The organism is Bacillus sp. F19, assembly GCA_023823795.1.
GTDB lineage: Bacteria > Bacillota > Bacilli > Bacillales > Bacillaceae > Bacillus_P.
Genome location: CP085710.1, coordinates 2,306,857 through 2,364,527 on the forward strand (window position 1 = coordinate 2,306,857; position 57,671 = coordinate 2,364,527).

Consider the following 57,671-nt stretch of genomic DNA (forward strand, 5'->3'; position numbering starts at 1 on the left):
ATCAAAAAGGTCAACGTAAATGGTGGTGCAATTGCTCTTGGTCATCCGCCAGGGAATACTGGAGCAAGGTTAGTAGGTACCTTGATGACTGAGTTACGTATTAAAAATAAAAAGTTAGGAATCGCTACTTTATGTGCTGGAGGAGGACCTGCAATTGCAACATTATTAAGAAATGGGTGAACCATGTTGAAAGCGTAGATAGTTTTTTGAATATGAATATTTATTCGATATCATTTAAATTACTATGAATAAGGGAGGTTTCAACTATTTGGAATTTTTAGAAATTATTGATGGTATTAAATCTGGTAATAAAAGAGCACTAGCAAGAGCAATAACAATCGTTGAAAACAATCAAGAAAATTATTTGGAGTTGGTTTCAAAAATATATTTGAGTTCAGGTAAAGCACATATTATTGGAATAACGGGCTCACCTGGCACAGGGAAAAGTACATTAGTAGACAAAGTTGCTTCCAAATTACAAATGGACGGAAAATCTATTGCAATAATAGCAATTGATCCTAGTAGCCCGTTTTCTAATGGTGCAATTTTAGGTGATAGAATACGAATGTCTAATTCTCAGAAAACGCCTGATATTTTCGTTAGAAGCATAGCGTCTAGAGGTCAAGTTGGCGGATTGTCCAAATCAGTTCGAAACATAATTACACTTATGGATGTCTTTGGGTATGACTGCATTTTAATAGAAACAGTTGGTTCAGGGCAGTCAGAAATAGAAATCATGAATTTGGCACATACAACGATAGTAGTTACTGCACCAGGTTTAGGGGATGAAATTCAGGCACAAAAAGCAGGTATTATGGAGATTGCCAATTTATTTGTAGTTAACAAAGCTGATTTACCAAGTGCTGAAATAACTGCTAACCAGATTCAACAAATGCTTCATACTGAATCAGTTATTAAGAGAAAGAAGGTACCAGTATTATTAACTTCTGCACTGGAAGATAAAGGAATAGTAAATCTTATTGAAAAAATTGAGGTAAGGTGGGATGAAATTAACAAAACAGGTGAAAGAGCAAGGATTGAAAACGCACATGCAAAGTATAAGCTAACAGAGAGTTTGAATGAGAAGTTTTTGAGTTATATAGAAAACGAAATATTGAATGGGGCTGAATGGAATGACATTTTTAAACAAGTAATTGATAGGAAAATAAACCCTGAATGTGCCGCTAGCAAATTATTCACCCGATTTCTTAAAAAGGAATCTGACGTTTGATTTAATATTCTAATTATTAATAACGCTTTCTCTTTTGTGTGGGATCTCTAATCAAAATATTTATATGTTAATTTTGGCCGCTTGTACAAGTCAGAATGCAGATAACAATGGAAATCAAAAGGATTCTAATCAAAGAGAGTCAAATTGATGCAGATGTTTTTTTTGTATTTACCTAAGCAAATCTAGCTGCAAACTTAAAGAAAGAAATGCTTGAATTGGTTTAACATACACTCCTATTTAGTTACCTCTACTGGTGGGAACGAGATAAATTTATATCATTCAGCTGGTGAAGATGTATGGACGTGGACGATTAGTTCTGCATCCTTTCCTAACCCCAAATAGATACAGATAATCCTCAATAACAGATTTATGTTGAAAAGTTAGGGAAATGTTATCCTATTATTCCTCCATCAGGCTTTGTTCATATAGGTTGGGGCGCAGGCCAAGTGTTTGTTGAAGCGTTTGAACGTACCGGTCCAGAATGAGCTTAGTAATAACTTCGATGTATACGTTTGATAATTGGAATGGTTCCATTTATGAATCGGTAACGTTTTCTCCAAAAATCATTACGGAGTAACATCCTTATTTATGACAGAATTTCACCAAACTTAGATACTATTACTTTTGATCCCGCTACTGGAAAAGTTAAATATAAATTTTCTAGACTATTATTAAACAACTATTAGAGGAGAGTGAAAAATGGAAAGACCGATAAAAGTTTTAGTAACAAAGATTGGATTAGATGGTCACGATAGAGGTGCACGTGTTATAGCCAGTGCATTTCGAAATGCAGGAATGGAAGTAATCTATACTAGTCCTTGGCAGAAGTTAGAGGATGTAGTAAATATCACTCTTCAGGAAGATGTAGATATTGTTGCCATTAGTTCTTTAGCATATGATCATCTAATTGTTCCTAAATTAATTGAAGCTCTGCAAAGTGAAGGGTTAGGGGACAAAAAAGTTCTTGTTGGAGGGATTATTCCAAGTGAAGATGAAGAAATGCTATTGAATGCTGGCGTTAAAAAGATCTTCCATCCAGGAGATACATTGGACTCTATTGTTGAATATGTAGAAAATCTCATGGACAAAAAAAGTTTGAAATGAGGTGTTTGAATGGAGAAAATCAAACAAGATAATTATCAGCAATGGGCAAAAGAATATAAGAATATGAGAGGAGTTCCTGCAGAGCAAGACTTAAAGTATAACCTGTCAGGAATACCGATAAAACCAATTTACACTGCTCACGATATTAAAGAAGAAACACTGTCATATCCTGGGGAATATCCATATACTCGTGGTTTGTACCCTACAATGTATCGAGGCAGAGGGTGGAGTAGAAGACAATTAATAGGACTGGATACTCCTGAAAGATTTAATGAACGGCAAAGAGAATTAATAAAGACAGGGTCAAATGCTATAAGTTTAATATTTTGTAACAGTTTTTATCGAGGTTATGATGCCGATGAAGTGGATTCTCTTCTCGTTGGAACGTGCGGAACACCGATTAATACAATAGAGGACATGGAAATTGCTTTTGATCAGATCCCAATAGATAAAATCAGTATTGCTCTAAATGATCCAATCGGTTTTACTGGATTGGCAATGTTATTAGTCATAGCAGATCGTCGAGGGATTCCATATTCCAAAATAACAGGTACAAGTAACCAATCCGATTTTATATCACACTTTGTTGCTAACCATATGTTTTATCGTATTTCTCTTGATGGAAGTTTAAAGATTTTGTTAGACCACATAAAGTACACAAACAAATATGTTCCAAATTGGAATCCAGTGAGTATTGTTGGGCAACATATGCAACAGGCTGGTGCTACTCCTGCCCAAGCATTAGCATTTACGATTTCGACAGGTATTACTTATATAGAAGAAACATTAAAACAGGGATTATCTATTGATACTTTTGCACCTCGTTTTACATTTTTCTATGATATCAGTATTAGTATGTTCGAAGAAGTTGCAAAATTCCGTGCGGGACGACGAATATGGGCGAAGTTATTAAAGGAACGGTTTGGAGCAAAAGATCCACGCTCAATGCGGTTTAAATTTCATGGTCAAACATCTGGGGCTGAGTTGACTAGACAACAACCATTAAACAATATTGTACGAGTAACTATTCAAGCTATGGCAGGGATTCTTGGAGGTGCACAATCACTTCATACAGATTCATATGACGAAGCGTTAGGGACACCGATAGAGCAAGCAGCTAGAATTGCTATTAATACACAAAATATTTTAGCGGAGGAATCGGGTATTGCCGATGTAATTGATCCGATGGGCGGCTCATATTATTTAGAAAGATTAACAGATCAAATGGAAGAAGAAGTCTGGGGATACATTCAAAAAATTGATGAAATGGGCGGTATGTTAGAAGCAGTTAGAAAGGGTTATGTTCAAAAAGTCATAGGTGAATCAGCTGAAAAATATCAACGACAAGTTGATAGTAAACACAGAGTAATTGTTGGAGTAAATAAATATCAAATCGATGAGAGTGAAGATAAACGACCAAATCTTACAAGGGTAGATCAAAAACTAATTCAAAAACATTTAAAACGTTTAGAAAACTTCAAAAAAAGAAGAGATAAAAGCAAAGTTGATGAAGCTTTAAGTAGAATTGTAGCTGCAACAAATAATGACGATTTAAATATTTTCGCTGAAACAATTTCAGCTATAGAGGCAGGATGTACACACGGTGAAATAATTGAAAAACTAAGAGAATGTTACGGTTTTGGACACCCGAATATTGTTTGATTATTCAACCAAAATCAATTTGATTAAAGTTAATAAATAAATATAAGAAAGTCTTATTGACAAATTATTGGGAACGGTAGGGTATTTATCGCAGATTAACGGGCAGTAAGACCCCCAATTCAAGAAGTCGAAGAAACAAAGAATTCTAAGTGGGCGATCAACTGCCCGTAAAAGCCCGATTGGTTCAACTAACCATCAGTGGGGGATGAACAAAACCCCCACTAATGGAAATTTCACTTTATGAATGCCCTGCTATCCTCTTTATCTGCTTAAAGTATATTGAAGGAATACACCTTCTGTTAGAATCCGAGATTATTATAAATTCCCATAAGAAACTATCATGAGTTTTAATATACTACTCAGTAAGGAATTTGAATGAGCTTATGCAGAATCTAACTAATTAGAACGGAATAAGCAGAGCCGGGCTTTGTGAAATTACCAAGGAAAACAAAATATTTTCTTTTGTTATGTTAGAAAGTATTGACCAGATTAGTGATGTTCCGTCCCTTTTTCCATAAAAAGAAATTGTTTATTTCGGTAATCAATCCTTAGCGTGGCTGCGTAAGACGTTTACACTCTTTTTTTCATGATCTAAAAAAGAATGGTGGGATATTTCTATGGCATATTTACTAGAGGAACACCAAATCCTTCGAACATCTTTAAGGAAGTTTCTAGAGAAGGAAGCTTATCCTTATTATGATGAATGGGAAAAAAATCGTATGATCCCACGTGATTTTTGGAAAAATATGGGAAAAAATGGTTTTCTTTGCCCATATGTGGATGAAAAATATGGAGGCATGAATGCTGACTTTGGATATTCTGTTGTTTTAATAGAAGAGTTAGAAAAGGTTGGTTCTAGTTTAATTGGAGTATCCAATCACAATGATATTGTAGTACCTTATTTAAATACATTTGGAACAGAAGAGCAAAAGTTGAAATGGTTGCCTGGTTGTCTAAATGGAGATTTGATAACAGCAATTGCAATGACAGAACCCGGGACTGGATCAGACCTAGGCAGTATTAAAACAACAGCTGTAAAAGATAGAGATCATTATATCATAAATGGAGAAAAAACATTTATTACAAATGGCATTCAATCAGATTTGATTCTTGTTGCATGTAAAACAGATCCAAATGTAAATGATCATAAAGGGATAAGTCTAATAGTAGTAGAGCGTGATACAGTTGGCTTTAAGAGAGGGAAAAAACTAGATAAAGTCGGTCTTCATAGCCAAGATACTGCAGAACTAATTTTTGAGGATGCAAAAGTTCCAGCTTCAAACCTATTAGGTGAAGAAGGGAAAGGTTTTTATTATTTAATGGAAAAACTTCAGCAAGAACGTCTAGTTGTTGCCATTGCAGCACAAGTAGCAGCTGAAAAAATGTTAGAGTTAACTATTAAATATACGAAAGAAAGAACTACTTTTGGAAAACCTATCAGCAAGTTTCAAAATACACAGTTTAAGCTTGCGGAAATGGCAACGGAAATCGAATTAGGACGAAACTTTATAAATAATTTAATTGAAAATCATATAAATAATAGAGAAATTGTAAAACAGGTATCTATGGCTAAATGGTGGAACACTGAGATGGCCAAACGAGTAGCATCTCAATGTATGCAATTGTTTGGTGGTTACGGGTATATGGAAGAATATGAAATTGCTAGAAGGTATAGAGATATTCCTGTGGCTGCAATCTATGCTGGGACAAACGAAATTATGAAACTAATTATTGCTAAGAATATGGAATTATAGGGTCTTTAACGTACGAAAATAAATCCTAGCTCTTAATTAAAGGAGTGATTATTCGTGTTAATGAGTAACATAATTGAAAATGTTGTCATGGAATACCCAGCTAAGTTAGCAACAATATATAAAGGCGTTGAAAGGACATATCGGCAATTTTATGAAAGGTCAAGAAAAATCGCTTATGGATTACAACAATTAAATTTTTACAAGGGTGATCGAATAGCCATTCTTTTAAATAATCGACCGGAATACTTTGAACTTTATTTTGGAATTTTCAGCTTTGGCGGGATTGCTGTACCTTTAAATACAAGGCTTTCTACTGAAGAATTAAAGTATATTATTATTCATTCAGGAGCAAATACAGTCGTATATGAAGATTCATTTAAGGAAAAAATCTTCTCTTTGCAGAGTGAATTAAAAGGAGTTAAAAATTATATTAGTATTGGGGAAAAGAATGATTTAAGTTTAAATCTTGAAGAAATCATTCATTCTGCACAAAATTATGTTGTAAAAAGTGAAGTAGAAGAAAATGATGTCGCATTTCTATGCTATACAAGCGGTACAACTGGAAAGCCAAAAGGAGCTATGATTACACACAAAAATATGACATCAATGTGTGGTTATCAGTTAATAGAGTTACCTCGTTATAGGTCTTATGTAGGGATGTGTTTATTCCCGTTTTTTCATATCGGGGTAATGATGGGCCTTAACAAAATAGCATTAGGCATGACTTGTGTTTTCTCAGACTTTTCCATAGCAAATGTAGCAGAGGTAGCTGAATTAATTGAAAAACATAAAATTAATGATTTAGATATTACTGCGACACAATTGAAAATCTTTTCGAACGACCCGCTAACTAAAAATTATGATCTTACTAGTTTAAAGACTGTTTCAACTGGTGGTGGATTTACTTTAGATTCTACGATGAGAAAATTCTTTTCAATGTTTCCAATGGGACATGAAGTTGTCTTAGCAAATATATACGGTATGACAGAAAATACTGCACATGTCATGAGTAAGATAATTAGTAAGAGCACGTTAGAAAAAGAGATAGAAAAATTAGACTTATTACCAGGAATAAAAGCATCTGGTATGAGTGCAGGTAAGCCGATATATGGTATGTTAGTGAAAATTGTTGATAACTATGGTAACCAAGTTCCCGACAATCAAGTTGGGGAGATACTTGTTAAAGGAGATACTGTATTGAAGGGGTATTGGCAAGAGCCTGAAAAGACAAACGAGGCCGTTATTGATGGATGGTACTATACTGGTGATCTAGGTATTCGATTAAAAAGTGGAGATTATTTTGTAGTAGATAGAAAAAAAGATATGGTGCTTACTGGTGATGAAAATGTTTATGCAGCAGAAGTGGAAAATGTATTATCTACCCATCCATTTGTAAAAGAAGTAGCAATTATTGGTGTCCCTCATGAATTATATGGAGAAACTGTTACAGCAATCGTCGTTCCAAATGATAATAGTAATATAAAAGAAGAAGAGCTAATAGATTTTTGCAGAGATAAAATAGGCGGATACAAAATACCAAAATTTATATATTTCATTGATCAATTACCTAGAAATGCTGCTGGTAAAATACTAAAACATAAATTAAAAGATAATATGAATAAAATAGCAACATCATACAATTGATAGGAATCATTTTTAGTTTAGGTAGAATAAAACAAAAATAATCAAGCAGAAGTATCTCGTTTTACGAAGAAAGGTAAAATTATTGATATACGTAAACTAGGTGATTATCCAATTCATTTGTCTATGTTTTCTGGAGGGAAAATAGTGGTTGAAAAATTGACTAAAGCTGTTGACAATGTTAGTTGTGAATTTACTAATAGAATTAAGAAACTTCAAAGACGACTGCAAAATGAAAATATAGATGGCGCCATTTTTTTTCAACAGGAAGAAATTTATTATTATTCAGGTACTGGAGTAAATAGTGTATTAATAGTACCAAGTGATCAAAACCCAATTTTATTAGTAAGAATTAATTATAAACTCGGAAAGAAAGACAGCTATATATCAGATGTGAGACCATCAATGGGGATTAGAAGTATTATAGAAACGTTAAAAGAAGTTTACGCAGAAAGAAAGATAGTATTAGGGCTTTCTTTTGATGTAATTAATATTAATTTATTTCATAATTTGCAAAGAAACATACCAAATGCTTCATTTGTTGATGTTCAACCTTTTGTATGGTCACAAAGAATGATTAAATCCGATTTTGAAATCGCACAAATTAATATGGCAGCCGATATTTCCATTAAAGGGTTTGATCATGCTCTTTCAATATTATACGAAGGAATGACAGAAATACAGCTTCAAAAGTTAATTGAAGAAGTGACATATTCTTATGGTGATGAAGGTAATATGATCCAGCGAGGGTCAAATAATAGATTAAGCTTTGGGGTTGTAGTATCAGGAGAAAATACAAGTATTATTTCAGGTAATTGGATGACAATGACGGGATTAGGTAGGAGTGCTATTAGGCCTTATGGCGCAGGAAACCGCCAAATTTCAAAAGGTGATTTGATAATTATTGACAAAGGCACCATATATCAAGGATATCATGCAGACGAAGCCCGTTCCTTTGTGCTTGGAAAGGCTAATGATAGACAAAAGAATTTACAAAAAATATTAATTGAAGTACTTGATTCTACAATTGACTTGATACGTCCAGGAGTATTGGTTTCAGATATTTACCAGAAAGCAGAAGCTACAGCAACTTCGAATGGATATAAAGAAGAATTTATGGGATTAGGGCAATATGGATTTAAATATGTAGGTCATGGTATAGGGTTAGAAATCGATGAGCCTCCTTTAATCTCTGCTTTTAATCATACAGCACTAAAACCGGGTATGGTACTTGCTATAGAACCTAAGTTTATTTTTCCTAACGAATTTGGTTTAACGATGGAAGAATCCGTGCTTGTAACTGATTCTGGATATGAGATATTGACGAAATTCCCTCGCGACAGATTTGAAGTTTAAGTTATACAATTATTTATACTTTTTTCTAAAGAATAATGACACTTTTATATCCAGGATTCAATATAAAAAGCCCTTTCATATGATAAGGTAAATTGGATAGATTCAAAATCTTTTAAAATACTAATTTCAAAAGGCAGTGATCAACATGGCATCATTTCGACAAGAAAGAGCAATTCAAAAGAAACTAAATATATTAAGAACTGCAGCAAATTTATTTATCAAAAAAGGGTACCATGAAACAACAATTGAAGACATTTCTAATGAGCTTAAAGTGACAAAAGGTGCTATATATTATTATGTAAGTAGTAAGGAAGATTTATTATTTCAATGCCATGATATGGTAGCTTCAGCTTGTATTGAAGAACTTCAGATGATTGTTGAAAGTAGCGATCATCCTTCAATAAAGTTAAAGAATGCAATTAAATCTTTAGTATTATTTATAATTGAAGAAAATGCTGTTTTTAGTGTTATTAATAGAACAAATATGCTATCAGATGATACTCGTAAAGCGGTTTTAGAACAACGCGATAGTTATGAAAAACTTTTCCAATCAATTATTGAAGAGGGTGTTCAAAAAGGAGTTTTTGAAACAAATAATATTAAATTAGCCAGGTTATTAATTATGGGAGCAGTTAATTATTTGCCTTTTTGGATCAAACCCCGTGATAATCAATCAAATGATGAGATCGCTGAATTTTTCTCATGTAGCTTGCTTAAATCATTAATCAAATAATCATTTTTATATAAAGAAGTATAACTAGTCAAAATCGATTTCCAATTACCGATAAATTTGCTTTTTTATAAGTTTTAGTGTTTGTTAAGTAGTTTGATTATTATGATTACCATTATTTATTGAAGTTTTTAATTTATTATTTAAGTGGGTGTTAGGAATTTGTTTATTAAACAAGCATTTGATGAATTTCTAAGTTTAGAGTATACAAGAGTAGACTTCGATCAAATAAAAGTAAAATTGCCTATAGTTCCCTTGTATTTAAACAGCATAGGTGTTGTTCACGGTGGAATTATTGCTACTTTAGCCGATGTTGCTATTGGAAATCTATTGCCAATAACTAATCAAGAATGTACTCAAGAGGTTGTTACTCTTGATATGAATATTACTTACCTTGAACCTGCTACAGGAGAGTATTTAATAGCAGTAGCTTCTCCTGTAAGAATTGGTAAAACAATTATTCATGGAGAATGTAAAATCTATGATGACAAAAATAATATTGTAGCAAATTCTTCAGCGATATTAAAAAAGATAAGGGGATCATAGAATATAAAAGAATAAAGAATACAATATACTTTTTTCATATATGCCCCTAGTCTAAGAATATTAATTCTCATTTCACTCGCTTTAGAAAAAATCCTTAATATTTTAAGAGGGTGTTAGAAAGTGAAGAGATTACTTCATACATTCAAATATGATGTTCATTCCAATAAAATTATGGAATTTGCAAATGCCACTCAGGAAGATGATGAAATTTACTACAATCGCGAAATAGCAATTAAACATGGATATCGAGATATCCCGATAACAAATACATTTGGAACAGCTATCGAAATGTGGTCAGGATTTGACTTTCCGAAGCTCGTAGAAATGCTTGAAGTCGACCCAAGTCAAGTATTACATGGGAATCAATCTTTTGAATATTATGATGATATTTGTTCAAATGATGTCCTTTATGGTGAGATAAATCTAATATCAACTTTAACAAAAGGGAAATTAAAATTTTTTAATTTGGAAACTAGATTTTACAATAATGAAGAGAAGCTTATCCTATTAGCTTGTTCAACAATTATTGAAAAAAAGAGTAGAGAAAGCAGGTAGTGTCTAATGGATAATGTATATTCTAGTCCATTGATTGAGATTACTTATGAAATGTTGGTACGTTATGCAGGGGCGTCCGGTGATTTTAATCCAATTCACACAGTGGAAACCAAGGCTGTTGATGCTGGGTTACCAGATGTGATTGCTCATGGAATGCTTATCATGGGGATAACGAGCAAATTCATTAGATCATGGTTTCCTAATAAAAAATTTTTAAATTTTAATGTACGCTTTGTCGATATGACGTTACGTGGAGAAAAAATAAAAATAGTTGGAAAGATACAAGCACAAAATGATCAGGAGAGAATTAAAGTGGATGTGGTAGTTATTAACGAAAAAGGTGATAAAAAAATGAAAGGTTATTGTGAGTTAAAATATTAAAAGGAGGGTACTCAACGCGAATGTTTAAAGATAAAACGATATTAATTACAGGTGCTGGAAGAGGGATAGGAAGAAATTTAGCAATAATGATGGCAGAGAATGGTGCTGAGTTGATGTTAACTGATAGAGATGAAGAACCTATTAGAAAACTTGTTGACGATCTAGAAGCGTACGAATGTAAAGTGTCTTTCTATACAGGGGACCTTACGGATCAAAAGTTTCCTGATCAATTAGTAAAAGAAACAATTTCTTCTTTTGGAAAGCTTGATATTCTAGTAAATAATGCAGGATATACTTGGGATGGTATGATTCATAAAATGTCTGATGAACAATTTCAGGCTATGATCGATATTCACTTATTTGCACCATTTAGATTAATAAGAGCTTCGGCTCCATATATGCGAGAAGTTGCAAAGCAGGAAATAGAAAAAGGAATTACTAATTATAGGAAGATCGTCAATGTTTCTTCTGTTGCTGGGGTAATGGGGAACGTTGGCCAAGCTAACTATGCATCAGCAAAAGCAGGTGTTATTGGACTAACCAAAACAATTGCTAGAGAATGGGGTCAGTTTAATATTAACTGTAATGCTGTTGCTTTTGGTTTAATAGATACTCGATTAACTAAAGCAAAGGAAAAAATAGAAGATAGTGATGAAAAAATATCACTTGGTATCCCTGAAAAGGTCCGAACAATGTTTGAAAAATCTATTCCACAACGAAGAGCTGGTACAGCTGAAGAAGCTGCACAGGGAATTTTTTATTTGGCGTCTCCACTTTCAAATTATATAAATGGTCAAGTGTTGCATCTAAATGGGGGATGGTACACTTAAGTTAATGAACTAGCTAGGTCTTATCGAGGCATTAATAAAATTGTTAAAAACAGTCACTATATCTTAGAAAAATTTCTTGATATATCTCCCTTTAATTACTTATAAGCTTTGAATTGGAAATTAAATAGTCGGAATATTATGTAATTTAAGCTATCAATGTTACTAAAAAATAAACAAGTATTAACTAGGCTCTTTTCGTAAACCTTGTTGCATGCTTTGGAGAAGATCCTTAAACACCAATAGTAACGTGTAAATTACAATTGGGATGATTTTTGCATAGCCAAGATTAAAAATGAATTTAGATTTTAAAAATAATAGATTGATCGTGTTGGTACTACTTAATAGGAGGAATACGATGATTACGACTGGGTACAAGAAATATTGGAATGAAGAAAGAGAAACATTAAATCCGATAAAAAGAGATCGTCTTATTTTGGGAAAAATAAAAGAACAATTAGATTACGTTTACAATCACTTACCATTTTATCGTAAGCATTATGATAATCACAATTTTAAGCCTTCCGATGTGAAAACGTTAGAAGATTTCACCACCAAAGTACCGGTGATAACAAAAAAAATGTTAGTAGAGGACCAAAAGATTAATCCCATCTTCGGAAGTTATGCAGGTGATTTCGCCCCAGAAGATATCGCTAGATTACAAGGTTCAAGCGGAACTTCAGGCACGCCCACATTCTATCAAGTAAGTAAAGCAGACTGGGAACGAGCGGCAGAGGTCCATGCGATGGCATTGTGGTCTACTGGTTTAAGACCAAATGATGTTGTCCAAATTGGATTTCCCTTTTCCATTTTCTTTGGGGGCTGGGGAGTTTTGCAAGGTGCTGAACGAATTGGATCCGCCGTTTTTCCATTGGGAGCGATAGAATCAGATAAGCATTTAGATATGATAGAAAAAGTAAAGCCTACTGCTTTTTCAGCTACAGTGTCATATTGTATGCATCTCCTTATGAAAGCTAGGGAAAGAGGGGTTGACTTATCAGAGAGTTCTGTAATGAGATTAATTGCTGCAGGAGAAATTGGTGCTTCTTTACCTAGTACAAAAGAGATTTTGACAAAAGGCTGGGGTGCTAGTTTACATGATACAGGGTCTACTTCAGAGATGTATCCATTTATGACAAGTACAGCTTGTGAGGCTCAAGCAGGCGTACACCTTTATCAAGATGAAGTATTTACAGAAATTGTAAGCAAGAGTGATCCTAATATTCCCATTCAAGTAGGGGAAAGAGGAGCGACTGTGTATACCCACCTCTGGAGAAAATCACAGCCGATGATCCGCTTTTGGTCAGGGGATGAAAGCTTTATGACAGAAGAAATTTGTTCCTGTGGTCGGACTTATCCACGTTTACCTCATGGGGTGCTTGGCCGCTTAGATGATATGCTTGTCATCCGGGGGGCAAATGTCTATCCAAGCGCGATTGAAAATGTTGTTCGCTCATTAAATTGGAGTGGTGCGGAATATCAAATTATCGTGGATAAAAAAGGTGCATTAGATGAAATGACGGTCAATATGGAGTATCAAAATCAATATAAAACAAGGAATCTCGATGATTTGATAAACGAGGCAAAAGAGTTGTTTAAAAATAAAATTGGCATTCGAGTGAGCATTAATCTTGTAGAACAAGGTTCTATGCCTGAAACGATTTTCAAAGCTCGTAGAGTAATAGATAACCGAAAAAAATAGCATGTATGTAATAAGTGGGTGAAAATTTATTAGCGCCAGAAGGAGTAAAGAAACCCTTTCCATATTTTAAACAACTTCGTTCGGAGGAACCTGTTTATTTTAACAAAAAGTAGAATGGCTGGATTCTTAACCGTTATGAGGATATTAATCTTGCATTAATGAATCCTAAATTAAGTTATGCAAGAATCAAGCCATCTAAAAGTGCCTTAAATGAGATGAAATTGGATATGGCTTCTACTTATGAAATCCTTTCTAAATGGATCGTGTTTAATGATCCTCCTAATCATACGAGGCTGCGGATGTTGGTAATTAGGCTTTTACTCCAAAGGCCGTTGAGAAAATGCGGCCGTTTATGTATGAAATTACCGATTATTTGTTGGATCAAGTAAAGGATTCAAAGCGGATTGATGTGATTCTCGACTATGCTTTTGTATTACCGATTTTAGTGATCTCGAAAATGTTAGGACTGCCAGATGAAGATAGAAATTTATTAAAACAATGGTCTGATAAGTTGTTACTGCTTGTTTTCGGTGCGGTAAAAATGTTGTGGTAATAAATGAGGTCAATAGATGGGAAGTCATGAATATAGAAATGGTCGTCTTATCCAAACCGATAAAAAGTTTTCTGCTTTAACCAAAAAGCAAACAGATTGGATTACAAAAGAATTGAAAGAAAGATAAATCCAAACGATGAAATATTCAGATGTAAAACTTCGTCCTAAAGCCCCTTTTTAGAAAATTCCGTATAAATTTGTATAAATTTCACATTTTGCATTCCGAAATATGGTGTTTTAAAGTATAATAAATACAAACCGGTTGGTATTTATTATAACTGTAACTATATTTAAATGGTGTGTAATTTATGAATAGGGAGTGGTTGAAGTGTTTACAGTCTCATGTTTACTGTTGCTGTTACCTTCTTAGCGATTTTCTCCTTTTCTAATGTATCTTTTGCGGCCGGGGAAAGTCAGTACGATTTAATTGATGGGAAACAGGTATCGACAAATGCAAATGATCCCAAAGTCAAACATATTTACTATACAGGGGACGAACAGGGGAATGAAGTTCGTTTAGGGTTTACAACAAATCAAAAAATAGATGATTATATCAAAAATGAAAAGAAAGAAGAGAAAGAATGATAGCATATCCTACCCTGACAGCACGGTACGAAATTTAGCAATGGTGTTTCGGCAAATAATAATGCATCTTCCGTATACGTTTATAATTAAATTCCACTAGATTAATGGAACATAATTTGGTTTAAATAAACACAAGCTAGATGTGGGAGAACACTTAGTTTTTAAATGACTTTATTGATGTTCATTTTGAGAAAAATGGGTATAGGATAGAGAAAATTAAACAACTATTTTTTCAACACCGTTCTGAAATGGAACGGTGTTATTTGTATTTAGAGTGTTAGGATTTAACAACTTTGATGTGAAGAAATACTACTACAGTAATATTTCTTCCTTTATTCGTAGTCACTGAAAACAACAAAGCGAAGAATGAGATGTATATAGCTGATGAATTTTGTATCGAACGATAGTTAGTACACAAAAAGCATTTCTAAATTTCGTTCTAGAGCGTTTCTCAAGCATCAAAGTTTAAAATAATGATAGGAAAAAGCCTTTGTTTTAGGTATTTTAATCCTTAGCGTACGAAATCCGCGTTTTGCTGGACCCCTTTGGCGCTCAAGGGGTTTTAAGTTTGCCAACTTCCTTTAATTGCTTGTTAACTAATTTTGTATAGAGTATTCATAAACCATCATTCAGACATAATACTCTTATTCATCTTTTTTATTAGGTTCTTGGATTTGAAGCAATTCAATAAAAACATTTAACATGTCCTGTATTTGAATTCGATTATCAACAAAATGTTGCAAATTATATCCATTAAAAAGAGCCATGCCTGCTGTCGCTAAGGTTCGAGCATCTAATGGACTGCCAACAATACCTTCGTCCTTCATTTCTTGAAAAAAATGTGTAAGAAATGACCTCCATTCCTCCATTTGGAAAATAAGCCTTTCTTTAATTTGAGGTAATTCATTCGAAACCATACATCCTTGAAGAAGCATAGGAGAAGATCCTTTTTCATAAGATTCATTTACCAAACGCATAGAGTGTTCTTTAAATTTATTTAGCAAATCTCCATCTTTTTGATTCAGTGCTTCCTTTAAATCTTCAAAATAAAAATCTATACCTTCTTTTATCAACTTTAGCATAAATTCCTCTTTAGTCGAAAAGTGAGCATAGAAAGCACCTTTAGAGTAGCCAGCGTGTTTTACAATTTGATTAACGCTTGTACTAGAATAGCCTTGTTTAGAAAACAATTCAATTCCTGCTTGAATTAATTTGTTAATGGTGTCTTCTGATTGCTTTTGAAAATAATTCAATTTAAGAACTCCCTTTTTAGAAAATTTTGTATTTTTTATATTGTTTAGAATACATTACCATTATATAATAATTACGTAAGTACCGACTAGTTGGTATTAAAATATAAGATTTATTGAAGGGAGATTTATATGAAGAGAGTGCTATTCTTAATCCCTTTTTTATTTTTGACTGCTTGTAGTGGATGAAACTTTGTAGGTACTAGTTGGGAGAAAACTGATTCAGATTGTGGATTAGGCGATACGGTGACATTTCATAAAGATAACAAGGCTACAGTAGACGAATACGCAATGAGTTATGAGGAAGTATCTGAAAATGAATATGTTTTCACCTATGGAAGTATATCTAAGAAATAGAACAGGAAGATGACAAGTTGAAAGTTGGATTACTTAATGATGAAGAAATCTGCACTTTTAAACAAATAGATCAATAATCAAAGGAGATCATAAATTGTTTAAATGGAATAATAGTAATCTGAAAATGAAAGGAGTGTCAACATTGTCTAAATTTAAAAAAAGTACAACTGCAATTTGTTTTTCATTATTGCTTGCAACAGGCTGTTCAGGTAATCAAACTGGGAGCAATACGAATCCTTCAACAGAAGACGAAGGAGAAGTTCAGCTACAGGAGGAGCAACAAACCACAACCACAAATCTTAAAGTAAAGAATGTTAAACAGATTGGAAATGATGGGTTTACTGAATTAGGGGAATTAAAATTCTTTGAAGATGATTCAATCGACATTGGAGAAAGAATGATTAATGATAAGTTATATACTTATGTCTCAATTATGAAAGATGAAAAATCTTATCTATCTATTACTGATGGCGATAAATGGTTGGTTAAGGATAAACTAATATCAGATGATGAAAGTATAATATTGGCAACTCCTATAACGATAGCTAAAACGAATAATGACTCTCGTATTGAGGATGACGTAGCAGTTGATAAGACATTATATTTAATAAATGAAAAAGGCGAAATTGAGACTGAAAGTGGCATCTCATATTACGATGACCCTTACGATAACGATGATGGTAATGGTTACCTTATAAAAACTTCTCAGGGATTAGCTCTTATTAAGTCTAAAGACGGGAATGTTGAGGCAATTAATTTAGAAACAGGAAAGACTTTAAAGATAACCAATCCTTTTGGGCCATTACTTCCTCATGAAGCTGGTTCGTATGAATTCGGATATTCCGTACAGTATATTAATTATGAAGAGAACATGGTACTGCTCTACGGTGCTAATTCATACAGTCCATATTATTATAAAGAAGATGAAGTTATCGAGGACGATGTTTATTTGCCAGAAGACTACGAATTAATTGGAAGTATCGGAGATAATTTCTATTACATGTATGATAGGGTCATTAACATTGTTGAACATCCAGAAGATAGTGATCTATATTATTATAGTTTGCAAACTGATGCTGATTCTATTGACACTAGATTAGAGTTACTTCCTTCAAAAAAAGAATTAATTGCCCATCAGTTTGGCAAGGAACTACGAATATATAATATAACCGATTATGAAGGAGTTCCATCTATTCAGATGATTACCCTTGAAAAATAGTGTTGACCTTTTTTGCAGAAACCGCATTTTTATACAAAAAATGCGGTTTTTTTAGAAGGTAAAATAACTTTGTTTAAGGAGGGGAGCGTAAAATGTTAAAAAGAAGTATCTGTTATTTGTTATTAATTCTTGTGATGCTTGTTTCTTGGGTTGTAGACCCTATTGTACAACTGTCTAAAATTCATGCAGCAACGAATCAAGAACAATCTAATGGGATGAAATATGTAAATAAAGAATTAGGATTTGAGCTTACACTTCCAGGGTCTTGGAGAGACAAATACACTATTGAAGTTATGGATAACAGTAATGTCGCCTTTAAGGCTAAGCTTAATGAAACATATGATAATGAAATATATGACAATATCTTTCTTTTTACCATTCATGTATACGATGAAAATCTAGAACAAGAGGGTGGAGAAGGAAGTCTTCTTGGAACGAATAATGGGAAAGCCTATTGGGTGACGGTAGATTATGCACTTTTCCATTACGACCGTTATGATGAGATGTTTCCGGATGCAACCGAAAGTGACCGCAGGATGATTGCAACGATGTCAAAGCAAATGAAAGATATAGGTAAGAGCTTCAAAATGCTTGAGATAGAGGGATCTGCAGCAGGAGAAGCGAAACCAAAAGAGCAAGGAAAAAATGGAGGAACAGCAGAAGAAGAAACGAATCAAGAAACGGCCAATGGGATTAAATATATTAATGGAGAATTAGGATTTGAGCTTACACTTCCAAAGTTTTGGAAAGATCATTATATTGTGGAAGAGAATGAACAGGGGGGTGTAACCTTTAAATTCAAGTTCAAGGGTAAAGTATATGATGATATCTATTTGTTTAACATCTATGTAGAGAATAGGGAATACTCCAAGGAAGAACAGGAAACGATGGGGGATATTGGTGTTCTTGACGTTAAGAATGGTAAAACCTATCTAATAACAGAAAACCTTGCTATGGATTACTATAACAACTATGATGATTATTTTGCATCCGTACCTAAAGAGGGCCGAAATGTAATTAAAGCTATGAGCAAACAAATGGGGGATATCGATTTTAAAGTGTTGACGGCAGGTGTAGCGAAATCAAAAGAAAATTATGCCGATTTAAATACAATACCTGGGGAAAGGTCTGAAACTTATGATAATACTCCAGATGAAACGAAAGACGGAACCATTGAAGAAGAAGAACGTGGAGAAAAATATGAATTTATGGATGAGCCGCCGCCAACGACAGAACGGCCGAAAAATTATGATTACTATCTCCAATCCACAACAGTTTTACTTGATGACGTAAGTTTACGTGTTATTAAAACTCCAATTGATAATATACTTACGCAAGTAATTAGGAAACCTTTAAGTGAAACGAACTATATCGGAATAAATGGAGGATATTATTCGCCCTCATATGATCCAGAAAAGTATGATCCATCAAAGGATGATTATGTATATAAGCCATGTTCAATGTCTTATTATAATCCTGGAGTAGGATCAACTGATGGGTATAATTATAACGGTTGCCGTGGCAAAGAACTTTCACTACCGACTTTTGTTACCTACTACGATAAGGATTTGAAAAAAACTAAAGCAGAGATTATTGAAGCTAAAAGCATAGATGAAATAAAAAAACACTTTAAAAATCTGGATAATAATGATCATCATCATCATTCTAATCAAGTTATAATAAATGCTATTGGTGGGAAAGGATTTGAACTTGAGCACATTGGATATTCGTTAGGAAGTTATGCGCAATATTGGTTACCTGTGCCACTCAGAAGAACAGTGTTAGGTTTTCAAGAAGAAGGTGACACTACTTATGCGTACTTAATGATTACGCTTGAAGGTGTGTCAATCACTGGTTTAAAAAGTCGTCTTAAGAATTTAGGATTTGATGAAACAAATTGTATTGTTTTAGATGGTTCTGGATCAAGTTCAATGAGAGTTTTTGATAAAAAAATTAATGATTGGGTTGTTGATAAGGGAATAGAACCTAACTTATTTACTAATCCAGAAGCAAACCGATTTTCATACAATATGATTAGATTAATTGAGTAAGTCTTTAATGAGATAGATTCTTAACATCAATTTTTTATAGATTGTAAAATTCGTAAATTTTCAATAGGAACCTGAAATCAAGCTTTGGAGGGAAATTATGAAAAGAAAACTAATAGCAACGTCTGTTGGGTGTATTCTAACATTAAGTGCATGTGGAAGTAATAATGTATCTAGTGGAAATGAGTATGAGTTTGATGGTACGTGGGAATTAATTGATGAAGATGTTAGTTCAGATACAGCGTGTCCACCAACGATAAAATTTGAAGGAAAAGATGAGATGGTAGTGGAAGGAGAAATTCCAACAGGAGAACATCAAATTACGGAGATTAAATATACAAAGGTATTTGAGGATGAGTTTAAATTTAAAGTTACTGCTTCTAAGATCGATGAAGAAGCACAAGAAATAAGTGAAGATGAAGAAGAAACCATAAAAATGAAAATAGATGATGATAGGTTACGTTTAGAGTATCAAAGGGAATCTTGTACTTATGCATTAAAGTAAACATTAAGTTTTGTTCAGACATGAATACTCTATACAAAACTAGTTTTGCAAAACTGATGCTGATTCTATTGACACTAGATTAGAGTTACTTCCTTCAAAAAAAAGAATTAATTGCCCATCAGTTTGGCAAGGAACTACGAATATATAATATAACCGATTATGAAGGAGTTCCATCTATTCAGATGATTACCCTTGAAAAATAGTGTTGACCTTTTTTGCAGAAACCGCATTTTTATACAAAAAATGCGGTTTTTTTAGAAGGTAAAATAACTTTGTTTGGGGGCGATTGCTAGATAAGGTACTCTCTCTTAACATAACAAGTAAAAATGACAAGATTGATACAGATGGAATAAAGTGGTTGTTTTATCAGGGGAAATGTATACTATGTATTAACTTACAAAATATTGGAGGTGCAATAAATTTACTGGTTACTTGGATTAATCGAAGGTGTCATTTCTTTATCCTGGGCTATAGATTTAAGACGAAAGAAAAATAATAACAATAAAGGTCATAACCCTAATGTTAAACCTGATGAAAGCAGCAATCATACTATGGGGGACAATAGATATATGAATGGTGATGGAAGCTAAGACGTCTTTGCTTTTTTTGGGTGTAACTTTGAAATAAAGTTTGCTCAAAAATATCTCACAAATCTTCATTCTACCGCACATAAAAAGAATCCATTTTGAAAAAAGATGAACAGCTCCCTTTCAAGTAGACAGTGGAAATAATAAAAATACTTTAAGCGGCTTGAACCCTGTATTCCAATGGGCTCAAGCCGTTTAATCTTTCTTGGTAACGTTCGTTATTGTAAAACTGGATATAATCATCTATTGCTTGTTGTAACGCTTCAAATGTTTCATACTTATGTAGGTAATATTTTTCACACTTCAACGTTCCCCAAAACGATTCCATTGGTCCATTATCTATACATTTTCCTACACGTGACATGCTATGAATCATTTTTGCCTTTTCTATTTTTCTCTTAAACCCATGTGACGTATATTGATACCCTCGATCACTATGAATCAATGGATGTTCATTCTCTTTTAATATAGCGATAGCTTGATCCAATGTTCGAAATACCAGTTTATTATTGTTTGAATGTCCCAATACATAACTAATAATGGAGCCATCGTAAAGATCTAAAATGGCACTTAAATACGTTTTCCTTCCATTTCCTAATTTGAACTCCGTGACATCTGTTACCCATTTTTCATTGGGCTTGCTTGCAGTAAATTCACGATTGAGTCGATTTTCAGCGACATATTGCGCAGATGAGGGAACATAGCGCTTTCTTTTCCGACGAATCACGGACTGTAATCCAGCGATGTGCATTAAGCGATAAATACGTTTGTGATTAAACTTTTTATGATATATCCAATTAATATTTAATTTCATTCTTCGGTACCCATAAATGCCTCCTACTCGTGCATAAATAGCTTGAATATCCTGAAGAATTGCTTCATTCTCTAATTCTCTAGCTGTTGGCGTACGCTGGAAATTTCACATAAAAGGATTACTGGTAGATTTTCATTCGCATGTAAATCTTGAATCGCTCTATATTTATTGTGTAGACGAACGCTTGTTAACGACGCCTCCTTTCGAGTTCCTCCAACTTTTTTAAAAAAGCATTTTCTGCACGTAATCGTTCATTTTCTTGCTCTAAACGTTTCATTTCCAGCTTAAACTTTGCTTCCTCTGTTAATCCATTTTCTCAAAACCGCAGTACTGGATATATTGTATTTTTGGATAACCTTGCATAACGAATAGTGTCCTGATAGATAATCATTGACGGCTGCTAACTTTAGCTCTTTTGAATAAGACTTCCAAGAAGTCGCGTCTGTTAAACCGTCTTCACCATTCATTTCATATCTTCTCTTCCAATCTTTAATCGTACCAGGATCAACAGAAAACTTGGCAGTAATATCAGCTATTGAATGATGACCATCTTTATAAAGAGCTAAAATAGCCAATTTTTCAGCTTTAGAATATTTCATTCGAGCCATAAAAAATACTCCCCTTAGATAAACAGATCTTTATTTTTTATCTGTCTACCTAATGGGGAGCATATCATCTTTTTTCAAAATGGATTCTTTTTATTTATCGTAAAATTTGGGATTGCGAGGTATTTTTGATCAAACTTTATTTCAAAGCTACACTTTGGTGTGACTAGTCTATTTTAGAGGCTCTAAAATAGGATGAATGTTTGAAAATAACGGCTCCTATGATCCAGTCTTTTTCATAAATAGAATCTTGTGTTTGTAGAAGGTTTGTATTATTCTTCATCTTCCTCTTCAGTATTAATTGTAATTTTTTTACATCCAACATAAAGACAAGAGAATACATCTATTCCGGGTTTTGCTTTAGATAAACCTTTAATATAAGGAGTTACTAAATCTTTAAAATCAGCTCCAACCCCTTCTTCTTCTAAGATTCCATAAACATACATCTTTTTTTCATCAAATAAAAAAGCTATATTCCCTACTGCTTTATCCTTAGCATCCACCACATTTAATATTTGAAAATGTGGGGTTAAAACCTCTGGAGAAAAATAGATTGGCAAATTAATCTCTCCTTACGTAAATTGTAATTTATCAAATAGTGTATCCTTTTTCTTATTCTTTTCTTTAGAAGGTTCTTTCTTACCAACGTGAATAAAAACTAAACACAGTAGTCCAACTAACAGTGTTAAACCTGCCGTACTTAAAAACATACCTGTTCTGGACCAGTCCATTAATGTACTATATACGGGTGGTCCAATAGCAACCCCTAAAAATCTTACAGATCCGTATAAAGAAGTAACAAATCCTCTCTTATCTGTTGAGACGGAACCTGTTATAAAGCTGTTAATACATGGTAGTGCAAGCCCAGTTCCAATACTACTTATAACAAGTACAGCGAAAAATGGGATTAAGTTCGTAAAAAACACGAGACTTGCAAAAGAAATCGTCATAAGTAACATTCCAAATACAATTAAAGATTTCATTCTCTTCATTTTTTTTCCAATTTTACTACCTGTTATATAAGAAGTTATTGTCATAAATAGGAGGGGGATGGCTAAAATAGCCCCTTTTAGCACACCATCAATTCCATAATCCTTCTCAAGAATGTCAGAAATATAAAATAAAATCCCAAATAAGGTGAATAGACAAGTTGCACCTGCTAAATAAGCAACAAGAATCCAACGTCCTTCTGTTTTAAAAACCGAGACGAGTCCTTTTACATACTTTCCTATAGGAGTAGGTTCTTTGTTTGCTTTTTTTTCCTTAATAAAAAACATCGTTAATAGAATTGAAACTAAACAAAAAATAGGAAAGGCAAAAAAAACAGCATACCAGACAACAAGAGCAAGTAATGAACCGATAATAGGACTAACGACTTTTCCGAATCCATTTGAAGCTTCAACTAATCCTAAAACCTTACTTTGTTCTCCACCTTTAAATAAATCTCCCGTCAAAGCCATCGCCATGGATGTTGTTCCAGCTGCCCCAATTCCTTGTATAATACGTCCCGCAAGAATCCAAGTGTAGGCATTGGAAAACCATGCGGCTGCAGCTCCGGCCAATATACCTCCACAGCCATAGAGAATGAGAGCAGGAATGACGATTGCCTTTCGTGAAAAGCGGTCAGAGAGATAACCTAATATCGGAATCATGATAGCGGCGCTTATGGAAAAAACTGATATCAGTAAACTTGTTTGAAATTGTGAGATGTCTAATTCACTTTTCATTTTTGGCAAGATAGGTATTAACATTGAATTCCCTAGCACGAGAATGAGCGGAATAGATCCTATTGCAGCAATTGTCATGCCTTTATGTTTTTTCTTTGGCACTGATTCCACCTCTGATCCTTTAGAATCTAAAAACACAAACCACGTATTGGGGAGAATTCCCCATCGATGGAAGTATCACTTTATTGTTTGGAGTTGTAGGACCGTTTATTCATTGTTACCTTCAACTCTTTTTGGGTAAATGGCCCAAAATCTACACATTCACCCATTTTTTGAATAATCTATTCTTGGTAAATAGAGGAGGCGCATGAGGATGGATTTTTTAGAATTGCCTAAAAGAACAGTTGGAAAAAGAAAATTTGGTCTTACATCGATTATTGATTTAGGAATTTCGATTGGAGAGTTAAAGAGTATATTACATGATTATCACTCGTTTATAGATATAGCCAAAATTGGCATTGGTTCTGCATATGTGACTCCAAACTTAAAGGAAAAAATTCAATTATACAGAGAATATGGTATTAAGACGTATTGTGGAGGGACGTTATTTGAAAAATCATACATGCAAAATAAAGTGGATGAATATTTAAAGAGTTTGAAGGCTTTAGGAATACAATTGGTGGAAATTTCAAATGGGACTTTTCATATTTCATTACAAGAGCGATGTGAAATGATCTCAAAAATTAAAAATGATTTTCACGTTTTGGCTGAAGTTGGTTCAAAGGATACGGAATCAGATATGTCGCTCTTAGAATGGAAGAATGAAATCAGACATTTATTAGAAGCCGGTAGTGATTATGTGATCACAGAAGGAAGGGATTCTGGAACATCTGGGATTTATCAAAAAAATGGAAATGTTAAAACCAATCTAATATGTGAATTAGTCAAAGGGATTGATGTAAATCGAGTCATTTTTGAAGCACCAACAGCCAAACAACAAATGTATTTCATCAATGAAATTGGAACAAATGTTAACTTAGGGAATGTAAAAATTCATGATGTGCTGCAATTAGAAGCTCAGCGTTGTGGCTTAAGATGTGAAACCTTTTTCTTTGGGGAAGATAGATGCAAATTACCCTTATAAGACATCTCCCAACAGAATGGAATGTAAAAACCTGGCTACAAGGGAGACAAAATATTGATATATTGCCTATTACGGAGGATATTCAACATAAAATTGAAACCAATCAACAACATTTAAAAATGCTTTCTCCTTTTGAATTCGTTTTAGCAAGTGCGCTGAAAAGAACACATCAAACAGCTCAATTATATGGAATGGATGCTAAGACAGAAGCCTTATTGGACGAATTGGATTTTGGACGGTTTGAAGGTCGTCCAAAAGGAAATATGATTAGTGAGCTTGGAGTGAGTTGGCTAGAAAATCCAAGAGAGTTAGTATTAGGTGAAAGAATAGTTAAATTGGAAGAACGGATCATAAATTTTTTAAAAAAGTATAAAGAAAGTAATAATATTCTTATATTTGGCCATGGTTCATGGATTAGAGCCTTTATTTCATTAGTACAATATGGACATATTAATCAAATGAATCAAATATCCGTCCATAATAATGAATGCAATACACTAACTGTTGATGAAAATAATATAATAGAACGATTTTCATAAAAAAGAAGATCCTTTTTGTTAGGATCTTCAATTATTTATTATAAGATAAGCATAAGAGTCTCAATTCAACACCTTTATTATCTATCAGGATCTTTAGGATTTAATATTCGAGGTCGCCTGTTTTTTAATGGGATTGGTGTACGTATGAGTACATCACGGAAGGCCCGATAATTAAACGGAATAAACGGCCATAAATAAGGAACACCGAAAGATTCCATTCTTGCTAGAAAAATAATAAATAAAGCAGTACCAACCATATAACCAGGGGTATGGAATATAGCAGTTAGTATTAAAAGTACAATTCTTACAAGTCGATTGGCAAGGCCGAGCTCATAACTTGGTGTGGCGAAAGTACCTATGGCAACAATAGAAAAGTACAATATTACTTCATTGGCAAATAAACCCACTTCAACAGCGATTTGTCCAATCATTAGTGCTGCAACGAGACCAAGTGCAGTTGCGAGTGATGTAGGGGTGTGAATGGCCGCCATACGCAGCATATCTAGACCTATTTCAATTAACATGAACTGCATTATCAAGGGGATATTTCCTTGTTTATTAGGACCAATAAAATCCAATCCTTCTGGTAAGAGATGCGGATCAATCGTGAATAAATACCACAAAGGTAATAGAAAAATGGATACAAAAACTGCTAAATAGCGTACAAATCTTAGGTAAGCCCCTGAGATTGGATTATTTCTGTATTCTTCAGCATGCTGAAGGTGATGCCAATAGGTAACTGGTGTGATCATGGCAGAAGGTGAGCCATCAACAAAAATAATGACATGACCTTCAAAAAGATGAGTTGCTGCTGTATCAGGCCTTTCGGTAAAACGTACCACGGGGAAAGGGTTCCAAAAACTACCGGAGATGTATTCTTCAATGGTTTTGTCAGCCATTGGAAGACCGTCCGTGTCAATTTGGGATATTGTATTTTTCAATTTTTTGACCATGTCAGTGTCAGCAATATCTTCTATATAACAAAGTACTACATCCGTTTTGGAACGCCGGCCAACTTGCATAAATTCCATACGGAGTGAAGGATCCCTTACTCTTCTTCTCGTTAGGGCTGTGTTAAAAACAATGGTTTCAACATAACCATCCCTTGAACCTCGAACAACTCTTTCCGTATCAGGTTCTTCAGGTCCTCGAACAGGGTAGGTCCTTGCATCAATTAAAATAACTTCATCAATGCCGTCCACTACTAGAGCGGTCGGGCCTGATAAAACCCCACTAATGACTTCGTTTAAATCGTCAGTTGTATTTATCTCAATATAAGGAATATAAGTTCTTAAAAGTTTTTTGAGGACATCCTTTTCGAGATCTTCTTTTGTTACTTTTGCTAAAAATTTCATTAATAGATGTAGAAGATCGTCTTTAACCAAACCATCTACTAAAAACATAGCCATTTTGTGTTCCGCATACTCAACATCTAAATGGATAACATCAAAACTTTTGCCTACTCCCAGTTCATTACGCAAATAGGCTACATTTTCTTCAATATTTGTATTTACTAGCACTTTCTTATCTTTTTGCTGTTCCATAATTCACCTTCATCATATATCCAATATTTCCTAATAGGCTATCCACATAATAGACATAAGGAGAAAAAATCATACCTTATTCATAAACGTTTTGATCTTTAATGAATTATTGAAAAAATAAAGGAAGTGAAAATATGGAGGAAGTGAAAATATGGAGGAATTGAAAATGCGCTTGCAGAAAATAGATATGAAATAAGGAAAAGGCTGTCTGAGGTTTTATCCGATGCCTCCTAACAAGTAAGAGATTGAGAAAAAAACGTGTAACTGACAACCTTATCTTTTTCGCCAACTCGGGGATAAAAAGTCAATTTTATGAAATCTAAATTTGTATATGAAATCAATAACATTCGTCGAAATCAACTGACAGATGATTGCGTAGGCTACAATTTTATAATCAATGACAATGGATGTAAGTATGAATATTAATAGGTTGATCCCCATCATTACTTTACCAGGGCTCCATTTTCGATAGGTGGAAATCATTAAGGCTGGAATAACCATCCCTCCGCTAGAAGAACCCTTTCGAATGAGTATACCGACACCTATTCCAAATATAAGTCCTCCGACTAAAATATCAAAGAGTATATGAACATGAAAATGAGGAATCTGAGTTGTTATGGTGCTGACAGTTGTTGAAGTAACTGCGACAGAAAACAATGTTCGTAGAGCCCATGTAAACCCAAAATAGTTCAGAGCAAAAATTAAAAAGACGGCATTTGCTAACCATAGGGCGAAACCAAGTGGTAAGTGGAAGAAATGATTCATCAGGATAGCCAACCCAGCTCCTCCACCAGAAGGGATGGAGTGTGGGAATAAAAATAAAGACATTGACATTCCTTGTAAAAAAGCTCCACAAATTAAATAAAAATATGTTTCGAGTGTTTTCATATATATTTAGGATCCTTTTAGTTCCATAATATTATGTCCCATTTGCCATTTCCCCCTTAAAGGATTCCTACCCCTTGTCCATTGTATGAGGAATTGAAAAATATTATGATTGAGCTAAAAGCTTGTCTTAAATTCTTTGTTCCGACGATATTGAATAGGAAAAGGATTGTTGTATGGAAGGTATGGGAAATACTGAAGTAAATACATATGCAGGATTTGGAGTAATCCTCTTTAAAGGAATAAGATTTTAGGTATGTTAAGATAAATGAAGGCATGCCAAATATCCTTCCTTTAAATATATGATTATGGAGGGATTTGGTATTTTGTAATCTTGTTAATAGAATTCATGTCTGTCTAAACTACAAATGTTTCTTTTCGTTTTAGTAAAGCATAAATCCAATGAATGAGCTTATTAGCACAGGCAATGACGGCTACTTTATGTGGTTTTCCTTCTTCTCGTTTTCTGTCGTAGAAGGCTTTTAGCTTTGGGTTTCGAGCGTTGATTAAACCACATTGTACAGCTGTATACAATACTTGTCTCAGTCTAGTAGAGACTCGCTTGGTAATACGATTTATGGTTGCTTTAAACTTGCCAGATTCGTGAACACTAGGGTCAATTCCGGCAAAGGCAACAAGCTTCTTAGAGTTATTAAATCGATCAATTTCACCAATCTCGGAGATGATTGTTGCCGCAATCTTACCTCCAATACCCGGTATTGATCGAATAATATCATCTTCTTCAAACTCTTGAGCTAAGGCATCTATCTCTTCTACCAACTGGGATAGGTGCTTTTGGTATTGTAGAAGCATTTCAATATACATTTTTAAGCTAACAATATGACTGTGGTTTAGCGTTTGTTATATGGATTATTCCTTGCTGCAGTTTATAAATCCTCCGCCTTCTTAATTGACCATGACTGGGAACGATTTTTACATAAATGGTGAATTTCTTTAGCTATCTCATTTACGCACGCTTCTTCAACTTCCTTAGGTGTTGGAAAGGCGAGTAGGGTGTTTAAGGAACCCTTTGAAAATAAGGCTCCAAATACTCTCTATATTCAGGGAAGACCTGATCTAAAATGGTATGAAACTGAGCTCATTCTTTTGCTTCGATTCATTACACGTTGAGACATGGGGCTTGAACTGGGCAATGGTATAAGTGGACACTAGGCCTTGCTCTTTCATCACTCGACCAATCCGTCTTCTTGAAACCTGGTATCCACATTTCTGGAGTTCCACTTTAATTTTGCGCGTGCCATAGTTTTGGCGGCTGGCATGGAAGATTTCTATCACTTTAAGGGTTACCTCATCTGTTTGAGGTAGAATTTTTTCTTCGTAATAATATGTGCTTCTTGAAATCTTGAGGACGTTACACATTGCTGATACCGAGTATTTGTGGGCGTTATTTCGAATCACATTTACTTTCGTCCCATGATCAGCGCGGCTTGCTTTAAAATATCATTCTCCATTTCTAGCTGTTTATTTCTCTTCATTACCTCAGCCAATTTCACTTGATCAGGCGTTAAATTATCTTTTTCTTTAAACGAACCTGAGTTGCGTTGTTGACTGATCCATTTATCTAGTGAGGAGGGAGTCAGGTCATACTCACTTATAATTTCTTTGCGAGGCTTTCCATTTAGATACAGTTGTACGATTTGTTCTTTAAATTCTTGCGTAAATGTTCGGCGCTCTCGTTTAGTCACAGTAGAATCTCCTTTTATCGTTGTTTTCGTTAGTCTACTTGACCTTAAAATAATTGTCTAACTTAGTGTAGCCGATTCAATAATGTAAAATTTTACGACCGTAAGAAATGGCTTGATGTTATGTCTATGGAGGTGTTTTTGAATTTTGCTTGGATTGTGCATATGATATTTTTAAAGAGAAATTTTGGTAATTACCATGGTATACTTGAATAAAAGATTATTTTATTAAGTATTAGTATATATAGTAAACTTACAGAAAAAAGGAGTAAACGTTTATGATTGTTAAAGCCGATGTTAAAATTCACAATATAGCCGGAATAAAAATCCCCAATTAAAATAGAACCATAGGTTTGAGAGGAGCTATGGTTCATGATTACAAGAGGGGATTTTTTAGATATGTACAAGCGAGGAATGTCTATTTCTGATATTGCGAGAGAACTAGAGCTAGATCGTTATTAAAATCAAAAACTTTAAGAGGTGAAACAAATGCACATCATCACTATGTTTGTTGTCCAGTGTACGATCCATGTCATATGAGTCACATGCCATATCACGTAGGTCACATGCCATATCCAATGAAAAACATGATGTCTCCTATGGAAAATATGCAGTATCCTATGGGCTATGGAAGTCAATCGGGTCCCTTTGTTCCTTTAACATCGCGATAAACAAAAATCGGATCTCCCTGATTTATAAGGTTTTTTATAGGTATGTTAATATAATGGATGAAAATTCTAAAAAAAAGACGTTTTCAAGAATTACTTTAAATGAAGGGTTTCATATTAATCTCCAAAATAAATTTTTTTAACACCATACCAAACTTTATTGATAAGATATGATTTTTAACTATTAGGCGATATAGTAAAAATATCTATTTTTTAAACCCCATAAAAAATCCGGAATTCCCTTTGCTAAGGAATTCTGGATTTTTAGTTATAAAAATTGAGACAGGAAGCATGTTTCTCCCCTATTTAACAAAATTTTTTCTTATAATGAATTAAAGTAAGTAATGGAAACAGGTATTCGTAACTATGGTAATAAATATAAAATCCTCCTGGGAGACCTTGACCTTTCGGATATGTTGTTGTCCAATCAATCTTTTCAGATGTCTCAAGCAAAAAAGTAACCCCGCGATTAATTTCGGGTGTCTTTTCATTTTCCGCAGTAATAAGCGCATCCAATGCCCATGACGTATGAGTGCGAGTGCTTTCATTTAAAGTCACATACTTTTTATTTATGTCGCTTTTACAAGATTCACCCCATCCACCGTTTTGGTTTTGAATTTTGTATAACCATTGGATTGCTTTTTGAATCGAAGGGTGATCTTTGCGTATGTTTACTGCTACTAATCCTGTAACAGCTGCCCATGTTCCGTAAATATAACAAATCCCCCATCTACCATACCAAGAGCCATCCTTTTTCTGATTTTGAAGCAGCCATTTAACACCACGTTTTACAAAAGGATGGTATTGATTTAAATGAGTGAAATTTCCTAAAAATTCTAATGTCCTCCCTGTTAAATCTGGTGTTGAAGGGTCTAGCATCAATGTTCCTCCTCCTTCAACAGGCAGCCAAGCAAGAAAAGATTTATCAATATTTTTTTCAAACGCAGCCCATCCTCCATCATCGTTCTGCATGGATATCACCCATTGAATCGCTCGATCCCAAGCTTGACGATAGACAGGGTTTTTAAGAACGTGGGATCGAATAGATCTTAATGAGGCTGTTGTATCATCAACATCAGGATGGAGTGTATTAATGTCAGCAAATCCCCATCCACCAGGTAACGAGGTTTGATTATGGATAGCCCAATCACCGAATACATCATGCTGTCTAGGCAGCAAGTAACGATTCGCCTTTTGAATCGTTACTGATGAAGGGGAAATCCCTGCTTCTTGTAGACAATAGCTAATTAGGGCCGTATTCCAAACGGTTGACGTCGTATACTGAATATGAATTTGATTATCAATTTTGGTCTTAAACGATTTTAACCCCTGAACAGCCCGGGTAATGATCGGATGTTGTTTCGAATAGCCCCGTGCCATTAAAGCAAAAATCATTAAAAACGTAGAACTGAAATAACTGTAATACGTTCCATCCGACTCAATTCGCTGTAACATATACTGCTCAGCGCGATTTAAGGCCATCTGATGGAGATCACGCGGATACCCTATAAGACTCTTTATTCCTTGTTGAATTGACGAAAGGAAGGACCGCCAATCATTCAACTCCATTTCCCAATCATCATCGCTTCTTATTAAAAATAAATCGGATATATCCGGAGAACGTTTTGTCTTCATACTAAATTTATAATCAGCAGCAATTAATATTGGAGTTAAATTTGCTCTTGCATACACGGAAAAGTCAAAGAAATTCACTGGAAAAGAAATCGGCAAAAGCATAATCTCAACCGGAATAGGAAAATGTTGCGGCCATTTATAATGTCCTGTAAGAGCTAACATGATTTTTGTAAACATATTTATTTCATTTAACCCACCGTTTTTCAAAATAAATTGTCTTGCTATGTGCATCTCCGGATCATTTTTTGTTCGGTGACCTGAGTAAAGGAGCGCATAATAGGCTTCAACGGTTGCCGTAAGGTTCCCTCCCTCTTCATCATAAAATAACTTCCAGGCCCCATTTTCCCCCTGTTTGCTAACAATCCGACGCACCAGCGACTGGATTAAATCTTCATCATTTATTTCTAATGTGCGTAATAAGATGATCATATAACAATCAGTTGAAATACCCGTTTCAAACGGATAGGACCATGATCCGTCGGGGTTCTGTTCTTCTATAAGAATGTTAACCAACCGGTTTATTTCAGCTTCAACTTTTTGTTTCATATAATTGTTAACCCTCTCTTTGTTAAAAGCAGTTTTTCATATTTATATTCCTTTCAACGCAAGCGCATTCGTAAGACGGGAGGGAAATGGATGGCTATCGGCCGTTTCGAAATAAAGAAAATGACGATAAAATCTCATCTAGAAATAAAAGAAGAATTGAAGAAAAAAAGCAAAAATAAACCAAGCTCTTTTACAGATTTAAAGCTGACAAAAGATGAAAGAAAACTAATTAACGATATTAAAGAAATGACGAATAAATTAAATGTAAATAATGTCACCAGAACACAGGCTTATTTTGATTTTTTTCTACAGCACCCTGAAATCCACTGGGCTTTATTAGGCCATATGGTATCACGAAACGGCGGTTGGCATATGACAGATTTAAAAGGCGATCTCCTTACAAGGTTGTTGTCTGAAAAAGAACAAAGTAATTTCTTTTTATTTTTAGAACGAGGAAATTGGTTAATATTTCAAGACGTTTATCCGCAATTTTTACTGTATAAGCAAAGTTTAAAAATCAATAAAAACCTTTTTTATCTTCTTCCCTACTTCAATGTTTCAATATTTATGGAAACGATATGGAATTATTTTTGGGAGCATGGCGACTGCTATCTTTTAGCCATCGCGACAGTTATTAACGAACAAAGTTATTTAGAAAAAAGCGTTATTCAAAATCATCATTTCAAAAAAACGGTATTAAATACAATTGGATTTAAGCTATATGATTTTTTGCGTTTTAATCATATAATTTTTCCATTTTATAAAAACGGAAAGGCAAAAAAACCAAACTTAAGTGGAGAAACTCTGCAACATTTTGATTCGCTTCATGAGCGAATCATGTTAGGAAAGCGATTATATTCATTACTTTTTCAGCAAGAATCTATCTTCCAAGGTGTTTTGATTTGGGCTAACAACCATCCTCATACAGGTTCTAGAAAAGATTATTGGGATCATCTGTTTCATCGTGTTAACGAATCGCTGCCAGGGTCCATTTACAGACGAAGAACAAAAAAGTGCCAACTTAAAAAAGGAGCACAGCGTATCTATAGTCCCACATTGCAATTTGCTTGGAAAAATGTTGATCATCCAGAAGCTGATAAGGGCGACTGGTTTGATGATTGGAGAATTGTCGATTATTTAGAAGAAGAAAAATACACAGGTGGGGAAATTTATGATGAGTACTGTAAAACGATTGAAAAAATCGAGCTTGCCATCATTGCAAAAAAGGCGATCTTTCTCAGACAGGAGTAAAGATCTTTATGCATATATAACAGTAGCTCTATTCGCTTCATTAGTTGGGACTTATTTAGATTTAATTTTTGTTGGGAAAGGAATTTATCACTTTCCTGTTAGGCTTTTCCCTGAAATATTTACAATTAATATTGTGTTTACTTTATTTATCCTTCCGCTCTTCACGATTCTCTTTTTGTTTTTTGCTAAACGGGTCCAACCATTTGAACGTTTTATGATGATACTTATTATTAGTGTTGTTATATTTTTTATAGAACAATTTACTGAACAATTAGGATGGTTTATACATTACACGAAATGGAATCATGCTTATTCTTTTTTTGGATATATGTTATTTTTCATCGTCGTTTGGAAGCTTTTCCTTTTGTTTTCATCATATTTCCGTTAAATAGCAAGGAACGCCTTAGAAACCAAAAGACTCTTTCACTTTTATTTTCAATAGATTTATTTGATGAATGTACCTTTTATTTCAAATAAAAAAGAATAAAGACAAGGAGAACCTCATAAATCTACTCACCAGGTATATATCTAAAACTATTTAAAAAAACTTAACGTTGTTTCTCTTTTTCGGGACGATAATTCTATAATAAGCCGAATCATCTTAACGTACAGAAGATCGGCTATTTGTGCGTCGAATTTTGCTTAGCGTACGTTTTCCGCGTTTTGCTGGCGGTACCCTTGGCGGTACCCCATATAAAGTTTGAGTAAAATCCTGTATTAATTTAAACAGGATTTTTCTTTTTGTTTTGTCGATGATGTAAACCCTAGTATGTTACTCCACAAAAGGGCCAGATAATTGAATAACACTTGGCAGTTAAAATATTTAGAGATTGGGAAGGAGCTTTAAGTTTTTTGTTTCGTGAAAAACATTTACAAAGCATAAACAAAACAATGCTCTTAATTTAACAAATTATAGATATTATTTTTATGTACAACCTGTGAATCCAACTCCTAAAAACTTACCTAACGCGTTGGTCAATGAGGACGAGGGAGTGGAGGTTCCTAATCAAGGTAAAACGAATATTGTATAGGAGGATAAATAGTGAACAAATTAAAAGCAGCTTTATCATTTTTGATGGTGATCACAATGGTAATATTTCCGTTAATGTCGCTAGCTACTGCTGAAGAAGATGTGGAACAAGATACTACCTCTAATTCGACACAGTTAAAAGTAATGAGCTATAACTTAAGATACGCTAATGCCTCAGGCCCTAATTCATGGGGAGACCGACGACCTGTTATGGCTCAACTGTTGGATCTAGAAAAACCGGATATTATCGGAACTCAAGAAGGCCTCTTTCACCAGTTGAAAGATATGGAGGAGGATATGCCTCAATATGACTGGATTGGAGAGGGAAGAAGAGGCGGCAGCAAAAGCGAATACATGGCGGTCTTTTATAACAAAAAACGTTTTTCACCGTTGGAATACGATCACTACTGGCTGTCTGATACACCAAACGTTATTGGCTCAACCACATGGGGTGAAAAATGGGATAACCGAATGGTCACATGGGTAAAATTTATGGATAAAAAAACAAAGCAAGAGTTTTATTTCGTTAACACTCACTTAGACCAAAGTTCAGCAGAATCGAGAGAAAAAAGTGCAAAATTAATAGTTGAAAAATTATCCGAATTTGAACCACACTTGCCAGTTATCATTACAGGGGATTTTAATAGCAAATCTAATTCCATACCTTATCATACCATCATTAACGATGGCGGATTTACAGATGCTTGGGCACAGGCTGAAACAAAGATTGGAGAAAACCTCGGTACCTTTAACGGTTTAAAGGATCCGACAGGTGGCGGACCGGGTAACATCATTGACTTCATTTTTTATAAAGGTAATTTAAAAGTGAAACAAGCCAAAATAAATGATTATACAAAAAATGGGCAGTTTCCTAGCGATCATTTTCCAGTCATTGCAGATTTAGCCATTGAACCTAGTCAGTACGCAGAAAATTTAGCGTTAAATAAAACGACAATCGGCACAACAGCCTGCAATCAAGCGGAAGCAGCCGGAAATGCATTTGACGGAACTATCTATAATAACAGTAAATTTTGTTCTAAAACAGTACCGGCATTCGTTCAGGTTGACCTAGGATCACCTCAAGCCGTATCTGATTTTATCATTAAACATGCTGGAATGGGTGGAGAGGATCCGGGATTAAATACGAAAGACTTCAACATTGAGGTAAGTGAAGATGGAACCAATTGGACTAGAGTAGTAGAAGTAACCGGAAACACTTCTAATTCAACATTGCATGAAATAGCTCCTGTGTCCGCCCGCTATGTGAAGTTAAACATTGTAAATGCCGGAAGAGACAATGTTACACGAATTTACGAATTCGAAATTTACGGAAACTAGTTTTAATGATAATCATAAAGAAGTAGAAGACTGGAAATAAATAAGTCCACATATATATTAAAATAAGCCATCCAAGGAAAGGATGGCTTTTGTGGCTAAAGGAAAATGGAGAATAATTGGGAGGAACAGGTTTTCAAATTTAATACAACATATTATTTTCCTTGATAATTCAATTAGGAGTTCATATGTCGATGTGCCAGAATGGAATGAAGTATTTTTTGTAATGGAGACGGAAAATAATTACTTTGGAGTTTATTGGTACACAACTTCATAGAAAATAAAACCCGACCAATCAAGCTTTCATTTTGGTGGATTTTTTCATCTTGAGCTAAAGGAGGCGTTTCTGTATAAGCAGAAACGTTTTTTTACTAAAAGTTGCAGTTATGTTTGTTCAAAGCTATTGGTAGGATCAGTTTCCAAACAAATTAGGTAGAACAATTCAAGATTGATTAAAAGTTTTCTTAAGTATGAATAAATGTTAAAAAAAACTGGTATTATCTTTAAGTTAGCGAATATAAATAGTCATCTATTTAATACCCTTTAGAGGAAGTGCTAAAAACATAACAATTATCAGTGACTTTAAGCAATTTTTGAAAATTCAAGGTGCAGCAGTACTCATAATTAGTTTGCAACAGCGAAACATTTCCCTGGGCACGGTGATACAGCCGTAGACTAACACTATGGGCTGCCGATTATTAATCACGATTTAAAGACACTTCAAAATGTAGATTTAAAACCGTTTAAAAAAGCCATTGGAGCTGGCATTGATGCGATTATGACTGGTCATATCGTTGTACCTGCTCTTGATGACTCAGGACTTCCTGCAACCCTTTCCAAACCAATCCTAACATAGCAGAAATTATTTGTGAAAAAGGATTGCAGTCCAGAAAGGTGATGGACTACCTTTCAAATTATTTCAGGAGGGACTTGAAGTTTTTGAATACCGTATATATGGGAGACTTAGGAAGAGAATCTCTACAAAGGAAATACCAGTCAGGTAAAAACGAAAGAATTACCACACGTTTAACGCAATCCGCCTATGAAGACGTGTTTTCTCTGTCATACGCATTAGATGTCACTCCATCAAAAGCGACAGCTCTTTTATTGGATGCAAGTATACGAAATACCAATCTTTTGAATGCATTTGTAAAAACATACCTACATGGTCACTTGGATGACACGAGAATGAAGGAGCTGAAACAAGTATTGAAGTACATCAATAAAAATAATCCTTACAACGAGGAAATTTCTTGGTTTACCCTTCTTTCTATGATCTTTGATGACATTAAGGAAGGTACAAGTAATGTAAAAATGGTGATTAGTCACTTGATGGAAAAAAACAAATAAATGTATTGCTCAAAAAGCATAATCGGGGATTCACAATCACCTTCTATAGTATTAGATTAAACATCTTTATTGTAAGTGACTAGGATTGTGTTGTTCAACGAATGAGAATAGCTGGTGGAAGGTTTATATTTATTGTAGTATTCTGAATTTATGTTTTGTGAATAGCTGGAGGGAATAGAAGTGGAAAACTAGAGGAGTGTCTTCTATTGAAGAAGAATTATTGGTTCATAGCTATGGGCATTGTTTGGACTGTTATTTTTTCCGGTATGAGTTTTTATTGGGCAATGGGTGGCCTACTTGGTGTTAGGTCTCTAGGAGGGTCCATCTACGAGATGTCCTTAAACCCGGACCCCTCGTTCGTCATTCTTGTATGGTTTACCGGTTTAATTAAATTACTTGGCTCGATATTATTGTTGATGCTTCTTGTTCAATGGAAGAAGCCTATAATAACCAGAATGCTTTACTACGTGACAAAAATTGTGGGAGCTTTATTATTCTTGTATGGCTTACTTAATTTCGTCACGATTACTTTAAGTGCGTTTAATATTTTAGATTTTGACTTAGATTCATATGCAACGTTTTGGAGGTTAGCTTTTTGGGAACCTTTTTGGATGGCCGGTGGAATTTTTTACTTCTTTTCCATTAAAAGAATATAATTTGGTCAATTACCAAGGGACTTTCTTTGATAAGTTCTTTGAAACGATTTTCCAGAAACGGGCGCTTTAATGGAGGAAGGATTACAGAAATGATCAAACTTTTTTATAAATGAATGATTCAATTGATATATTAAGAGCGTGTTTTGATCAATCTTTTTTTCAAAACACGCTCTTTTTTTTGTTCGTTTATCAAGGTTATTAGTATCAATTTGATCAAACTTTATTCCAAAGCTACACCTTCTTAATCAGGCTGTGGAACAACATATTCTTTGCCAGGAAGAAAATGATCAGCCTTGGAGGGTCAATCAAGATTTTAGCTATACTGAAGAAGGGAAACCAGATATATTTTCGGCTTCAATTGATGGTACGAAACTATTTTCCTACGATTATTCATATGATTTGCAAAATAATAAAGTAAATACGAATATAAACAATGGGTTATTTGCAAAAGAAACCAGTTTCAAAGATAGTAATTTATTAGATTTCATCAAGTATTCTAACTCTACATTAGACGTTACTTACTCCTATGAGTATGATCGTTCTGGCAACATAACTAAAGAAACGACACCACAAGGGATAACAATCTTTACTTATGATGCGAACAATCAACTGAAAAAAGAGGAATTACCAGACGGATCAACGAATGAATACATTTATGATGAGGTAGGAAATCGTCAAAATTTTTTACAAAATCGTGTAGAAGTAAATAACTTTACTTACAATGATGGGAACCAAATCGCTACCAAAAATGGAGTATCATATAAATATGATGCGGATGGAAATTTGATTAATGATGAAAAATTCAACTATGAATACAATGCTCTTGATCAGCTAACTCGCGTCACAACACTTCAAAATGAAGAAGTCGCTATGGATATGACGAGGAAGGCTTACGTACAAAGAAAATAGTTGGAAATAAAGCACACGAATATTACTATGAATCTGGTAACCTTTCATTTGAAATCATCCGTGCTAACAGTGAAATCGTCCAATATCGTTATTATCAATGGGATGGATATAAGCCTTTAGGGATGATTATTCGTGAAAAAGATGTAAATGGTGATTGGTTAGAGAAAACATATCATTTCTGGACAAATCATCGGGGAGATGTAATATCAATTTTAGATCAGGCAATGAAGTGGGCTCATATAGCTATGATGCTTATGGAAATATACTTAGTGAAACCGGTTATGCTAAGGGTAACCCGATAAGCTATGCGGGGTATTATTATGATTCTGAAACACAGCATTATTATCTCCAAGCTCGTTATTATAATCCTGAAAATGGAAATTTTAATTCTCTAGATCCACACCCAGGTGATGATAGTGAACCGATATCTCAAAATGGGTATACGTATACAAAGAACAACCCTGTAATGTTCATAGATCCTGAAGGGAGATACTGGAAGAACGCTTGGTGGAATTCAAGGCCCTTTCTTTCAGCAACTATTAACGCAGTTATATTCTTGTCGGCGGGGGCAATTGGGCAAGGGGTAAAGGTTGTTTTGAAGCAATTATCAAAAAAACAACTAGCAAAGAGTAAGGAAACTGTTTTCTTTAGGAAGTTTAAAAAATCTATGAGAGCTAGAGGAATTTCAAATGCTATCTCTAGTAAGGTTGTAGGGATACTAACTACAGCGGTAGGAGTAGCTTCTTTCTATAAAAATCCTGGTGGATATATATTTGGAAAGCTAGATGCTCGTGATAGATTTAGAAATAATGGATACTTCAATTGGTATTAAAGGGTGATTAAATTGTTTCTATTTTTAAAAAGGGAAAATTACATGGTTAAAGGCTTAGCAGAATTAATGTATCAAGATGTTTCAGAAGATAAATGGGATCAAACTAATCTTACAAGAGAAAAGTTGAATTATAGTAATGAAAGCCTTTATTTAGTAAATGAATATGTTAATAGGTTAAAAGGAACAGATTTGTTAAATAAAAATGTAAATACATTTTCTATTCGAATTGGTGCATATATTGGAGAAGTAATTAGAAAGAATATTAACGATGATTACCATTGGTACGAGTATACTACAGTCGAGCACCTCATTCCTAAAGCTCATAATTTTAATGATTACATTAAAACACAACAAGTAATATACTCAAAAAAAAATAATCGTATGATAGTGCCAATGTATGAAGTATACAATTACTTTTTAGGAAACTTCGAATATAAAGATTTATATAGTTATGTAACAGAAATGATTGAACAAAATTCTTCCTAGTAAAAGTTTTCAACGAAAAACACCTTACTCTCAAATGAAAGTAAACTGCACCCGAATCAGAAAGATAAACACAAAAAGAGATTGACGATTGCCAAGCATTTTAACCTTTATGACCACCGATTAATTTACTTCTATGGAGAGCAGTACCCGCATTGGTAAATGATACAGCTCTTAATAAAGAAGCAGAACCATGCTTACTTCTTATCTCATCCATGGTATACCCTAAACGACTACGTTTTGGATTACCCAAATCAAACAATGATAACTGTAATTCGGAATCATCCACCAGTCCTATACTTTAAAAAACCTCCATTGGACGCATCATTTCGTAATCTTCATGTTCAAGCATGTGACAATGCCACACATACCGCCCTGTAAAAGGTCCAAAACGGGCTATAATGAAGGTAACGTAACCAAATGGAGTTTGAACTGTATCTTTTAATCCCCTTTCATACGGTTTAGCATGAATGGGTGGTCCTGTAAAGATAAGTTTTCCTGTATTTATAAAATGAGAAACGTCAAAAGGCTGCCGTCCAAGAATTTGGAAGTCGACCAAATGCAGATGGATGGGGTGGGGGTCATCATCTATGATATTGATGATTCGCCATACTTCTACGGTGTTTACCTGTATCCTTTCCGATATGCGATCCATCCACATTTTACCGTCCAGTAAATTCAATGATCTGCCATATTGATCCTTTAGACTAACTAGTGTTAAATCTCTTGTTCTCGTTGCCATCCATGGAGAAAGCCGTTCAATTCCCCCTAAATAATTCGGAATGGAGCTGGTATCTGTGCTTCTTAGTGGAACCGTGACTTTGAATTGCATTACATCTGTTGTCTCGGGGTATGCAGTCTTTGTGACATTTTTGAGAATCATGGTTTGACCGTAGTATTGAGAAAAATCAATAATCACATCTACACGCTCGGCACTCATGAGTATAAATTTATTTATTTTTACCATTGTCTCAAGAAAGCCGCCATCCGTTCCAATTTGATAAAAAGGCTGACCAGAGTCCAATTTTAATGTAAGGATTCGGCTATTGGATGCGTTTAGAATGCGAAAGCGGTATTTTCTTGGTTCAACCTCCAGAAATGGATAAACCTTCCCGTTTACCAGAATGGTATCCGCATCAAAAGGTGAGACAAGAGAAGGATGAGGAAGAGGAAGAGATGCATTATTTTGTTGTGAATGACCTGTATTGGTTTGATGTTGACTTGTGTTGGTTTGAGACGGTTCGCTTGGATAAAAAAGTGATCCATCTGAGTTGAATGAACGGTCTACAATTAACAGAGGGATTTCATAATTTCCTTTTGGAAGATTAAGGGCTTGTTCATTCTCGTCTCGTATGAGATAGAATCCTGCGAGTCCCGCATAAATGTTCAATCTTGTAATTCCCACCGTGTGGTCGTGGTACCATAACGCTGTGGCTCGCTCAATGTTTGGGTATGTATAAACCTCTCGTTCAAATAAAGGACCTGTTTGTTCAAAATTTCTTGTAAACCATGCTTCGGGGTAACCATCACTATGAGCAGGCGTTCTTCCTCCGTGTAAATGAACAACGCTTCTACCCTCTGGAAGAGTGATTTCGGAACCGTGAATCGTTGTATCAACGGGAAGAAAGTGCATATTGGGCAGATTATTCATCCATTTAACATACACGATTTCATTCTTCATTACTTCGAACGTAGGACCTGGAAATGTTCCTTCATAACCCCATAAACGGGTTGGTCGAAGGTCTCTGTGTAGCTTCTGATAAAACTCCATCATGGTCACTTCGTAATATGAACTATTATTATTTCGCTTCTTAGGAGAGAAAGTGTTTGGAATAGGCAGTTCATCCACGAATTTTTGCAGCTTTACCTTTTCAGGCATAGAAGAAACCCCTCCTTACTATTAAGAACTTTTTAGTTAAGCTTATGAAAGTGAACTTGTTCATTATGTCTTTACGTATGCTTCTTATGCAACTAAACCAGCTAATAGTTTGTCAACTTTTTCCAATAAAAAGTTAAAATCAAACATGAATATACTAAAAAGTGCATTAAATTGGAAGGTTTTGTGTTATTTAGTTATATTTTTTATTTAAGCTATATCTTGGAAAGTTGAATTACTTTTTAAAAGTGCATAAATCCATTGTAATAGCTTATTAGCACAAACTATTACAGCTACTTTATAGGGCTTTCCTTCTTCACGTTTCTTATCATAGAACTCACGTAATCTCTTATTACGAGGAATAATTTCATCAGTCGTTTTCTTTTTCCGACAATCACGTATGGCACATCGAACAGCCATATATAGGGTATGCCGTAATCTACTCGAGCCTCTTTTGGTTATCCTGTTTACCGTTCCTTTGAATCTACCTGAATCAAAAATACTAGGGTCTATTCCGGCAAATGCTACGAGTTTTTTAGGGCGATTAAACCTATCAATCTCACCAATTTCAGAAATAACCGTTGCAGCGATTTTTCTCCGATACCAGGGATTGATTGGATAATCTTATATTCTTCAATTTCTTTTGCCAAAGCATCTATCTCGTTTTCTAACTTGGATAGGTGTTATTGGTATTCTAGAAGCATCTTGATATACATTTCTAGGGTTAAAATATGGCTCTGATACAGGGTTTTCTGAAAGGGATTTTGAGCTGCGGCATCTATAAGTTTTTTTGCCTTTGTATTTGCCCACTTGCTAGAACGACTTTTACATTGTTCGTCGATCGTAGATGCTAAAGTTTCTTCACTAGCTGCTAAAACTTCTTCAGATGTAGGATATTCTAATAATGTAAGTAAAGAAACCACCGAATATAAGTCCCCAAAAACTCCACGATACTCAGGGAAACCTGATCAAGTACTGCTGCATAAAACTCCACTTTTTTATGCATTAAAGTAGGGGATGAACGAGATTTAACTTTTTAGTGTCCAAAATATTGACTCAAATCCAAAGAACAGAAATGAGGGATATGTTAATTCCGTGTTTTCACTTGAACCCATTAAACTATACTAACTCCAAAATTTAGCAATAAATTTACATGAAGTTTAAATATAGTTAATTTTGGATTAATAAACTATTGGTATTATCTAAACATACAGAATTATTATTTAAAATTAATTCGCATTATTAATGATAATTCCTATTTTGTCAAAATTACTTTAAAAATAAATATCCTAAGATGTAATTGGGCGGAGACCAGGAGAGATCCCAAATATATTGAAGGTTCGAATCGTATGTATTATTTAATTTGTCAATTTATTGACGAATTTAGATGTATATGTTGAACCTCATTATATTTGGGATTTTCTTTTTTCTCGAAAATTAAAACAATAGGTTCATCGCCAGTTATAACAGGAAAAATAAGGAGGAACTATGGACCACATAAAACAACTTTTTGAATTTAATCCAATTGTGGCCGCCGTGAGAGATGTAAAACAGATTGAAGATGCATCGAAATCAAATGTTCAAGTTATTTTTTTAATGACGGGCGATATTTTCAATATTAAACATTGTGTAGATACCGCTAAACAACATAAAAAGAGCATTTTCCTTCATGTCGATTTAATGAAGGGGATTGCGAAAGATAAAGAGGGAATCAAGTATTTAGCACGTGAGATTAAGCCTGATGGAATAATAACTACGAAAAGTAATTTAATCAAAGTAGCAAAAAAAGAAGAGCTAATTGCTATACAACATCTATTTTTTCTTGATACCCATGCTTTTACATCTGGTGTTCGAAATATAATGGAAACCAAACCAGATGCGATTGAAATAATGCCAGGATTAATGCCAAGAGTTATTAAAGATCTAAGTAAAGCTTGCCCGTATCCAATTATTTCGGCCGGTCTTATTAAATCGCACGAAGAGATTTTAGAAGGATTGGGAGCAGGTTCAAATGCAGTAGCTGTAGGGGCATCTGAACTTTGGAAATTAAAACTTGAGTTAAGCATTTTATAAAGTACTAATAAAGGTTGTGACTACTCTGCATGAAATGGAATGTAAATAAAATATCAGCATTTATTTTTGATTTAGATGGATGCATATATTTAGGCAACAAAGTTTACGAGGGTTCTAAAGAGTTACTTAATTATTTGATTGATTCAGATAAGAAAATTTTTTTTCTAAGTAATAACTCTACTGATCAAGCAGAAACAATTCGCCAAAAATTAATTAATATGGGGCTGCCAGTTGAAAAAACTACGATTTTAGTAGCGACAGAATTAATAGGGGAATACTTATTTGAAAATTATGGTTCAGTAAATGTACTACCTATTGGAACAGAGCAGTTAAAGGAATCTCTTCAAGTGCAAGGACATAAGATATGCCTCTCTGACAAAGAAGATTCATATGACTTTGTTGCAGTAGGTCGAGATACTTCATTTACTTATGACACATTGCATAAAAGTGCTCGATATGTGATGAACGGGGCGAAATTAATAGCTACTAACCTTGATTTATATCACCCTGGGGAAGATGGGAATAGAGTTCCAGAAACAGGCGCTCTAATTGCTGCAATTCAAGCAGTAGCGGGGATAGAAGAAGTACAAGTAGTTGGCAAACCTTTTATCTATCCTTTTAATAAAATTGTTCAGGAAACAGGGTTTACCCTAAATAACTGTGTAATGGTAGGGGATAATCCCTGTACCGATGTTGAGGGAGCACATGCTGCAGGGTTAAAGACTTTTTGGATTTCTCACGGTCAGTCTTTTCCAAACGAACTTGGTTATCAGCCAGATTTAACATGTAGATCAATGAAAGAATTAGCTGAAATAGTAATTACGACTCACAGTAAAGAATAGGAGAAATAATTATGGAAAAAAATGTTTTAAACCCGCTTCCTGTATTATTAGGCGACAATCCATTTACAGATATACAGGGAGTAAGGTTGAAAATTTTACGGAACAAGTCTGTCCAAAATCAAATGGAGTTCATCCTTCAATTATTTGGAATTACTGCGTAAACCTCGATTTGGTTAGATATCTGTATGAATTTTCAAGATCGTACAATATTTGTACCAGAATCCGTTATTGTGCGTTGGGAAATATTCGAAAATTCTTAATTCGTAAGCGGATGAACAGGGAGGACATTCCGCCAGAATGTAAATAATCTGATTTCTCACGGTCATTCCTTTCCCGATGACAACTATTTGTAAAATCTAGTTAATAGAAAAAAACTATTAAATCAAAGAAGTGAAGGTGTGAATCAAGTGAAAACATGGATAAAGTGTTGGTTTGTGATCTTATGTATATGGATAATGGCAGCTTCAATACCTGGGAAGGCATGGGCTCACACGGACAACAGTGAAGGTCAATCCAAAGTGACTGTGAACAATGATACTCTGCATTACGATCTATATATTGACTTTTTTGAACTCGGGCGGGTCGTAGATTTGGGAGTTCAACCCGGTGTCCCGCAAAGCGAACTGAAAACAGCTTTACAGAACAAACAAACAGACGTGGCTGAATACCTCGAAACGCGACTGGAGGTATTTATCGACGGGGCTAAAGCGGAAGGATACATATCGAACACAGATGTGGAGAAGAAACTGGACCGGGAGTACGCACACATCACAATAGATTACCCGATTTCCAGCAGCAGCTCGACATCAATCCATATTGATTACAGTATCTTCTTTGACGACAACGATCCCATGCATAGAAATATTGTGAGCTATGAAGTTGGCGGGGATAAAGGACAGTTTATTTTCAATGCGAGTGACAGACAGCTGCAGGTAGGTAAAGGAACCGTCTTCGGACAGGTATCTCGTTTTATTCATCTTGGCTTTCATCACATCATGATTGGGATCGACCATATTCTCTTTGTTATTGCGCTTGTGTTAGGTTCCAGAAAAATAGTTGATGTGCTTAAAGTGGTCACCGTGTTTACAGTGGCACACAGTGTAACATTGGGCCTAACGGCACTGAATCTGCTAAATATACCGCCGGATATCATAGAGCCTCTGATCGCATTGAGTATCGCGTATGTCGCCATCGAGAACATTCTGTTCCCGACCTCCAAATATCGGCTTTGGGTGGTATTGGGATTCGGACTTTTCCATGGAATGGGGTTTGCCGGTGCCTTGCAGCTAACCAGTGACATGACCTGGGAGACCCTATTGTCGATACTATCGTTTAATGTAGGTGTGGAAGCAGGTCAGGCTCTTGTTATCCTATTGCTGTTCCCGACTTTATTTTTGGTACGCCGGTTCCAATGGTCAGGTTGGGTTCAGGGAACGGCAACCACGGTAATTGCAGTGTTTGGTTTCTGGTGGTACTTTGAACGCTTTTTGGCAGCGTAGGAGCAGGGATTACGCTTGAAGGAGGGGATGCAGGCAAAAATAAATCTATTTTGGAAGAGACGTTTTAATGAAATTTTGAGAAGAAGGAGAAACCAAACATGGACAAATTCGAAAGATGGAAGAAAATAGTTCGGCCGTTCGCTGTACTTAGTATGGTTGGTCTCGCAGCAGCAGTGATGATAAAGCCGGCTCTTGCGGAAGAGGACAGAGCAGTTGTCTCAGGGGTGGTATTTGAAGATAAAAACGGAAACGGTCAGCAAGACGGTAACGAAAAGGGACTTGAGGGCGTAAGCGTTTCTGATGGTATGGAGATAACCAAAACAGACGAAAAAGGGAACTATACACTGAAAGTAGACACCGAAAGACGCATTAACGATCTTGTTTTCGTAACGATTCCAACCGGATACGGTGTTCCAACTGACCAGTACATGACTCCACAGTTCTACAAACAGCTGGGTCAGTTACAGGAGGAAGAGAATCGTCAGCAAAACTTCGGCTTGCTTCCTAAACCGGAGAGCAAAAATCCTAATTTCAATTTTGTCAACTATGCCGATGTACACGTACAAGCGGGCACTACCAATAACCTGGAACGATTCAGCGGCCAACTAGCTCAAACCAATGAGTTAACCGGGAACCCGGCGTTCATCGCGGTTAGCGGTGACTTGACCAACCGGGCTACAGATCAAGAGTTTCAGGATTACCGAGCAGCCACTGCCACATCCAAGTTGCCTGTATTTCCTGCTGTCGGTAATCATGACTTAACGGCAGGTGCAACGTACAAGGACCGTATTGACCGCTACCGCCAGCTTCTTGGACCGGAGTGGTACTCATATGACTACGGTAATAAGCACTTTGTTACATTGGAAAACAACGTTGCATTCAGTGATCCCCAACAACTGGAATGGCTGAGACAGGATTTGGAGCTGAATGCCAAAGGAAAAGAGGTTGTTGTAATCGTTCACAAACCTTTGAACACACCACAAACCCCTTCTCCGGACAATACAAAGAAATTTATTGAACTGCTTGGACAGTATAAGACAAGCATGGTGCTGATGGGGCATACACACGTAAACGATGTGGCAGCCGATACGATTAAGGGTGCAAAACATATCATAACCAACTCTGCCTCTTACACGATTGACCAGACTCCGAATGGATTCCGTGTCATCAATTTTAAGAGAGGTAAGCCAGAGACTCCGTTTAAGATGTTTGACGTGAATCAGAGCTTGACGATTGTCAATCCGGCACCAAACAGCAAGATCGCGCAAGATGAGACGGTGATCCAAATCAATGCATATAACACATCTAGCAATGTGAAAGAAGCGAAATACCGTATTGACGGTCGTTCCTGGAAGAAGCTTAACCGAACGAGTGCTTTCACCTGGGTCGCTGATTGGGATGCTGAAGATTTAAAGAAGGGTCAACATCAAATTGATGTGAAAATCACCGATGATGCACCGAAAACTTGGGAAAAATCCTCTGTGTTCCAAGTGGTCGATGAAGATAGTGTAAGCGAACCGAAAGGCGGAGAGGACTGGACGATGTTCAAAGGTAACGCACAGCATACCGGGAAGGCTCTGGACGTTCTCGCACCGGAACTGAACTTCGCATGGAGCCATCGTACACCTGGATCCATCTTGACGTCATCACCTGCCATTGTGGATGGAACCGTTTATGTAGGTACAAGGGATGAGAATGGCAGCGATAATAATACCGTTGTAGCTGTTGATTTGGAAGATGGGGAAAAACGTTGGAAGTTCAAAGCAGATTCGCAGGTACAAAGCTCTCCTGCCGTAGCGGACAGAATCGTCTATGCATCATCCATCCGTGGTACGCTCTACGCGCTTGATACAAAGAGCGGTGAAAAGCTCTGGGAGAAATCGGTTGGCAAAGATGAAGTACAGCGCGCATGGATGTACTACTCTCCTACCGTTGCTGACGGAGTTGTCTACCAAGCTTACAGTACCGGTACCGGTGGAGCCCTAATGGCGCTCGATGCGAAAACTGGTCAGGAATTGTGGACTAGCAAACTCGCAGGAAACTGGATTGCTGAAAACTCTCCGGTAGTTAAAGACGGACGCGTGTACGTTGGTGCTGACGGAGGCTATTTAATTGCCTTTGATGCAAAAACCGGAGCCGAACAATGGAGGAAAAGACCTGCCGGCGGTTGGATGCACTCCATGCCTGCCATTGATAACGGACGTATCTACATGGGATACGGCGGTGGACTGGTTGTCGCTCTGGATGCTGCAACTGGCAATGAACTGTGGCGTTATAAGAGTGAAGACAGCTCTTACATTGCTGGCGACACAACCGGTTCCTCGCCTGCTATTGTGGACGGTAAGGTATATATGGGCTTCCCGGATGGCAACATTGCAGCTCTAGACGCAGTAACAGGACAGAAGCAATGGAGCTATCGTACACAGGGTGGCATTATCTCTTCACCGGCGATCAGCGGCAATATCTTGTATATCGGTTCTAACGATGGCAAACTGTATGCTTTAGATCGTACAACCGGTGAAAAGAAATGGGACTTTGAAATCGGTACATGGGTTGGATCTTCCCCTGCAATCTCTGGCAACACACTCGTAGTGGGTGCATTCGACGGTAACCTATATGCATTCACTACAAATAAGAAAGAAGATAAGAAAAAAGACTAATTCAATTTCAAAACAAAGATCTTTAACTTTTTCTATTTCATACACAAAATTGGCGATTGTGGAGACGATGAATAGGTGGCCTCTACTCTAGGACTCCGCAATTTATTATTAATTATGACATAGGATATTAGGTAGAACAAATGCCAAAAAAGAGTTTATCATCATGTTGCGAACAAAAAGAGTGACACTGTATTTGTTGTTTCTGTATCCGGTCCTAAGATGTATGACTTGACAGAGGAAACTGGGAAGAGATCGGGGATGAGATTGAAAAATCTGTAACAGATACTAAGCTATACCAAATTGTCAAGATTGATGGAAATAAACTTTCATATGAAGCACGTACTGCAACAGGTGAATTGTTCGATGGATTTGAAATCAATAAAACTCCTAATTGAAAAAAACAAAATTAAAGAAATGAAAGTTTCCAATTATGAAGTTTAGGACAAATCGTAATTTTAGATTTTTTATGCAGTGGAGATGGAGCGGATGTTCCAACTCCATTGCATTATTTTTAACAGAGAATAAAAGCTATACTTTTTCTTATTGTGCGAAGAAATAAAGGACCTCGATATGTTGGGAGCGCTGCAACAGCTACTCGAACTATTCAAAACACTGTCGAATGGCAATGTTCCTTTGAGCATAGATACTATAAGCAGTCAATTAACACAATGGTTTGAGCCTCTACCCAGCTATATCAAAGGATCATTAAGGTTTTCTATGTGCGAAAGTTGAGATAAAAATATATAAAATTTCAATTGTATTTTTACAATATATCGTAACAAATATTTTGATAAAGGAGATGCATAACACTTGAAGAAACAGGAGTTTAAACTTCCAATAGTCACAGGTATTTTGTCGGCAATCATGTTGGGGGGATCCGTTCTTCCAACCGAATTAGTACATGCCCAAAATGTCAAACCGCTCCCTCAATTCATAGATTCAGCTTCCAAACAAGCACTAACCCCCTTTTTACTTACAAAGGGTTACGAACAAGTATGGATTATGAGCGAACAAGTCGATCAGGATTTCCTTAATTATCCAAGTACAAACGTCATTAGCGAAACTGGTGCTAATGCAGGGAGATATCTTTACCGTACCCACCAACTGGACAATCATGCTGCCATCAGTGTTACTGATCTAACTGGTAAAGAAGAGACCAAAGTACTTGCTCAGCTCGAAGATTGGGAGAACCTTGATGAATTGGTTTGGACCCCTTGGGGGAATTTACTCACCGCAGAAAGCCCGAAAATCGCAAACCATTCAGATGCTTATAATTCTAAATCTTCAAGCGGATTGGTATATGAAATTAACCCCTCAAACGGCGAGATAGCCCCAATTCCAGCATTGGGATCTTTCACTCACAAAGGAATCCATCTTGATGAAAACGGAAATGTCTATTTGACTGATTATAATGAGAATGGAAATATTTATCGATTTGTGCCTGATCAGGTAGGTGATCTTTCCAGTGGGCAACTTTACGTCTTGCGTATTACTAAAGATTTAGGGGATTATACCGGAAGTGCCGAGTGGATCCCAATTGACCAGAATAATACTCGTTTGCAAGCTAAACAGGCAGGTGCAGCCATTTATCAGCTGCCATCCGACCTTGTGATAAAGGACAATGCGCTCTATGTTTCAGTTGAAGGCGAAAATCGCGTCCTTTCCATCTCCCTCTCAGAAACACCTGTTGTGCGTAACTTTGTGAGGTCAGGAGACAATGCGAAGAAAAAAGAATTTCAAAATCCAAGCTATTTGGCTTTTGATAGTGAAGGAACCCTTTTCATAGCCGAGAAAAATGGACAAGCTGATATATGGGCTGCATCAACCGATCAAAGGAAAAAGGATGGATTGGCCAAGAAGGTTGAACGTTTTGCTACTCTCTCTGATGCAAAAGCTGTTCCTTCTGGCTTGTATTTTGACCCTATTGAGCGTTTTGCTCCTTCCGAAGGTCAGAACCTTTTTATAAATGTTAAAAATGCTAATGACGGTAATGATAAAACCTTTGTGATCCGAAAGAAGCCAAATTCAAAGTTGAATCCGGAGCCTGACCGTTGGATCGATGCTGGAACGCCGGATCGCGGAGTGGAAGATCCAATTATTTCAGCACATCGTGGAGCACCTTGGCTAGCACCAGAAAATACACTCGATTCCTATCGTTACGCTTATGCATATGGTGCTAATATGGTTGAAGTTGATGTTCGAGAAACGAAAGATGGCAGATACGTAGCATTCCATGATTCGACAGTCGATGCAATAACGGACGGTACAGGTCCCCTTTCCGAAATGACCTTTGAAGAGGTACGGGCACTAAATGTAGCTGACAACAACCAATGGCGCGGAAGCGAATATGATCCCGCTCAAACGGCTTCTTTGGAAGAAATTTTGGAGCTTGCAGAACAAGTTGGCGGAGGCATTGAGTTCGACATTAAAAGCATCACTGATCCCGCAAAATTAGCTAATTTAGTAGCACAATATGATGGAGTTTTAGAACGATCAATCTTTAATTCAAGCGATATTAGAATTAAACATGCACAGCCAATGGCAAAGCTAATCTATAACCGAAACCAATACGAGACACCGGGAATGCTCTACCTGCAAGGTGCTTATTATTCAGTTTTTGGATCTAGACAGGACGAATATACTCCGGAAAGTATTGTCGCTATTCATGATGCAGGAGGAATCATCTTGCCGCATTCCTATGACTTTGGAGCAGATAAAGAAGGTGCAACATTCGTAGAAGGTCGCACGATGGGGACAGATGGTGCTCAAACAAATCAGTCAGATATTATATTAGATGTACTAGATACCCCTATACCTTCATCAATCACCGTTAACACTGATGGCGATACAGTCACGGCCAATCTTGTAAATTCTTTAAATGGCATGGGGATTCCCGAAAAATTGCTCACTGTAGACAATGGAGTAGAAACCATTCAACTAACTACGAAACGTGGTGGATCTATAACCTTACCGGACGGCTCGGAAGGTGCCCGAATCGTGTTTGCAGGTGATGCTACCGTACAATCTAGCTCGTCGGATGTATCGAAAACGGAATAAACTCATTACATCACGGATGAACAAGAATGTGGTTGATGATTACAAACTTGTTCCGCATGAAGATCATTTACATGAGTCAGACTAACAGATGGGCTCTAATGGCACCATAGTTCATCGACCTTCCTCACCCAGCCATAGAATCAGTATGGACGGTTTTCCACCATTTTCATTCTCTGTGGTGCAGCGCTGGTCGTGCGCTGCATGGTTGGCTAATGGGCAGTTATCCAGAATCGAGTGAGATTCATCAAGCAGTCCTGACTCCCAAGAAAACTGAGCCACAATCGCAAAGCTTCGGCGTTAACACGCCGAGGCTTTTTAACATGTAGTCAGGGGACAAATACACTGACTTAGGTATTCATGTGGTGCTAAAAAATGTTGTTGACATGACACCAAATAGTGTCTTATAATCAAAGTGTCACCAAATGGAGTCCAATTAGGAGTTAGTCATTTGGAAAGTTTGTAACATGAATAAGTTTCTCTTGAAAAATTATGAGGAGGAAACAAATGAGTAAGATTATCGGTGCGGAAACAACCGTGATAGTAGAAACCCAGCCCCGAGGAAAAATGATTGCTTATTGGACAGTCACATTGCTACTCGCAGCAGCTGTTATGTTAAGTGGTATCGGGCAACTTATGCAATATGGGGGAAACATCGAGTTAGTGACGAATCTAGGTTACCCATTATACGTCTTGACCATTCTCGGGATTTGGAAGGTGCTTGGAGCCATCGCTCTCGTCGTGCCAGGTTTTCCTCGGCTTAAAGAATGGGTTCACGCTGGTATCTTCTTTTTAATGACTGGTGCGGCTTTATCTCATGCGTTTGCTAACGATTATGGTGATTCCGGGTTTTCTATTATCCTTCCGCTTTCATATGCTTCACTAAATATTGCCTCGTGGGCGCTACGTCCTAAGAGCCGCAAACTTTAGGAAGGTGGTGAAATTAACGTCAGTCCCTTCGTACCATCAATAGATCTCTACTACAGAAAATAATATTTTGGAGGGAGTGTTGTGAGTGAGAACAACAGATTACGGGATGTGTTTGACGCAATTGCAGATCCAACTAGGCGCCGACTGATTCGTCTGTTAGCTGAGGCAGAGGAGAGGCCGCTTCATGAATTAACGGCACAATTTCAAATGGGCCGTACAGCGGTATCCAAGCATTTGACAATCCTTAAAGAGGCCGGACTGGTACTTGACCGAAAAGTCGGCAGAGAAACGCGATTTAGGCTAAATGCCTCTCCACTCAGAGAAATTCAAGATTGGGTGGCTGATTACAGTAAGTTCTGGAGTACGAATATGTTGCGCTTGAAACAACTATTAGAGGAGGAAGAAGAATGAGTTTAACATTATCCTTGGATTTTCAGTACACGACATCGATTGAGAAGCTTTGGTCCGCCTTAACAGATTCAAGCAAGCTTGCCAAGTGGGTGGTCAACATCCACACCGGTCAGGCGATGGAAAATGATTTTAAGCCCGTTATAGGACACCGTTTTCAGTTTCGCACTCCGCCGACCGAATATTGGGATGGAATTGTTGACGGCGAAGTGCTTATCGTGAACGCACCAAACCGGTTGTCTTATACTTGGGCCAGTGGAGGAGAGAAGCACACGGTCATCTGGACGCTGCAGGATTTAGGGGACGGAAAGGTTAACCTTCATCTCGAACAAACCGGAATCTCAAATGCTCAAGCACTCAATGGAGCCAAGTATGGCTGGAGTAAGTGGTGCGGCGAGCTTGAAAAGGTGTTGGAACAATAACCGCATTCGGTACTAACTATCCCCTTCCTCAATAATTAATGGAGTACGATAGTTCAATAAACTAAGCCAGTCTAACACTTTATTATCGTGTTTTGACTGGCTTTTTGTACGGCAGGATTGAATAGTCTAATACTTATTTTTCTAAGGTAAGTGCTTTTCTGACATAGATCCTGCGATAAATCAACGACATCAGTAATTTATATTCAATGAACAGCAAAACAAACTCTATCTTACTTTTTTTATTTACCTGAATAATAAGTTAATCTGTATTTTTCTTGAATGCTAAATCAAAAAAAGCTATACCTAAAGATAAACCTAAAGCATTAGAAAAAATCCTATAAAAATCTATTTCTGCTGGTTTGAAAAAATAGTAAAAATTTCATTTACGACACTAAGTAAAACAAAAGAAGTAATAAATCTGTACAGGTGCACTTCTTGAATTAGAAGGCGTCCTTTTTGAATCGGTCCAGATTCTGGAGTAAGAAAGGAAAATAGATAGTTCATCATGAATTTGTAAGTTATTCCAGAAAAGGGCAGTTTAACGGAGTAAGCGGATTCTGAAGTTCTTCTACATAAGGGCCAGATAATAGAATAAGGCTTATTGAGTTAATGAAAGCAGGTTTATTGAAAAAGGAATAGTTGTTCAGTAGACTTTTTTCTCACGCACTCAAAAAATACCATATTACTAGAAAGGAACTAGAGACAAATAATTCAAAAAGAGCTTTAGGGAAGACGGTTTCAAAAACCAAGAGTTTATTCTAACAAAGCAAGGTCAATAATAGGGATTATAAACATTGATGGGAAGTTGGAATATGGTAAATAATTTTAAAATTAGTGCAAGGCAATTTGCAATATTAGTTATTTTTTTTTCTATAGGTACGACCATCTTAGTGATTCCTGGAAGTATGGCTCAAGAGGTAAAACAAGATGCTTGGATCGCAGCTTTAATCGGTACAGGCGTAGGTTTATTACTGGTGGTTTTATACAATGCTGTAGGGAGGATGTTCCCAACGAGGACAATCGTCGAAATGAATGAAATACTTCTTGGCAAATGGATAGGTAAGGCGGTTTCTCTTACTTTTGTTTTCATTTCACTTCTGTCCACGGCAATACTTATGTATTTTGTGGGAAATTTCTTGACTACACAGGTCATGCCGGATACGCCAATCGAAGCTATCCATGTTATTTTCTCATGCATTTTAATTATGGGAATTCGTCTTGGTCTTGAAACGTTGGCTCGTTCTGCAGAAATTTTATTTCCTTTCTTTGTTTTTTTATTCATAATTCTAGTGGTTGCAGCCTTATTACCTCCTGTACAAGTGAATTTTGAAAACATGCAACCCGTATTGGAAACAGGAATAAAACCGATGATCCGTGCTGTTTTTCTTTTTACAAGTTTTTTTTCTTTGCCTTTAATTGTTTTATTAATGATTTTTCCTGTTTCAGTGAATCAACCAAAAGCATCTGAAAAAAACTTTTTTATCGGAATACTAATCGGCGGATTCTGTTTAAGCATCATTATCTTTTTAACTATTCTCGTTTTGGGCGCGGATAACACAGCGAGGCAGATGTATCCGAGTTATGCTGTGGCTAAGAGGATAAACGTAGGGGATTTTTTGCAACGGATAGAAGCCATAATGGCCTTCATGTGGTTTATCTCGATTTATTTTAAAATGACTTTTTATTTTTACGCGTCCGTTATCGGTCTTGCACAAACGTTGAAATTAAACAATTATCGCCCACTTACGATACCTTTAGGGCTGATTGTGGTTTCGCTTTCCTTAATTGTACATCCCGATGTGATCCACGCAGCCCCATTTGAAAAAGAAATATGGCCACTATATGTCTCAACATACGGACTTGTTCTTCCTTTACTCTTATTAGCAGTCAATGCATTACGGAAAAAAATACATCAAAATAAAAAACTTTAACGTTTTTTATAATTTATTTTTCCCGTTCCGCGATGTCAGTAAGCTATGCTCTATCTATGTATATGTTATTTTGTATATAGATAAATAATTCAGTTACTATCTTAAAGGAAGTTTATAAAAAACAAAACCTCAGAGCTACCTGATAAGTTATTTTGAAATGGATATTTGATAAGAACCTCCATTCAGATCATCTACTCATGAACCCTTGTTGTTAGCCATATATTTAAAAATTATAAGTTGGTATATAGGTGAGGATGAGCTGATCATGCAAACAAAAGAAATACGCTTATTGCGAATCCAACATCTTGCTCATGATGATGAACTAATTTACCCTAATGGTATCACCATTTGTCAAAACGGCGGATTCTTCAATGAATTAACTCATTATCATATGCATGTTGTACCTAGATACAAAAATCAATCCTTCTATTCAGGGGAAGATGTATGTATAGAACTCATATAGTAAATGAATTGTATCTCCATTTTCTAAAGCTAACTGATGAAGGTCCAATCCTCTATTTTGGAAATATTAACCTATTAGAATATTTATTCCTCATCAATTCATTTTTATTTGTACCACTTATCTTTTAACAATCGTTTTAACAGCTTGTTATGTTGTTTTGATAAAGTAAGCAATACAATGATAGAGCCTACTAATGTTAATGACATATCCCATTGTGCATCCCAAAAATCACCTTGTGTTCCCAAAAAGTCTTTTGAAGCTTTTCCACCTTTTGAAATAATAGAAGCTGACCATTCTATAATTTCATATAAGGCTCCAATTGCAAGTGAAAAACTTAAAGTGACAGCAAATAACCAAGGACCTTTTGTTAGAGGGGTTTTACGTATTAATATTTCTCTAATAACAATCGAAAATAGCCCTTTTAGAAAATGTCCAAACCGATCATAGTGGTTCCGCTTTAAATCAAAAAAATCTTGTATCCAATTAAATAGAGGAACTTTTGAGTAGGTATAGTGAGCACCGATGAACATAGTAATCGAAAGAATAGCAATAATGAAATATGATAATGTGGTGAAACGAAACTTATTGTAAGCTGCAATTAAAATGACCAGTACCACAACAGCTGGAATTACTTCCATAGTCCATATCAAGTATCCTTCTGGCTGAATAACTGACCAAATAAAAACTGCAGTAACTAGCGATAGTAATAAAATATGAATCGTTTTGCTTTTATCTTTTCCCATTTTTTTCACTCCAATAGACTTATGATATTTTTCTTCTGTAAAAAACAGAAATTTCTATAGGGTTGATTACACGATTGAATGAAACAATACATTGAAAAATATGGGATTTGTTTGAGGTAATACTAAATTCAACTTGTGCATAGAAATTATGCTTAACTTATTCATTTCATTAAAATCATTAGCTGCTATTTTAGGAAGCTCATGCTTTTGCTTGATCAATGAATTTTAATTCCATCTGTTGTTTTTTCTTATCATATATCTTTAAAAATATTTTATATCTTATATTTCCTTTAAAACATTTTTTTATTACTAATTGTTTTGGTAACAAACACCTTAAATTATTAAGTTTTTTAGCCAAGATATTAAGGTTCAGGAAATGAAAAAAAATCTAAAAATAAGGTGATGTAGATGAAGACAAACATGGATAAAATTTTACCGGTTTTCGCTTCAGTTGGAGTAGGTATTGCAGCTTATCAAATGATGAATGGAAATGGTGGGAAAATGAAAAATATGATGCCACTAGCCTCAAACATGATGGAAATGGGGACTGGGATGCAAGGACAGAATCAACAACAGTCCGG

At 35.7% G+C, this 57,671-nt stretch carries 47 protein-coding genes and 6 pseudogenes (2 of these 53 only partly in view); 41 read left to right on the forward strand and 12 right to left on the reverse strand.

The features are described from left to right. The 15 genes from LIT25_11710 to LIT25_11780 form a co-directional block, all read left to right on the forward strand. Positions 1-180: the 3' portion of a thiolase family protein gene (locus tag LIT25_11710; GenBank protein ID USK35895.1), read on the forward strand. 999 nt of this gene lie to the left of the window's left edge; only the last 180 of its 1,179 coding nucleotides appear in the window; its start codon lies beyond the left edge, outside the window; it ends in the stop codon at positions 178-180. Between the two features lie 88 nt (positions 181-268). Further along, positions 269-1,231: a methylmalonyl Co-A mutase-associated GTPase MeaB gene (meaB, locus tag LIT25_11715; protein ID USK35896.1), complete on the forward strand. Its 963-nt coding sequence runs from the start codon at positions 269-271 to the stop codon at positions 1,229-1,231. A 699-nt stretch (positions 1,232-1,930) separates the two neighbouring features. Further along, on the forward strand, positions 1,931-2,335 hold the full coding sequence (locus tag LIT25_11720; protein USK35897.1) for a cobalamin-dependent protein: 405 nt from the start codon (positions 1,931-1,933) through the stop codon (positions 2,333-2,335). A gap of 9 nt (positions 2,336-2,344) precedes the next feature. After that, on the forward strand, positions 2,345-3,997 hold the full coding sequence (locus LIT25_11725) for an acyl-CoA mutase large subunit family protein (protein USK35898.1): 1,653 nt from the start codon (positions 2,345-2,347) through the stop codon (positions 3,995-3,997). A 611-nt stretch (positions 3,998-4,608) separates the two neighbouring features. Further along, complete coding sequence (locus tag LIT25_11730; protein ID USK36248.1) at positions 4,609-5,751, forward strand: acyl-CoA dehydrogenase family protein; 1,143 nt, start codon at positions 4,609-4,611, stop codon at positions 5,749-5,751. Positions 5,752-5,811: 60 nt separating this feature from the next. After that, positions 5,812-7,395, forward strand: a complete 1,584-nt coding sequence (locus LIT25_11735) for an AMP-binding protein (GenBank protein ID USK36249.1) — start codon at positions 5,812-5,814, stop codon at positions 7,393-7,395. 144 nt (positions 7,396-7,539) lie between these two features. Continuing rightward, positions 7,540-8,748 carry a Xaa-Pro peptidase family protein gene (locus tag LIT25_11740; GenBank protein USK35899.1) on the forward strand — a complete coding sequence of 403 codons (1,209 nt, stop codon included), beginning with the start codon at positions 7,540-7,542 and terminating at the stop codon, positions 8,746-8,748. Between the two features lie 145 nt (positions 8,749-8,893). After that, positions 8,894-9,481 carry a TetR/AcrR family transcriptional regulator gene (locus LIT25_11745; protein USK35900.1) on the forward strand — a complete coding sequence of 196 codons (588 nt, stop codon included), beginning with the start codon at positions 8,894-8,896 and terminating at the stop codon, positions 9,479-9,481. Positions 9,482-9,640: 159 nt separating this feature from the next. Then, entirely contained in the window at positions 9,641-10,024 is a 384-nt protein-coding gene (locus LIT25_11750; GenBank protein ID USK35901.1) for a PaaI family thioesterase, read from the forward strand. A 120-nt stretch (positions 10,025-10,144) separates the two neighbouring features. Beyond that, a complete protein-coding gene (locus LIT25_11755; protein ID USK35902.1) occupies positions 10,145-10,579 on the forward strand; it encodes a MaoC family dehydratase N-terminal domain-containing protein in 435 nt (144 codons plus the stop codon). A 6-nt stretch (positions 10,580-10,585) separates the two neighbouring features. Then, complete coding sequence (locus tag LIT25_11760; protein ID USK35903.1) at positions 10,586-10,960, forward strand: 3-hydroxyacyl-ACP dehydratase; 375 nt, start codon at positions 10,586-10,588, stop codon at positions 10,958-10,960. Positions 10,961-10,980: 20 nt separating this feature from the next. Beyond that, positions 10,981-11,790 carry an SDR family oxidoreductase gene (locus LIT25_11765; protein USK35904.1) on the forward strand — a complete coding sequence of 270 codons (810 nt, stop codon included), beginning with the start codon at positions 10,981-10,983 and terminating at the stop codon, positions 11,788-11,790. Positions 11,791-12,082: 292 nt separating this feature from the next. After that, positions 12,083-13,489, forward strand: coding sequence for a phenylacetate--CoA ligase family protein (locus tag LIT25_11770; GenBank protein USK35905.1), 1,407 nt, complete (start codon positions 12,083-12,085; stop codon positions 13,487-13,489). A gap of 352 nt (positions 13,490-13,841) precedes the next feature. After that, positions 13,842-14,042 (forward strand): hypothetical protein, encoded by a 201-nt coding sequence (locus LIT25_11775; GenBank protein ID USK35906.1) that lies wholly within the window; start codon positions 13,842-13,844, stop codon positions 14,040-14,042. A 342-nt stretch (positions 14,043-14,384) separates the two neighbouring features. Continuing rightward, positions 14,385-14,627 carry a hypothetical protein gene (locus tag LIT25_11780; protein USK35907.1) on the forward strand — a complete coding sequence of 81 codons (243 nt, stop codon included), beginning with the start codon at positions 14,385-14,387 and terminating at the stop codon, positions 14,625-14,627. Between the two features lie 644 nt (positions 14,628-15,271). On the opposite strand, the gene LIT25_11785 is transcribed toward LIT25_11780, so the two are convergent. Beyond that, positions 15,272-15,880, reverse strand: coding sequence for a TetR/AcrR family transcriptional regulator (locus LIT25_11785; GenBank protein ID USK35908.1), 609 nt, complete (start codon positions 15,878-15,880; stop codon positions 15,272-15,274). A gap of 496 nt (positions 15,881-16,376) precedes the next feature. Between LIT25_11785 and LIT25_11790 the strand changes: the two genes are divergently transcribed. The 3 genes from LIT25_11790 (at position 16,377) to LIT25_11800 (ending at position 20,006) form a co-directional block, all read left to right on the forward strand. Beyond that, entirely contained in the window at positions 16,377-17,453 is a 1,077-nt protein-coding gene (locus LIT25_11790) for a hypothetical protein (GenBank protein ID USK35909.1), read from the forward strand. 92 nt (positions 17,454-17,545) lie between these two features. Then, positions 17,546-19,504, forward strand: coding sequence for a hypothetical protein (locus tag LIT25_11795; protein USK35910.1), 1,959 nt, complete (start codon positions 17,546-17,548; stop codon positions 19,502-19,504). A 97-nt stretch (positions 19,505-19,601) separates the two neighbouring features. Continuing rightward, a complete protein-coding gene (locus LIT25_11800; protein USK35911.1) occupies positions 19,602-20,006 on the forward strand; it encodes a hypothetical protein in 405 nt (134 codons plus the stop codon). 741 nt (positions 20,007-20,747) lie between these two features. Here the strand turns inward: LIT25_11800 and LIT25_11805 are convergent. From LIT25_11805 to LIT25_11815, 3 genes and pseudogenes are all read right to left on the reverse strand, one after another. After that, positions 20,748-22,015: pseudogene (locus tag LIT25_11805) on the reverse strand (IS3 family transposase). A 269-nt stretch (positions 22,016-22,284) separates the two neighbouring features. Beyond that, complete coding sequence (locus LIT25_11810; GenBank protein ID USK35912.1) at positions 22,285-22,572, reverse strand: hypothetical protein; 288 nt, start codon at positions 22,570-22,572, stop codon at positions 22,285-22,287. A gap of 12 nt (positions 22,573-22,584) precedes the next feature. Further along, positions 22,585-23,850: an MFS transporter gene (locus LIT25_11815; GenBank protein ID USK35913.1), complete on the reverse strand. Its 1,266-nt coding sequence runs from the start codon at positions 23,848-23,850 to the stop codon at positions 22,585-22,587. A 202-nt stretch (positions 23,851-24,052) separates the two neighbouring features. Between LIT25_11815 and LIT25_11820 the strand changes: the two genes are divergently transcribed. After that, entirely contained in the window at positions 24,053-24,823 is a 771-nt protein-coding gene (locus LIT25_11820; GenBank protein USK35914.1) for a phosphosulfolactate synthase, read from the forward strand. Beyond that, positions 24,805-25,362 (forward strand): histidine phosphatase family protein, encoded by a 558-nt coding sequence (locus LIT25_11825; GenBank protein ID USK35915.1) that lies wholly within the window; start codon positions 24,805-24,807, stop codon positions 25,360-25,362. Before LIT25_11820 ends, LIT25_11825 begins: the two co-directional genes overlap by 19 nt. A 77-nt stretch (positions 25,363-25,439) precedes the next feature. Here LIT25_11825 and LIT25_11830 read toward each other — a convergent pair whose 3' ends face one another. The 5 genes and pseudogenes from LIT25_11830 to shc all read right to left on the reverse strand — a co-directional run bounded on the left by LIT25_11830 (position 25,440) and on the right by shc (position 32,343). Then, positions 25,440-26,906: a spore germination protein gene (locus LIT25_11830; protein ID USK35916.1), complete on the reverse strand. Its 1,467-nt coding sequence runs from the start codon at positions 26,904-26,906 to the stop codon at positions 25,440-25,442. Between the two features lie 273 nt (positions 26,907-27,179). Further along, entirely contained in the window at positions 27,180-27,794 is a 615-nt protein-coding gene (locus LIT25_11835; GenBank protein USK35917.1) for a YitT family protein, read from the reverse strand. Positions 27,795-28,148: 354 nt separating this feature from the next. After that, positions 28,149-28,887 (reverse strand): annotated as a pseudogene (locus tag LIT25_11840) (IS110 family transposase). Between the two features lie 5 nt (positions 28,888-28,892). Continuing rightward, positions 28,893-29,497: pseudogene (locus LIT25_11845) on the reverse strand (IS3 family transposase). Positions 29,498-30,468: 971 nt separating this feature from the next. Next, the gene (gene shc / locus LIT25_11850) at positions 30,469-32,343 is read right to left on the reverse strand and encodes a squalene--hopene cyclase (protein ID USK35918.1); all 1,875 of its coding nucleotides are present in this window, start codon (positions 32,341-32,343) and stop codon (positions 30,469-30,471) included. 90 nt (positions 32,344-32,433) lie between these two features. Here shc and LIT25_11855 point away from each other — a divergent pair, with 90 nt between their 5' ends. The 9 genes and pseudogenes from LIT25_11855 (at position 32,434) to LIT25_11895 (ending at position 40,192) form a co-directional block, all read left to right on the forward strand. Next, a complete protein-coding gene (locus LIT25_11855) occupies positions 32,434-33,594 on the forward strand; it encodes a DUF2515 domain-containing protein (protein ID USK35919.1) in 1,161 nt (386 codons plus the stop codon). Positions 33,595-34,636: 1,042 nt separating this feature from the next. Beyond that, a complete protein-coding gene (locus LIT25_11860) occupies positions 34,637-35,962 on the forward strand; it encodes a discoidin domain-containing protein (protein ID USK35920.1) in 1,326 nt (441 codons plus the stop codon). 91 nt (positions 35,963-36,053) lie between these two features. Further along, on the forward strand, positions 36,054-36,236 hold the full coding sequence (locus LIT25_11865) for a hypothetical protein (GenBank protein USK35921.1): 183 nt from the start codon (positions 36,054-36,056) through the stop codon (positions 36,234-36,236). Between the two features lie 354 nt (positions 36,237-36,590). Further along, positions 36,591-36,812: pseudogene (locus LIT25_11870) on the forward strand (glycoside hydrolase family 3 protein). A gap of 86 nt (positions 36,813-36,898) precedes the next feature. Further along, complete coding sequence (locus LIT25_11875) at positions 36,899-37,309, forward strand: hypothetical protein (GenBank protein USK35922.1); 411 nt, start codon at positions 36,899-36,901, stop codon at positions 37,307-37,309. Between the two features lie 206 nt (positions 37,310-37,515). Further along, entirely contained in the window at positions 37,516-37,965 is a 450-nt protein-coding gene (locus LIT25_11880; GenBank protein ID USK35923.1) for a DUF3995 domain-containing protein, read from the forward strand. 252 nt (positions 37,966-38,217) lie between these two features. Next, positions 38,218-38,874 (forward strand): RHS repeat protein, encoded by a 657-nt coding sequence (locus LIT25_11885; GenBank protein ID USK35924.1) that lies wholly within the window; start codon positions 38,218-38,220, stop codon positions 38,872-38,874. Positions 38,875-39,028: 154 nt separating this feature from the next. After that, positions 39,029-39,706: an RHS repeat-associated core domain-containing protein gene (locus LIT25_11890; GenBank protein ID USK35925.1), complete on the forward strand. Its 678-nt coding sequence runs from the start codon at positions 39,029-39,031 to the stop codon at positions 39,704-39,706. 42 nt (positions 39,707-39,748) lie between these two features. Beyond that, positions 39,749-40,192: a hypothetical protein gene (locus LIT25_11895; GenBank protein USK35926.1), complete on the forward strand. Its 444-nt coding sequence runs from the start codon at positions 39,749-39,751 to the stop codon at positions 40,190-40,192. Positions 40,193-40,490: 298 nt separating this feature from the next. Here LIT25_11895 and LIT25_11900 read toward each other — a convergent pair whose 3' ends face one another. Further along, positions 40,491-42,068 (reverse strand): multicopper oxidase, encoded by a 1,578-nt coding sequence (locus LIT25_11900; protein ID USK35927.1) that lies wholly within the window; start codon positions 42,066-42,068, stop codon positions 40,491-40,493. A gap of 207 nt (positions 42,069-42,275) precedes the next feature. Next, positions 42,276-43,062 (reverse strand): annotated as a pseudogene (locus LIT25_11905) (IS110 family transposase). A gap of 491 nt (positions 43,063-43,553) precedes the next feature. Between LIT25_11905 and LIT25_11910 the strand changes: the two are divergent. The 11 genes and pseudogenes from LIT25_11910 to LIT25_11960 all read left to right on the forward strand — a co-directional run bounded on the left by LIT25_11910 (position 43,554) and on the right by LIT25_11960 (position 56,311). Next, positions 43,554-44,138, forward strand: coding sequence for a glycerol-3-phosphate responsive antiterminator (locus tag LIT25_11910; GenBank protein ID USK35928.1), 585 nt, complete (start codon positions 43,554-43,556; stop codon positions 44,136-44,138). Between the two features lie 29 nt (positions 44,139-44,167). Beyond that, positions 44,168-44,980: an HAD-IIA family hydrolase gene (locus tag LIT25_11915; protein USK35929.1), complete on the forward strand. Its 813-nt coding sequence runs from the start codon at positions 44,168-44,170 to the stop codon at positions 44,978-44,980. A gap of 11 nt (positions 44,981-44,991) precedes the next feature. Beyond that, on the forward strand, positions 44,992-45,141 hold the full coding sequence (locus LIT25_11920) for a hypothetical protein (protein USK35930.1): 150 nt from the start codon (positions 44,992-44,994) through the stop codon (positions 45,139-45,141). 246 nt (positions 45,142-45,387) lie between these two features. Beyond that, a complete protein-coding gene (locus LIT25_11925) occupies positions 45,388-46,479 on the forward strand; it encodes a HupE/UreJ family protein (GenBank protein USK35931.1) in 1,092 nt (363 codons plus the stop codon). Between the two features lie 176 nt (positions 46,480-46,655). After that, positions 46,656-49,139 carry a PQQ-binding-like beta-propeller repeat protein gene (locus LIT25_11930; protein ID USK36250.1) on the forward strand — a complete coding sequence of 828 codons (2,484 nt, stop codon included), beginning with the start codon at positions 46,656-46,658 and terminating at the stop codon, positions 49,137-49,139. Between the two features lie 810 nt (positions 49,140-49,949). Then, entirely contained in the window at positions 49,950-52,196 is a 2,247-nt protein-coding gene (locus LIT25_11935; GenBank protein USK35932.1) for a DUF839 domain-containing protein, read from the forward strand. Positions 52,197-52,700: 504 nt separating this feature from the next. Then, positions 52,701-53,123: a DoxX family protein gene (locus tag LIT25_11940; protein ID USK35933.1), complete on the forward strand. Its 423-nt coding sequence runs from the start codon at positions 52,701-52,703 to the stop codon at positions 53,121-53,123. Between the two features lie 81 nt (positions 53,124-53,204). Next, on the forward strand, positions 53,205-53,534 hold the full coding sequence (locus tag LIT25_11945; protein ID USK35934.1) for a metalloregulator ArsR/SmtB family transcription factor: 330 nt from the start codon (positions 53,205-53,207) through the stop codon (positions 53,532-53,534). Next, positions 53,531-53,953 carry an SRPBCC domain-containing protein gene (locus LIT25_11950; protein USK35935.1) on the forward strand — a complete coding sequence of 141 codons (423 nt, stop codon included), beginning with the start codon at positions 53,531-53,533 and terminating at the stop codon, positions 53,951-53,953. Before LIT25_11945 ends, LIT25_11950 begins: the two co-directional genes overlap by 4 nt. Positions 53,954-54,765: 812 nt before the next feature. Then, positions 54,766-55,884 (forward strand): spore germination protein, encoded by a 1,119-nt coding sequence (locus LIT25_11955; protein USK35936.1) that lies wholly within the window; start codon positions 54,766-54,768, stop codon positions 55,882-55,884. 319 nt (positions 55,885-56,203) lie between these two features. After that, positions 56,204-56,311 (forward strand): annotated as a pseudogene (locus LIT25_11960) (HIT family protein). A gap of 140 nt (positions 56,312-56,451) precedes the next feature. Here the strand turns inward: LIT25_11960 and LIT25_11965 are convergent. Then, positions 56,452-57,090: a DUF2238 domain-containing protein gene (locus tag LIT25_11965; GenBank protein ID USK35937.1), complete on the reverse strand. Its 639-nt coding sequence runs from the start codon at positions 57,088-57,090 to the stop codon at positions 56,452-56,454. 408 nt (positions 57,091-57,498) lie between these two features. Between LIT25_11965 and LIT25_11970 the strand changes: the two genes are divergently transcribed. Then, a protein-coding gene (locus LIT25_11970) for a hypothetical protein (protein ID USK35938.1) crosses the window boundary here: on the forward strand, positions 57,499-57,671 show its 5' portion. 10 nt of this gene lie beyond the right edge of the window; only the first 173 of its 183 coding nucleotides appear in the window; it begins with the start codon at positions 57,499-57,501; the stop codon falls past the right edge of the window.

Excerpts from the sequence above, each read along its gene's own strand:
- LIT25_11720 (USK35897.1), top strand. The coding sequence starts at position 1,931 with ATGGAAAGACCGATAAAAGTTTTAGTAACAAAGATTGGATTAGATGGT.
- LIT25_11725 (USK35898.1), top strand. The coding sequence starts at position 2,345 with ATGGAGAAAATCAAACAAGATAATTATCAGCAATGGGCAAAAGAATAT.
- LIT25_11735 (USK36249.1), top strand. The coding sequence starts at position 5,812 with ATGAGTAACATAATTGAAAATGTTGTCATGGAATACCCAGCTAAGTTA.
- LIT25_11745 (USK35900.1), top strand. The coding sequence starts at position 8,894 with ATGGCATCATTTCGACAAGAAAGAGCAATTCAAAAGAAACTAAATATA.
- LIT25_11760 (USK35903.1), top strand. The coding sequence starts at position 10,586 with ATGGATAATGTATATTCTAGTCCATTGATTGAGATTACTTATGAAATG.
- LIT25_11765 (USK35904.1), top strand. The coding sequence starts at position 10,981 with ATGTTTAAAGATAAAACGATATTAATTACAGGTGCTGGAAGAGGGATA.
- LIT25_11770 (USK35905.1), top strand. The coding sequence starts at position 12,083 with ATGAATTTAGATTTTAAAAATAATAGATTGATCGTGTTGGTACTACTT.
- LIT25_11775 (USK35906.1), top strand. The coding sequence starts at position 13,842 with ATGTATGAAATTACCGATTATTTGTTGGATCAAGTAAAGGATTCAAAG.
- LIT25_11780 (USK35907.1), top strand. The coding sequence starts at position 14,385 with ATGTTTACTGTTGCTGTTACCTTCTTAGCGATTTTCTCCTTTTCTAAT.
- LIT25_11795 (USK35910.1), top strand. The coding sequence starts at position 17,546 with ATGTTAAAAAGAAGTATCTGTTATTTGTTATTAATTCTTGTGATGCTT.
- LIT25_11800 (USK35911.1), top strand. The coding sequence starts at position 19,602 with ATGAAAAGAAAACTAATAGCAACGTCTGTTGGGTGTATTCTAACATTA.
- LIT25_11820 (USK35914.1), top strand. The coding sequence starts at position 24,053 with ATGGATTTTTTAGAATTGCCTAAAAGAACAGTTGGAAAAAGAAAATTT.
- LIT25_11825 (USK35915.1), top strand. The coding sequence starts at position 24,805 with ATGCAAATTACCCTTATAAGACATCTCCCAACAGAATGGAATGTAAAA.
- LIT25_11830 (USK35916.1), bottom strand. The coding sequence starts at position 26,906 with ATGGAACAGCAAAAAGATAAGAAAGTGCTAGTAAATACAAATATTGAA.
- LIT25_11835 (USK35917.1), bottom strand. The coding sequence starts at position 27,794 with ATGAAAACACTCGAAACATATTTTTATTTAATTTGTGGAGCTTTTTTA.
- shc (USK35918.1), bottom strand. The coding sequence starts at position 32,343 with ATGAAACAAAAAGTTGAAGCTGAAATAAACCGGTTGGTTAACATTCTT.
- LIT25_11855 (USK35919.1), top strand. The coding sequence starts at position 32,434 with ATGGCTATCGGCCGTTTCGAAATAAAGAAAATGACGATAAAATCTCAT.
- LIT25_11895 (USK35926.1), top strand. The coding sequence starts at position 39,749 with ATGGTTAAAGGCTTAGCAGAATTAATGTATCAAGATGTTTCAGAAGAT.
- LIT25_11900 (USK35927.1), bottom strand. The coding sequence starts at position 42,068 with ATGCCTGAAAAGGTAAAGCTGCAAAAATTCGTGGATGAACTGCCTATT.
- LIT25_11910 (USK35928.1), top strand. The coding sequence starts at position 43,554 with ATGGACCACATAAAACAACTTTTTGAATTTAATCCAATTGTGGCCGCC.
- LIT25_11915 (USK35929.1), top strand. The coding sequence starts at position 44,168 with ATGAAATGGAATGTAAATAAAATATCAGCATTTATTTTTGATTTAGAT.
- LIT25_11920 (USK35930.1), top strand. The coding sequence starts at position 44,992 with ATGGAAAAAAATGTTTTAAACCCGCTTCCTGTATTATTAGGCGACAAT.
- LIT25_11930 (USK36250.1), top strand. The coding sequence starts at position 46,656 with ATGATAAAGCCGGCTCTTGCGGAAGAGGACAGAGCAGTTGTCTCAGGG.
- LIT25_11940 (USK35933.1), top strand. The coding sequence starts at position 52,701 with ATGAGTAAGATTATCGGTGCGGAAACAACCGTGATAGTAGAAACCCAG.
- LIT25_11950 (USK35935.1), top strand. The coding sequence starts at position 53,531 with ATGAGTTTAACATTATCCTTGGATTTTCAGTACACGACATCGATTGAG.
- LIT25_11955 (USK35936.1), top strand. The coding sequence starts at position 54,766 with ATGGTAAATAATTTTAAAATTAGTGCAAGGCAATTTGCAATATTAGTT.
- LIT25_11965 (USK35937.1), bottom strand. The coding sequence starts at position 57,090 with ATGGGAAAAGATAAAAGCAAAACGATTCATATTTTATTACTATCGCTA.